The sequence below is a fragment of the Paenibacillus piri genome, from assembly GCF_004354045.1.
GTDB classification, from domain to species: Bacteria; Bacillota; Bacilli; order Paenibacillales; family NBRC-103111; genus Paenibacillus_S; species Paenibacillus_S piri.
Genome location: NZ_SMRT01000004.1, coordinates 57,672 through 115,342 on the forward strand (window position 1 = coordinate 57,672; position 57,671 = coordinate 115,342).

48 protein-coding genes and 1 pseudogene (2 of these 49 cut by a window edge) are annotated in these 57,671 nt (G+C 49.8%); 10 read left to right on the forward strand and 39 right to left on the reverse strand.

Annotation, left to right across the window (positions count from 1 at the left end; translation table 11 throughout):
- Both E1757_RS10750 and E1757_RS10755 read right to left on the reverse strand, forming a co-directional pair.
- Positions 1-1,695, reverse strand: partial view of a tetratricopeptide repeat protein gene (locus E1757_RS10750; RefSeq protein WP_133227650.1) — the 5' portion only. Its footprint begins 1,641 nt before the window's first position; 1,695 of the gene's 3,336 nt are visible here — the first part of the coding sequence; the start codon lies at positions 1,693-1,695; the stop codon falls past the left edge of the window.
- A gap of 210 nt (positions 1,696-1,905) precedes the next feature.
- Positions 1,906-2,277 carry a winged helix-turn-helix transcriptional regulator gene (locus tag E1757_RS10755; RefSeq protein WP_246079131.1) on the reverse strand — a complete coding sequence of 124 codons (372 nt, stop codon included), beginning with the start codon at positions 2,275-2,277 and terminating at the stop codon, positions 1,906-1,908.
- A gap of 130 nt (positions 2,278-2,407) precedes the next feature.
- Between E1757_RS10755 and E1757_RS10760 the strand changes: the two genes are divergently transcribed.
- Positions 2,408-3,583 carry an MFS transporter gene (locus E1757_RS10760; protein WP_133227654.1) on the forward strand — a complete coding sequence of 392 codons (1,176 nt, stop codon included), beginning with the start codon at positions 2,408-2,410 and terminating at the stop codon, positions 3,581-3,583.
- A gap of 202 nt (positions 3,584-3,785) precedes the next feature.
- On the opposite strand, the gene E1757_RS10765 is transcribed toward E1757_RS10760, so the two are convergent.
- Together E1757_RS10765 and E1757_RS10770 are read right to left on the reverse strand one after the other, a co-directional pair.
- On the reverse strand, positions 3,786-4,277 hold the full coding sequence (locus tag E1757_RS10765; RefSeq protein WP_133227656.1) for a CcdC protein domain-containing protein: 492 nt from the start codon (positions 4,275-4,277) through the stop codon (positions 3,786-3,788).
- 103 nt (positions 4,278-4,380) lie between these two features.
- Positions 4,381-4,845 carry a MarR family winged helix-turn-helix transcriptional regulator gene (locus tag E1757_RS10770; RefSeq protein ID WP_246079132.1) on the reverse strand — a complete coding sequence of 155 codons (465 nt, stop codon included), beginning with the start codon at positions 4,843-4,845 and terminating at the stop codon, positions 4,381-4,383.
- A gap of 618 nt (positions 4,846-5,463) precedes the next feature.
- On the opposite strand from E1757_RS10770, the gene E1757_RS36435 reads away from it, so the two are divergent.
- Complete coding sequence (locus E1757_RS36435; RefSeq protein ID WP_246079133.1) at positions 5,464-6,048, forward strand: hypothetical protein; 585 nt, start codon at positions 5,464-5,466, stop codon at positions 6,046-6,048.
- 145 nt (positions 6,049-6,193) lie between these two features.
- On the opposite strand, the gene E1757_RS10780 is transcribed toward E1757_RS36435, so the two are convergent.
- The 10 genes from E1757_RS10780 to E1757_RS10825 all read right to left on the reverse strand — a co-directional run bounded on the left by E1757_RS10780 (position 6,194) and on the right by E1757_RS10825 (position 17,426).
- Positions 6,194-6,520: a YnfA family protein gene (locus E1757_RS10780; protein WP_133227660.1), complete on the reverse strand. Its 327-nt coding sequence runs from the start codon at positions 6,518-6,520 to the stop codon at positions 6,194-6,196.
- Positions 6,521-6,536: 16 nt separating this feature from the next.
- Positions 6,537-6,932, reverse strand: coding sequence for a MerR family transcriptional regulator (locus E1757_RS10785; protein ID WP_133227662.1), 396 nt, complete (start codon positions 6,930-6,932; stop codon positions 6,537-6,539).
- 382 nt (positions 6,933-7,314) lie between these two features.
- Positions 7,315-8,706 (reverse strand): S1C family serine protease, encoded by a 1,392-nt coding sequence (locus E1757_RS10790; RefSeq protein WP_133227664.1) that lies wholly within the window; start codon positions 8,704-8,706, stop codon positions 7,315-7,317.
- A gap of 285 nt (positions 8,707-8,991) precedes the next feature.
- A complete protein-coding gene (locus tag E1757_RS10795) occupies positions 8,992-10,737 on the reverse strand; it encodes a YCF48-related protein (RefSeq protein ID WP_165972068.1) in 1,746 nt (581 codons plus the stop codon).
- A gap of 169 nt (positions 10,738-10,906) precedes the next feature.
- Entirely contained in the window at positions 10,907-12,622 is a 1,716-nt protein-coding gene (locus E1757_RS10800; protein WP_133227668.1) for an alpha-keto acid decarboxylase family protein, read from the reverse strand.
- 184 nt (positions 12,623-12,806) lie between these two features.
- On the reverse strand, positions 12,807-13,496 hold the full coding sequence (locus tag E1757_RS10805; protein ID WP_133227670.1) for a uracil-DNA glycosylase family protein: 690 nt from the start codon (positions 13,494-13,496) through the stop codon (positions 12,807-12,809).
- Positions 13,497-13,733: 237 nt separating this feature from the next.
- Positions 13,734-15,275, reverse strand: coding sequence for an MDR family MFS transporter (locus E1757_RS10810; RefSeq protein WP_133227672.1), 1,542 nt, complete (start codon positions 15,273-15,275; stop codon positions 13,734-13,736).
- 305 nt (positions 15,276-15,580) lie between these two features.
- Entirely contained in the window at positions 15,581-15,886 is a 306-nt protein-coding gene (locus E1757_RS10815; RefSeq protein ID WP_133227674.1) for a putative quinol monooxygenase, read from the reverse strand.
- A gap of 22 nt (positions 15,887-15,908) precedes the next feature.
- On the reverse strand, positions 15,909-16,892 hold the full coding sequence (locus E1757_RS10820) for a helix-turn-helix transcriptional regulator (RefSeq protein WP_133227676.1): 984 nt from the start codon (positions 16,890-16,892) through the stop codon (positions 15,909-15,911).
- Between the two features lie 30 nt (positions 16,893-16,922).
- Positions 16,923-17,426 carry a VOC family protein gene (locus tag E1757_RS10825; protein ID WP_246079134.1) on the reverse strand — a complete coding sequence of 168 codons (504 nt, stop codon included), beginning with the start codon at positions 17,424-17,426 and terminating at the stop codon, positions 16,923-16,925.
- A 508-nt stretch (positions 17,427-17,934) separates the two neighbouring features.
- Here E1757_RS10825 and E1757_RS10830 point away from each other — a divergent pair.
- Genes E1757_RS10830 through E1757_RS10840 form a run of 3 tightly spaced genes read left to right on the forward strand, consistent with a single transcriptional unit; the run spans position 17,935 to position 21,354 of the window.
- Positions 17,935-19,236 carry a spore germination protein gene (locus E1757_RS10830; protein WP_133227678.1) on the forward strand — a complete coding sequence of 434 codons (1,302 nt, stop codon included), beginning with the start codon at positions 17,935-17,937 and terminating at the stop codon, positions 19,234-19,236.
- Positions 19,229-20,296, forward strand: a complete 1,068-nt coding sequence (locus tag E1757_RS10835) for a GerAB/ArcD/ProY family transporter (protein ID WP_133227680.1) — start codon at positions 19,229-19,231, stop codon at positions 20,294-20,296. Before E1757_RS10830 ends, E1757_RS10835 begins: the two co-directional genes overlap by 8 nt.
- Positions 20,296-21,354 (forward strand): Ger(x)C family spore germination protein, encoded by a 1,059-nt coding sequence (locus tag E1757_RS10840; RefSeq protein WP_246079163.1) that lies wholly within the window; start codon positions 20,296-20,298, stop codon positions 21,352-21,354. Before E1757_RS10835 ends, E1757_RS10840 begins: the two co-directional genes overlap by 1 nt.
- 66 nt (positions 21,355-21,420) lie before the next feature.
- Here the strand turns inward: E1757_RS10840 and E1757_RS10845 are convergent, their stop codons facing one another.
- The 3 genes from E1757_RS10845 to E1757_RS10855 all read right to left on the reverse strand — a co-directional run bounded on the left by E1757_RS10845 (position 21,421) and on the right by E1757_RS10855 (position 24,084).
- Positions 21,421-21,786 (reverse strand): hypothetical protein, encoded by a 366-nt coding sequence (locus E1757_RS10845; protein ID WP_133227684.1) that lies wholly within the window; start codon positions 21,784-21,786, stop codon positions 21,421-21,423.
- Positions 21,787-21,818: 32 nt separating this feature from the next.
- Positions 21,819-23,285, reverse strand: coding sequence for a sensor histidine kinase (locus E1757_RS10850; protein ID WP_133227686.1), 1,467 nt, complete (start codon positions 23,283-23,285; stop codon positions 21,819-21,821).
- 106 nt (positions 23,286-23,391) lie between these two features.
- Entirely contained in the window at positions 23,392-24,084 is a 693-nt protein-coding gene (locus E1757_RS10855) for a response regulator transcription factor (RefSeq protein WP_133227688.1), read from the reverse strand.
- 375 nt (positions 24,085-24,459) lie between these two features.
- Here E1757_RS10855 and E1757_RS10860 point away from each other — a divergent pair, with 375 nt between their 5' ends.
- Positions 24,460-25,335, forward strand: coding sequence for a M23 family metallopeptidase (locus E1757_RS10860; RefSeq protein ID WP_133227690.1), 876 nt, complete (start codon positions 24,460-24,462; stop codon positions 25,333-25,335).
- A gap of 280 nt (positions 25,336-25,615) precedes the next feature.
- Here E1757_RS10860 and E1757_RS10865 read toward each other — a convergent pair whose 3' ends face one another.
- The 8 genes from E1757_RS10865 to E1757_RS10900 form a co-directional block, all read right to left on the reverse strand.
- On the reverse strand, positions 25,616-26,518 hold the full coding sequence (locus E1757_RS10865) for a hypothetical protein (RefSeq protein ID WP_133227692.1): 903 nt from the start codon (positions 26,516-26,518) through the stop codon (positions 25,616-25,618).
- 277 nt (positions 26,519-26,795) lie between these two features.
- Positions 26,796-27,416 (reverse strand): NADPH-dependent F420 reductase, encoded by a 621-nt coding sequence (locus tag E1757_RS10870; RefSeq protein ID WP_133227694.1) that lies wholly within the window; start codon positions 27,414-27,416, stop codon positions 26,796-26,798.
- 387 nt (positions 27,417-27,803) lie between these two features.
- Positions 27,804-29,735, reverse strand: coding sequence for a TOMM precursor leader peptide-binding protein (locus E1757_RS10875; protein WP_133227696.1), 1,932 nt, complete (start codon positions 29,733-29,735; stop codon positions 27,804-27,806).
- A complete protein-coding gene (locus tag E1757_RS10880) occupies positions 29,732-31,270 on the reverse strand; it encodes a hypothetical protein (RefSeq protein WP_133227698.1) in 1,539 nt (512 codons plus the stop codon). The genes E1757_RS10875 and E1757_RS10880 overlap by 4 nt, the downstream gene beginning before the upstream one ends.
- Before the next feature lie 94 nt (positions 31,271-31,364).
- Positions 31,365-32,942 (reverse strand): SagB family peptide dehydrogenase, encoded by a 1,578-nt coding sequence (locus E1757_RS10885; protein WP_133227700.1) that lies wholly within the window; start codon positions 32,940-32,942, stop codon positions 31,365-31,367.
- Positions 32,943-32,964: 22 nt separating this feature from the next.
- Positions 32,965-34,908 carry a TOMM precursor leader peptide-binding protein gene (locus E1757_RS10890; protein WP_133227702.1) on the reverse strand — a complete coding sequence of 648 codons (1,944 nt, stop codon included), beginning with the start codon at positions 34,906-34,908 and terminating at the stop codon, positions 32,965-32,967.
- A complete protein-coding gene (locus E1757_RS10895) occupies positions 34,905-36,824 on the reverse strand; it encodes a putative thiazole-containing bacteriocin maturation protein (RefSeq protein WP_133227704.1) in 1,920 nt (639 codons plus the stop codon). Before E1757_RS10895 ends, E1757_RS10890 begins: the two co-directional genes overlap by 4 nt.
- A gap of 190 nt (positions 36,825-37,014) precedes the next feature.
- The gene (locus tag E1757_RS10900; protein WP_133227706.1) at positions 37,015-37,332 is read right to left on the reverse strand and encodes a heterocycloanthracin/sonorensin family bacteriocin; all 318 of its coding nucleotides are present in this window, start codon (positions 37,330-37,332) and stop codon (positions 37,015-37,017) included.
- Between the two features lie 295 nt (positions 37,333-37,627).
- Between E1757_RS10900 and E1757_RS10905 the strand changes: the two genes are divergently transcribed.
- Complete coding sequence (locus E1757_RS10905; protein ID WP_133227708.1) at positions 37,628-38,647, forward strand: FUSC family protein; 1,020 nt, start codon at positions 37,628-37,630, stop codon at positions 38,645-38,647.
- On the opposite strand, the gene E1757_RS10910 is transcribed toward E1757_RS10905, so the two are convergent.
- From E1757_RS10910 to E1757_RS10930, 5 genes are all read right to left on the reverse strand, one after another.
- Positions 38,625-39,176, reverse strand: coding sequence for a (2Fe-2S)-binding protein (locus E1757_RS10910; RefSeq protein WP_133227710.1), 552 nt, complete (start codon positions 39,174-39,176; stop codon positions 38,625-38,627). The genes E1757_RS10905 and E1757_RS10910 overlap by 23 nt on opposite strands.
- 3 nt (positions 39,177-39,179) lie before the next feature.
- The gene (locus E1757_RS10915) at positions 39,180-40,013 is read right to left on the reverse strand and encodes an FAD binding domain-containing protein (protein WP_133227712.1); all 834 of its coding nucleotides are present in this window, start codon (positions 40,011-40,013) and stop codon (positions 39,180-39,182) included.
- Complete coding sequence (locus E1757_RS10920) at positions 40,000-42,369, reverse strand: xanthine dehydrogenase family protein molybdopterin-binding subunit (RefSeq protein ID WP_281282491.1); 2,370 nt, start codon at positions 42,367-42,369, stop codon at positions 40,000-40,002. Before E1757_RS10920 ends, E1757_RS10915 begins: the two co-directional genes overlap by 14 nt.
- 4 nt (positions 42,370-42,373) lie before the next feature.
- On the reverse strand, positions 42,374-43,189 hold the full coding sequence (locus tag E1757_RS10925; RefSeq protein ID WP_133228379.1) for a DUF2935 domain-containing protein: 816 nt from the start codon (positions 43,187-43,189) through the stop codon (positions 42,374-42,376).
- 127 nt (positions 43,190-43,316) lie between these two features.
- Positions 43,317-43,904: an NAD(P)H-dependent oxidoreductase gene (locus tag E1757_RS10930; RefSeq protein WP_133227714.1), complete on the reverse strand. Its 588-nt coding sequence runs from the start codon at positions 43,902-43,904 to the stop codon at positions 43,317-43,319.
- 120 nt (positions 43,905-44,024) lie between these two features.
- Here E1757_RS10930 and E1757_RS10935 point away from each other — a divergent pair, with 120 nt between their 5' ends.
- From E1757_RS10935 to E1757_RS10945, 3 genes are all read left to right on the forward strand, one after another.
- Complete coding sequence (locus tag E1757_RS10935; protein WP_133227716.1) at positions 44,025-44,468, forward strand: MarR family winged helix-turn-helix transcriptional regulator; 444 nt, start codon at positions 44,025-44,027, stop codon at positions 44,466-44,468.
- 150 nt (positions 44,469-44,618) lie between these two features.
- Complete coding sequence (locus E1757_RS10940; protein ID WP_133227718.1) at positions 44,619-45,770, forward strand: glycosyltransferase family 4 protein; 1,152 nt, start codon at positions 44,619-44,621, stop codon at positions 45,768-45,770.
- Between the two features lie 20 nt (positions 45,771-45,790).
- Complete coding sequence (locus tag E1757_RS10945; protein WP_133227720.1) at positions 45,791-47,146, forward strand: UDP-glucose dehydrogenase family protein; 1,356 nt, start codon at positions 45,791-45,793, stop codon at positions 47,144-47,146.
- Between the two features lie 57 nt (positions 47,147-47,203).
- Here E1757_RS10945 and E1757_RS10950 read toward each other — a convergent pair whose 3' ends face one another.
- The 9 genes and pseudogenes from E1757_RS10950 to E1757_RS10990 form a co-directional block, all read right to left on the reverse strand.
- Positions 47,204-48,217, reverse strand: coding sequence for a metal-dependent hydrolase (locus tag E1757_RS10950; protein ID WP_246079136.1), 1,014 nt, complete (start codon positions 48,215-48,217; stop codon positions 47,204-47,206).
- 129 nt (positions 48,218-48,346) lie between these two features.
- Positions 48,347-49,642 carry a beta-N-acetylhexosaminidase gene (nagZ, locus tag E1757_RS10955; protein WP_246079137.1) on the reverse strand — a complete coding sequence of 432 codons (1,296 nt, stop codon included), beginning with the start codon at positions 49,640-49,642 and terminating at the stop codon, positions 48,347-48,349.
- A gap of 166 nt (positions 49,643-49,808) precedes the next feature.
- Positions 49,809-50,705 carry a cation diffusion facilitator family transporter gene (locus E1757_RS10960; protein WP_133227722.1) on the reverse strand — a complete coding sequence of 299 codons (897 nt, stop codon included), beginning with the start codon at positions 50,703-50,705 and terminating at the stop codon, positions 49,809-49,811.
- 412 nt (positions 50,706-51,117) lie between these two features.
- A pseudogene (locus tag E1757_RS10965) lies at positions 51,118-51,247 on the reverse strand (ammonium transporter); the annotation flags it as partial.
- 45 nt (positions 51,248-51,292) lie between these two features.
- Positions 51,293-53,383, reverse strand: a complete 2,091-nt coding sequence (locus E1757_RS10970; protein ID WP_133227724.1) for an alpha-glucuronidase family glycosyl hydrolase — start codon at positions 53,381-53,383, stop codon at positions 51,293-51,295.
- A gap of 69 nt (positions 53,384-53,452) precedes the next feature.
- On the reverse strand, positions 53,453-54,439 hold the full coding sequence (locus E1757_RS10975; protein WP_246079165.1) for a DUF4432 family protein: 987 nt from the start codon (positions 54,437-54,439) through the stop codon (positions 53,453-53,455).
- Positions 54,440-54,471: 32 nt separating this feature from the next.
- A complete protein-coding gene (locus tag E1757_RS10980) occupies positions 54,472-55,479 on the reverse strand; it encodes an aldo/keto reductase (protein WP_133227728.1) in 1,008 nt (335 codons plus the stop codon).
- 51 nt (positions 55,480-55,530) lie between these two features.
- Complete coding sequence (locus E1757_RS10985; RefSeq protein ID WP_133227730.1) at positions 55,531-56,559, reverse strand: aldo/keto reductase; 1,029 nt, start codon at positions 56,557-56,559, stop codon at positions 55,531-55,533.
- A 104-nt stretch (positions 56,560-56,663) separates the two neighbouring features.
- On the reverse strand, positions 56,664-57,671 hold the 3' portion of the coding sequence (locus E1757_RS10990) for an enolase C-terminal domain-like protein (protein ID WP_133227732.1). Its footprint extends 180 nt past the window's final position; 1,008 of the gene's 1,188 nt are visible here — the last part of the coding sequence; its start codon lies off the right edge, out of view — the gene reads right to left on this strand; its stop codon occupies positions 56,664-56,666.

The window sequence follows — 57,671 nt, forward strand, 5'->3', positions numbered from 1 at the left end:
AATTTTCAGCTGCACGAGCTGCTCCATTTTCTCGAGAACGGCCTCTTCTCTCATTTCCAGAATAATCGCCATAAATTCCGGCAATACGGGCCTTCCGACGGCCGCGGCGGTCAATAGAAGCTGTATACTTTCCGGCGAAAGCCTGCTTAACCGGTTTTCAATGATGGTTCTGACCAATGGCGAAAGTCGGAATTCGTTGTTGCTGCTGCCTCTTTGCCATTCCCTCATCGTTTCTACAATGAACAGCGGATTTCCGCCTGTTTCCTTATACAACCCGGATGAATTCCGATCCGCTAAAGCATTGCCGACAATAGCGGCCATCAGCCGTTTCGTGTCTTCCTCGCCGAACGGCGCAAGCTCGATATCCGTTATTTTCAGCTCGATTCGAAGTCCGGAGAAAAAATGACCGACGGCATCGTCCGCAGATTCATCCGTTCTCATTGTGGCGAGCACGAGCAGCTTGGCTTTGGAACCGCTGCGAAGAAGATAGGAAATAAATTGGAGCGTTTCCCTGTCGCTCCATTGAATATCGTCAAGGATAAGCAGCAGCGGTTGTTCGGCGAGCAGCATCCGCTCTATCGCTTCATACCATTTGGTAAGCTGCCAATTTTCCTTAATGAGGTCCGGCATCGGCAGGCCGGGGATTCGTTCGAACAACTCCGGCAGCAGCCGGGCCAGCTCCGACAACCATACCGGATTCATCTGCGGCAAGGGAAGGCTCCTAAGCCAGCTTGTCACCGGCGTATAGGACAGCGACCGCACCGTTGGGTAGCAGCCGGCAAATGCCGTTTGAATCCCCTGGCTTTCTACCCATGCTTTAAATTCCAGGGCCAATCTGGTTTTGCCGATTCCCGCCTCACCTTTCAATAGCAGCATGGAGGTTCTGCCCGACTTAGCCTGCTGCCAAACGCTCAGCATATTACTCCATTCGTCGATTCTGCCGATTAGCGGAGTTTGCCTGTACTCGACTGCCGAATGATTGCCTCCGTTCTCCGTGAGTCTTCCAAATAGCTGCAATGTCTCCTCCGCGGGAGCAATCCCGAGCTCGGCTTCAAGAACGCAGCGCAGCTGCTCATAGATTTGTACGACGCCTACCATATCTTTATTCAAGGCATTCAGGCGCATCAGCGTACGGTATGTTTCCTCTCTTAATTTATTTTGGAGCAGCAGTTTATTCGCAAAAAATACAGCCGACGAGTACTCCCGCTGACTTTCCAAAATAGAAATGAGCTTATCAAGTACGTTCAAATATGTTTGCGCTAACAATTCCCGCTTCGCAATAAGCCATTCCTCGTAAAATCCGGGCAGAAGCTCACCCCGGTACAGCTCTTCCGCTTTCCGCAGCTCGTAGAGAGTTTTTCCTTGCGCCGCCTGTTCAAACTCGCGCACATCCGAGTAGCAGGGCAATTCATGCTTCCATTGCATGGATGTGGGAGTAACTTGGAGATACCGGTCTATTAGCGGAAGGCATTCCCGAAGATCGTGAATGAGTTTGCGTAGATTGGAAAGGGCTTGCTTTTCGGTGGAATCCGGCCAAAAATCAAAGGCGATATGCTTCCTGCTTAACGGCATGTCAAAAGCGAGAATCAAGTACGACAACAGCAGTCCGGCCTTTTTGCCGGGAATTTCCGTAATGGCCTCGTCGTCGAAGGCGATTTTCAAGCTGCCTAATAATTGAAAACTGCAACCTGCCAAAATGACGAACCCCCAATCATACTCGTGCGGCTTTCTATTATTTAAACCATAACTCACACAGCCGGGCTGTCAATAGTAGAGAAGTACTGCATCCAACGAATCAATTGATACTTGAATGAAAATTCCCGCATAGTAGGATCGCCCATGCAGGAATTGTTGTAGTTTATGCGCTTTTTTCTTGGACAGGTCGATTATTTTTTATTGTCTCTTTTAAGAAGAAATGCTCGTTTTTTCGTTCATTTGCTGCGAATTCCCCCACTTCTGCACCCATTTATCCATTTCCTTCAGAGCGGTTTGGAAATCGCTCCCCTTCTCTGTTAATGAATATTCAACGGTTACAGGCACTGTCGGGAAAACTTGACGTAAAACAAGACCGTTATGCTCCAAGTGACGGAGTGTATCGGTCAGGGACTGGGTTTTAATAATAGATACGTTTCTTTGAAGCTGATTAAATCGTTGCGGCCCGCTAAGCAATTCGTTGAGTACCAGAAAAGCCCATTTTGCCCCGAGAATTTGAAGAACTTCGCAGATGCTGGAATTTCCGGTTTCCGAACATGATTTGGAAGAAGCTTGTTCCGCCAATTCGATCATCCCCTTACAAATAGTAAGTTAGTCAAAATAGATTGCTTATGTCCAAATACATTGCCTTCTTACAATATTATCGTTACCGCTCTATAATGACAATAACATAAATGGAAAGGAATGAACATGTATGAATCGATTGACTATTTACGTACTTGCCCTTGGCGTATTTCTAACGGCTACATCCGAGCTGGTTGTCGCCGGAATTCTTCGCGTACTTGCTCAAGACTTAAATATATCCATTGCCGTTGCCGGGCAATTGATCACGGCCTACTCGCTGGCCTTTGCGATTGGAACGCCCGTCTTGGTATCGCTGACTTCCCGGATGGAACGCAGAAAAGTGCTGATAGGCTCATTGGCGGCTTTCATCCTGGGGTGTCTGGCTTCCTTTTGGAGTCCGGATATCTCGACCTTGATCGCGGCTCGCATCATTTTGGGGGTAAGCTCAGGAGTCTATATTGTCGTAGCATTCGGTGCTGCTGCCAAAATCGTTCCTCCCGAGAAGTTAGGCAGTGCGATCAGCACGATCGTTCTCGGATTCAGCAGCGCTATGATTTTGGGTGTGCCGATCGGAATAGTCGTTACGAACTGGTTGAGCTGGCAAGCGATTTTCTTGATTTTAGGCCTATTCAGCCTGGCGATTACATTCGTAATTTCCCGCCTGCTTCCGGAGATTGAAGGGGATGCGCCGATATCATTCCGTCAACAATTCAAAGTGCTGGGAAGTGTCGTTATCGTAAGCGGTTTGTTCCTTTCCTTTTTCAGGGAATCAGGCAATTCCGTCCTGTTTACGTATTTAACGCCGTTTATGCAAGACATTCTTCATATTAAAGCTTCCAGCATTAGTATCATCATGCTTGCTTTTGGTATATTCGGCGCAGTCGGTACGCGCTTGGGCGGTTATAGCATCGATCGGTGGGGTGCCGCTCGCATCATAGCTTTCAGCACTATCGTTCATGCTGCAGTTCTGGCTCTGCTGCCCCTTTATGCCGAATCGACTATCATCGGATTAGTACTGATCTCCGTTATGGTGATCTCTCTGTTCATGGCGGGTCCAGCCACTCAAACGTATTTTATCCAACAAGCGCCCCAGTCATCTGGTCTTATTCTCAGTGTGAACACATCGATTATTCACTTGGGATTAGCTGCGGGAGCCGGAGCGGGCGGTGCGTTAATAAATGCCAATTCCACCGTTCTTTACAATCCATGGATGGCAAGCCTCGTTGTAGCGTTAGCGTTAGTGTCTGCGCTTGTCAGTTTCTCGATGGGGAAAAAGCAGCCGGGCAAACTGCAAAAGCAAGCATGACGGTTTTACCATGCAACCAATGCATTCACGCAACCTTTAACAGGCTGCATGAATGGACCTCCGTTCTGCCAAGCGGATTGTTCCTCGACCACCGTCTATTCATAATGGATCAACCCGTCGGAGCTTTTACCAGAGGCCAAAAAAAATCCGCAACCATAATTGGTTACGGATTTTTTATTTATGGGTAAATTGACGTTTCAGATCAACTATTGCTAACCTGACGGAACTTGATAAAGCTGCCTACGCGCCAGACGCAAATGTACAAGTAAGCCATTACCATCGTCAGAATCGTAAATTCCGTATAATCCAGACCTTTGAAATATTGGGACAGCGCCACTCGAATAATAATGATAGCGATGATCACATACTTAAAGTTTTTGTTGCGTTTGGCATAGATCAGTCCGTCCTCCCGCTTCTCGTAACCTGTATGATATAGCATGATGCTGCCTAGCGCGATTCCGAGAACACCGGCACACAATATTTCCCAAATCGCCGGCAGATGGAACGGATGATCGGGGATATGAGCCAATGAATTAATGGAAAAGCTGAATATAATGAGCAGCAAAACAACGGGAATCAGCATACCGATGCCTTTATTGCGTATGGGCTTATCTTTGCCGCGCGACCTGAGCCATATGACGAGTACGATGATAACGGCGATGATGATGAATTGAATTATCGATTGAGTCGACATGGATTCAACCCCCTGTTGTGGTTATTGTGCTCAATTTGAATTTGTATGATCCCGATTCGCAAATAATGCGGACATTCACGATCAGACGGCAAGCGTTTCGGCACTATACTTCATTACCCAGCTTGCCAAAAATCCGAATAATTTTTTTAATCGCATAGTCCAGATCTGAAAGATCATCATCGCTAAGTGTATTTATTTGGTTGCAAAATAAGCGGTGGAACTCCCCCCAGCGTTTCAACACCGTAGTTCTGCCTTTTTCAGTCAGCATGAGAATGACGGACCGTCTATCGGTGTGATCCTGCACTTTTGACACATAGTCCTTTTCCTCCAGCTTCATGATCAGAGGAGTAAGCTGCTGCTTGGAAATGCTAATATGTTGGGAAAGCTGGGTCATGGAAACTCCTTCTTTAGCGTGAAACAACTCCTCCAATATATGAAGCTGCAAATGAGTCAAATCTGACGGTCTTGTGACAGCCGTGTTTTTGCTGGCCGGCTTGTTAAGCTTGTTGTAAACCAATGGAAGCAATTGTACAAAATTAGCGGCGATTTGTTCGGTTATCAAATTCAATTGGTACACATTCCTTTACTATTTTCTTCAAAATGAATTGACATATGCTAAATATAATTTTATACTTTCTAAAGTAATATAAAGATTATATCACGTTATTGAAAATTTGTCTTATATCATTTAGTAAATAATTATTAACTTTTATCAGCTCGGATTAAGTAAATGCATGAATAATTGTTCCCCATCTCTGCAATAATAAAAATGTTTAAAAAAGGAATGGTGATCTGAATGGCTTCATCAGGATTAACGTTTGGTATTTATCCGCTTGGGGTGGCCGGCACACCTACCGGCTTGGCTGTCGGACCGCAAGACGATTACGATAAAATTCAACTTGCGCTTCAAGATCTTCGAGGCGACACGAAAACACTGCTTCCGAGGAACTACATCATTTATACAGGGCCCGAATCGGAATCCAAAATGTTATCGGTAGCGGAACGCTATCTCCATGCAGGTTTATTAGGGGACTTGACAACGGGATGTCTCCAGGAACCGGATATCGACCTTGACTCCTGGCTCGATTTTATTCGCAAAATCATTCGGCAATACGGTCCCCATCTAGCTTCGCTCCAAATTACGAACGAACCCAACTTGACTTTTATGGAAGGTTCGAAGCCGTATGTGCAGCAAGCTTTGGTCGAAGGCGTCATTGCGGCCAAGCAAGAAATACGTGCTCGCAATCTTCAGGTCAAAGTTGGATTCGGCTCCGTACCGGAAAGCGATGTGTCGGTTCCTCATTTTTGGAAAGATCTTGCTGAACTTGGCGGAAAAGCGTTTGTCGACTCCGTTGATTTTGTCGGACATAATTTTTATGTGGATGTATTTGAGGAACCGCTCGATTTAACGGAAGTACCGGCATCCGTAGAACGAACGCTCCGGAATCTAAGAGAACACGATTTGGCAATGTGCGGAATACCGGCGTCTATCCCTATACGGGTTACCGAAAACGGATGGCCAACCGGAAAGAACCCGCTTGCCGATATAAAAAGATCCTGCGAGCACCAATCGAAAGTTCTCGAAACAGTGATACGAACCATTTATCATCTGCGTCAACAGCTCAATATTTCCCACTATGTGCTTTTCGGACTCCGGGACGCGGATAGCTCCAAAGATGATCTCTTCCATCAATTTGGAATCATGCGGGATGATTATACGCCGAAACCTGCTTATTATACATTCAAAAAATTAATCCAAGAACTTGGTTAATGAATACCACGGCAACGAATGGCTAACAGTGTTATTTTACAATGGCAGATGGTGCAGTCCTCCGATGAACAGCGAAAACAGCCTGGAACACGAGGTTCCAGGCTGTTCTAATGATTAACTTGATTCTGAGTGAATCATGAACTTATTAACTTCTTGGCGCCCATAGCATGATGGACACGCCTGCCATGCAAACGGCAGCTCCTATCCAATCGTACATATCTGGCGCCTTCTTATCGACGAGCCATCCCCATAAAACAGCGAGAATAACAAACACGCCGCCATAAGCCGCGTAGACTCGCCCAAATGACGGGAAGCTTTGAAGCGTTGGAATAATCCCGTACAAGATGAGGACGATGCTCCCGACAATGCCATACCAAAGGGGCTTCGATTCCCGCAGCCAAAGCCAAACCATGTAACCCCCGCCAATTTCAGCGAGTCCGGCAAGCACAAAAATAAATATAGATATCAGCACAAAAACAAACCCCTTTCTAACATGTACCCGTCTTTTGTATCTTCTCCAAACATTCCGACCAGGTGATGCACTTGCAGCTTAAGCCGTTGTCTAGAATTTGTATCATGGAATTGATTTGTCTCTTTCTCTCCTCTAGCTCGGATCGTTTCTGCTTCGCCATATGCTCCCATCGCTCGGAAAGCGAGTTATCGGTTTCAAAGCCCTCTAATAAAACCGCGATTTCTTGAATGCTGAATCCGGTCTGCTGCGCCACTTTAATAAAATGGATGCGGTCAAGAATACTTTCGTCATATCGACGCTGGCCGTTTTTCCGTTCCGGAGAAGGCAGCAAACCAACGGATTCATAATAGCGCAGAGTCGATGCATTCACATCTGCCATTGCAGACAACCGACCGATGCTAAGCTCTGCCATAAACATCACCTCTTGACTTAAAGTTAGCTTTAAGTTTTATGATTAAATTATAGCTCGCATGGGAAGGTGAAGTAAATGAAAAAAGAAAAGGGGATAAAAACATGAGTAATCAAATACCCGTTGCTTGTCGTCATACAGTTTTTACAAAGGATCAGCGTGTTGAATACAAACGTATTTGGGGAGGCCCGTCTCGCTTCAATTAACCGGAAACGAAGAAGTAAAAGCATTTTTGCGTTCTATCTTTAACGATCAGATTAATTCGATTACTGCAAAATAAATATATATGGAGGACCCGGTTTTTGTCTCTAAATTAGGACAAGAACCGGATCCCCCTTGTTAAGCCTTATTTAATTGCAAGAATTTTAGTCTTTGTCACCTACGTTTATTGCTGGTCGTTGTTGGCGTTACGATCGCCGACCGTGACCGCGATTTCTTGGCTATTGCCGTTTCGGATAATCGTCAACGTCACTTTGTCTCCAGCTTTCATCGCTTGTACTTTTTTGGTCAATTCCGCAGGCGTTGAAATATTTGCGCCGTTCACTGCGGTGATAACATCATACGGCCGAATACCGGCCTCGAATGCCGGCGTTTTTCGTTGTACATCCGTTACTAACGCGCCGTCTGTATTTTTGAGCTTCAAATCGCTTAACATATCATTAGTCAATTGTTCGAGACTTACTCCGAGATAAGGTATCGGCTCCTTCGGAATTTGGACGTTATTTTTTAATTGATCCAAAACAGAGCTGATCGTGTTGGTTGGAATGGCAAAGCCGATGCCCTGAGCCTGTGAACTCACCGCCGTATTAATACCGATAACCTCGCCGTTAAGATTCAGAAGCGGACCGCCGGAATTACCCGGGTTGATGGCCGCATCCGTTTGGATCAAATGTTTGTATTCCCTCGTCCCGTTATCATCCGGAATACTGATCGGCCGTTCCTTGGCGCTAATCAATCCAGCCGTAACCGTATAATCGAAATCATACGGATTGCCGATCGCAACGACCCATTCGCCTACCTTTGCATTATCCGAGTCGCCGATAGGCAATGTTGGGAACGGGCTGCTGCCCTCTATCTTCAAAACAGCCAAGTCCAAGTCATAGCTGTTTCCCAGAAGCTTGGCTTGAAACGGCTTATCATAGCCTTGAATAGTGACATCAATTTCATCCGCACCGTCAATGACATGCTCATTCGTCAAAATATAACCGGATGATTCAAAAATAAAACCGGATCCGATGCCTGCAGGCTGAAGCTCTTGGCTTTGATCCTGCTGCTGCGATTCGTTGCCGCCTCCGAAGAACTGCCGGAAAAACGGATCATTGCTTAACGGGTTGTTGCCGCCTCCGCTTTTTGGCTTTACCTTCGTTTCGATTTTAACGACTGCCGGACCGGCCTGTTTGGCAATATCAGCAATATTGTTAGGCCGCATATCGACCGAAGCGGTTGTAGCTTCACCGCTTCCGCTGCTTGGCTGGCTTGCGGCAGAAACATCTGAAACTATCGGAACCTGGATGCCGGCAAACAAATTCATCTTGTCGGATGCGTACATCAGGCCTCCTACCACCAACGCGCCCGCCAAAAATGCGGCCAGCATGCTTTTGACGGAGGAACGTTTTTTACGGGAACCGTTCCAATGGCCTTTCTCGGCAGAGGGAGAAAATTCAAAGAATCGGGGCTGCACCGTAATGTCTCCGGATTCTACTTCCGGGTCCTTGTTGTTTCCTTGATGTTCGCTATCGTTTTCCGGGTGTATGAAATCTTTTTTATTATCATCCATGATTGCAACCTCCGTTTTATAATATAGTCTCGTCGTCAATTAAAAATAAGGGTTATAAGTGCCGGCTCACATCATCTATAATGCTCTCTTACTCTTAATATCAACTTAAAGGTAGATGAAATCAGAGTAAATTTCGAATAGAGACGGCGAGTATGGATTTTAACTATTTCCGCTCTCTCGTCCGTCTACATCATTAGATGTCAAGAGATTCGACCTGCCCTATTAAAAAAGAAAAAGAAGCCTGCTACTAACAGACTTCTTACTTTTAGCTTTTTATCTAGGAGATTACTGCGCTTGCAGTTGGAGTGGTTTCCAGTTGCTGCCACCATCGTTCGTTTCGATGACCCGGGCACTCTTCGGATCATGGTCCCCGACGACCAGCAAGCCGTGCTGCCTATCAAATGTAAACCCGCGAATGGCCGGATCGTTTCCAACCGATTGACCGAACACATCGTCGGTCGCTACTTGATTCCACGAAACACCCCCATTCCCCGTGCTGTACAAGACACTACCGTTCAGCAGCCAGCCGTGTGCGGCATCGGCGAAGGCCGTTTGCATCTGTGAATTAAGCGCGATTGAAGCCGGTAATTCATGACCGTTCCACGTTATTCCACCGTCATGTGTAGTATAAGTAACAAGCGTATGGCCCGACCCGCTGCCGAAGCGGACCGTCATAATGCCGTCTCGTTTTTGATCCCCTGAAAAAACAGGTGCGGACAATGAGGAAAATTCAACCTTGCCCTGAAGCCGTTCAGGTATCGGAAGCGCCGCAGCGTTCCAGGATTGACCCCCGTTCGATGTACGAAAGAACAACAGCTCCGGGCTCACAGGATTATCCATCGCCGCAAAACCGTCATTCGTTGTGCGGAACGTTATCCCAGTAATACTGCCGAGAGCCGGCAAGCCTGTATTCGCCGCGGATCCGTCGCCTGTGTCGGATACAACCTTCCAGGAAGCACCGCTGTCCTCGGTACGGTAAACCGTTTTTTGACTATGCATCATAGCTGCATCCCCAGCGGTAATCAACCAGCCGTGCTGCGAATCGGCAAAAGTGAATTGAACGGGATGGTGCAAGCCTTCAATGGTCTGTACCTTCCATTGCCCGCCTCCGTCCGTTGTTCCTGCGATGTACATCGCCTTTTCATCCGACCAACTGATCCAACCGTTTCGGGCATCGTTGAAGTATACTTTGGCCAAGCTTATTTGGGACAGATTGACGCCGTCAAGGGATACTTGGCTCCAACGAGCTCCATTGTCTTCCGTTTTTAATAATACCGGCTGCTCTCCCTCGTCCCCCCAAGCCCAACCGGCACCATTACTCATCATTTGAATTCCTGCCGCGTTAGTAAGAGCTTGAGCCGCAGGGGTATGCCCCGATCCGGACGGGACAACGGTAATTCCGTTCAGACCGCCCGATCCGTCAGCAGCCTGCAATCCTGTAATAAACCATTTGCCATCCAGCGATCCGGCGGTAACCTTCGCCTTTTCGACTCCGGCATCCCCGCTCGAAGTTTTCAATTGGAACTGGACGTCATAATTTATACCTGCATCTGACTTTACGCCCGCCGACAGCTGATAGCTTTCTACCCATGGACTGGACGTTCCGGTTACCCAGCCCAATTCCTCATATTGTTTGACCGTCTGACCTTGCAAAGCTGGCGACAGAACAGCATATTGAACGGCGCCGTTCCGGCTTTTCACCGCGTCGGCCCAAGTTTGTACCGCTGCTTGTGCTGACGACGGGGCAATTGCGCTTTGAAGCAATTCGATTTGCCGCTGCTGAGACGATCTGTCGGGCAGGTCGACCGTAACGGTTTGCTCGGAGGCGTTCCAGTTCACCTTGGCCCCCAACGCTTCGGAAACCGCCCGAATCGGCACCATTGTGTTGCCTTCAATAATCTGCGGAGGAACTTCAGGTGTAATCAAATTTCCGTTAACAATGAGCTTAATCCCGCCGGCTGAATAGGCCGATCCGCCGAATAATGCCGCGGCCACGACCGCACTCAGCAGAACTGTCCATTTTTTTCGCATGCTGTGCACCTTCTCCCGGTTAATTTCTTTCATGGCAGCAATCAACATTCATGTATAATAAACGTGATCATTTTACATAATGTTGCAGGTTTTCCGTTGGATTTTCCACCAAAAAAGCGCACTCCCCGGAGTGCGCCAGATGTTACAACTGAAGGATAAGCCGCCGCAGCTACCCCATCAGCCGTCTCTGCTCCTCCAAATGCTTGCGAAGCCGGATCAAGTAATCCGGCGCATCTATCGGATCGGAGACGATCAGCTCAATGATGCACAGTCGGCTCATTTGCGCTTGCTCTGCCGCGGCAATCGCATCATCGAGCTCCCGGTTTGTGCGCACCCGGGCCGTAAAAGCCTGCCCGCCAAAAGCCTCGGCCAGCAATGTATAACGCCAGGATGGGATTTGATTGTATTGCTGATCGGATGTATAGACGTTCAAATATTTTTCGATCGTGTAGCCGCTGTTGTTCAATATAAACAGAATCGGCCGGCAGCGGTTGTCCAGCATAGTACTTATTTCCTGAACCGTAAGCTGCAGGGAGCCATCTCCCGTAAACAGCAGGACGCGCCTGTTCGGTGCAGCGATGCAAGCCCCGAATGCGGCTGGCGTTGCATAGCCGATGCTCTGCCAGCCTTGTTGACATATATAATCGGCTCCTGCCGGAAGACGGACCTGCGACATCCCATAAGCAAAAGTCCCTGTCTCGACTACTACTATATCTTTGTCCTTCAGCATACGCTGGAAGCGCGGGTAATACGATGCCGCGCGAATAGACTGATCCGGCTCGCCGGTTATCGCGTCATAAGGGAAGGCAACCTGCGGCAGAGCAGCGCTTTGGCGCCATCCGATCGCATTTAAGGCGGCGATCAGATCGGTCGCCATAACGCGCTCATACATCGTTTCTCCCACCCGAACAAACTCCGGCTGGATGTCGATGAGCCGAAGACGGTCAAGCTTGGCCGTTTCATTCGCCGAATTAATGTCCGTCCAGACCATTCCGACCGCAATAATGCAATCTGCACTTTCGACAATAGTTCTCACCTGCCCGCTGCCGAAAGCGCCGCCGTATACCCCGATATAATTCGGATGCCGTTCGTCAAAGCCGCTCTTGCCAAGCAAGAGTGAAGCGGCCGGCACGTTTAAGCGAAGCGCCAGCTGCTGCACGTAATCCCTGAGCCCGCAGCGGAGCGCCAGTATGTCTGACAGCAGCACAACACTGCTTGTTCCGTTCAACAGGCGGCGAATATGCTGAACGGCCGCCTCAAGGGCAGGCTGGCTTGTTGCAGCTTGCTTCTCCTCCGGAACAGTGCGCTTCACGATGGGCTTTGTAACCAGATCGATGGCTGCCATCAGGTACACGGGCTTGCGCGTTCGCTTGGCGATGCGCAGGGCCGTCGGAATCTCCTGTTCGGCATTCTCCGGCGTCAGCACCGCCGTGTACGCACATAGATGCGTGTACATCTGCCGGAACACGTCGAAATCGCCGTTCAGCAGCGTATGATGCATCAGTTTATGCGCCTGCTGATCCGTCGATTTCGGAGCCCCGACGATATGTATAAGCGGTACGTATTCGCTATTTGCTCCCGCGATCGTATTGCAGGCGCTCATCTCTCCGACACCGAATGTTGTAATCAGCGCCGACAAGCCTCGGATTCGCCCGTAGCCGTCTGAAGCATATCCCGCTCCCAGTTCGTTGCGCCCGTTGACAAATTGGATTCCTTCATATTGCTCCAACGTATCCAGAAGACTGAAATTGTAATCGCCGGGAATGCCGAAAATTTCAGTGACGCCTTCCGCTTTCAGACAATCGAAAAGGTATTGTCCGACTGTCGGTGAAGTCGCCGCAGGCGGCGGCTGCTTCTTGTCCGTCTTTTTTGCAAGCAATGTCATTGGTTAAAATTCCTCCTTAGCTTCATTTCTGTCCGCTTCTAGAGTGCCCCGCTTCCTTCGGGCATACTCCCCGTCCATGAAAACAGGCTGTCGATTTTCAACGCAATCGGCAGCCTGTATTTTATTTCCGAATGTTTTTTCGTCGAAAGGCTTCGAGGATTTAGAGCTAATGCCGGCGTTTCCGTCATCCGGTGCCATAATTGGAGTTTTGAATATGATCGCTGATTACCCGCACGTATTCTTGAAAGCCTTTTTCAGTATTTGTTTTAATGGAGCAATAGTAGGGGTGGTATAATTTGGGGCCGAGAGGGTATGGAAGATTCATCCTTTGTAACGTTTTCTCCACCTTTTCGCTGAGAGGAATAATGCATGCCGGCTTTACCACTTTCATTTCCTCAATAAAGCCACGGGTAAATATCATTTGCTCGTGATCATCCAATTCATAATAGTTGACATTGACCTTTCTTCCATTATTCGTTCCTTCAAAGCCAAACCAGGATATGTTCGTTAAGTACACATGCTGAAAAAAAGTGTCTGCGCCAAAATGTGCTATAACCTTAAACACAAACTGAGCGCTGAGCTCTTCGTCGTTGTTATTGATTTCCGGCATCAATTGAGACAATGATTTGAAGTCCAGAAAAGGAACTCCGGTTTTGCCGGCCCCTCTCCGACCGGGGTTGATACCGCACAGAACGAGCCGCGGCTTTGAATTTTCGCAATAATATCGTTGATAAAATTGTTTGACAATCTCTTGCTGTCGAATAAAGCCGTCAAGTATGCGCACGTCCTTTTTCCCAAGATCTTGATCAATTCCGCTTTGGGCTGTAAAGATATTCTGGTAAAACGAATGATGGTAATCGAGAATAGCCTGCATCCCGTCACTCCTTGGTTAGATTCGATTTATCCGATCGTCTATAGCTTTCAAGACCTCCGCAGCTTTCCTCGTAAGGCGACATGGAATTTCCGATATTTCCGGTCTCTTCCGCGCCCCCTTATGCCAAGCCGCGAATACTCCGGATGCCCCGATATCAACATAAGATAATTTTACCATATTTCCATTTGATAAACAGATGCATGATAAACGGCTTCGCTTGTCCTTAAAGGACGCGCGTTAGTCAAGGTTGGCACGCCGTCCGGAAGACTTCATGGTCGTATTGACGGGAATAGATAAGCGTTCGTTCGACATCATGCAAATGGTCGCTGCAGCCAGTACGGCCGGGACCAACGCCCATAAAAAGGTGTCGGCGATGGACGATGACAGCGCTCGAACCATATTATCCAGTACCTCATGTGGAATTTGCGCCCGTCCTGCTGCGGTAAGCAGGTTGTTTGCACTCCCCCAGTTGCCCCCGTTCAAAGCAATACCCTCTCCACTGCTGCCACCGATACTGCCTGTAAAAAAGTTTCGTTGTATAATGCCGAAACCGGTAATGCCGAGCGTAGTGCCAAGCGAGATCATAAAACGGTTCGCAGACGTTGCGGAGCCTCGCTGCCACATCTCGAACGGATGAATCGCTGCCATGCTGAGCACGGAAAATGAAAACCCGACGCCGAATCCGGTCAAAATCATGCCTAATATGAGTATCATCCGGGTCGTATCCGGCGTAAGCAAGCCCAGCCAACCGATCCCAGCAACAATTAACAGGCTTGCCCCGAGCATAATGTTCCGGTAGCTTGTTTTAGTTGTCAGATATCCGCCGACCTGGCTCCCCGCCACCGACCCCAGCATCATCGGCGTCAAAATCCCCCCGGAATTCGTCGCGCTGCCTCCCAGCACCCCTTGTACGAAAATAGGAATATATACGGTAGCGGAAATAAACGTAACTCCTATGAATAACGCTGCGAGGTTGCTGGTTGCAAACAGCCGGTTCTTGAACATTGCGAACGAAATGATCGGCTCCGCCGCTTTCGTTTCGAACCGTAAAAAGAGAGCCAGAGATACAAGAAAAGCAGCGAATAGACCGATGACGATGCCTGAATTCCAATCATAAGTATTGCCGCCTAGCTCGAGTGCGAGCAGGAGACTGACTATGGCCGTCACGAGCGTAATCGCGCCTGCCCAATCGATTTTTTGCTTCGCATGCTGTTGTGATTCGTAATAGCAGAGAGCGATCAGCAATAGAGAAAGAACGCCTAGTGGAAGATTAATATAAAAAACCCATCGCCAGTTCAACGTCTCCGTTAAGAAAGCGCCAAGCAAGGGACCGAAAATGCTCGACACGCCGAAGACGGCGCCGAATAGTCCGCTTACCTTCCCCCGCTTCTCGGGCGGAAAAACATCGAAAATAATCGTAAAGGCAATGGGCAGAATCGCGCCGCCCCCGATCCCTTGAACAGCCCGGAAAATGCTTAACTGAACGATGCTTTGGGCAGCAGCGCACAGGATGGAGCCCACAATAAACAGCGCTAATCCGGTTATAAAAAATATTTTGCGTCCGTACATATCGGATAATTTGCCGAATATCGGCGTACCCGCCATCATCGTAACCATATAGGCTGAGGTCACCCAGACAAAATGGTCGAAACCTCCTAAATCCGCCACAATCGTACCCATAGCGGTTGCTACTATGGTATTATCCATCGCCGCCATCAAAATCCCGAGAAGCAGCCCGGCGAGCACCCATCCGATCTTCTTTTTATGAACAGTCGCCATCAACTGCTCCCCCCTTTCAAGATCATCCTGCCGCAATAGGTGAGACACTCGATTCTCATAGATAATCTCCCTTCGTATGTTCTGAATTCCTCCACCCCTACAATACCAGCCGCGTATCACGAAATACTTCGTCAAAAAGTCACAATACAATCATCAATCCGTTACATTCCGGTCTCCTCATCATCAATTGAATTTCTTTCGTAAAAACAAAAACGAAGCACACCATAATCGAATGTGCTTCGTTTGCAAACGGCCAAACAATGTTGAGAAAAAACAAAATGAGCCTGCGGGGCAACAGCATTCATTTATTGGAATCCCTTACCTCCGAGCGGCCGCAGCTTGATCGGTTCGACACCTGCGATCAGCGGTCTGGCACGCCCGATCAGAGCAACAGTATCCTCGTTGCGCAGGGATTCGGCATGCGCTTCGGCATCGCTCCATAACTCGGTCACCCAAATAATATCCGGGTCCTCATCGGATGCGTTGACAATGTAGAGCTCGCAGCCCTGCTCCGATTCGCATTGCTCTGCTGCCTCCAATAAGATCCGGGCCAGCGCATCTCTTTGACCCGGCTGGGCTTTGAATTTCGCGTACATCGCAAATTTGCTCATGATAAACATCCTTTACTTGGGATTATGGGTTCAAACCCGATTTCATCGACCGGTAATGCTCGGTCAGGACGCCGCAGATGTCCGCCAGTCTCTCAACCAGCATATCCGGCTCAAGAATGGTCAGCGCCTTGCCGTAAGGAAGAAGAAAGTACGGCACGTACGTCAGCACGGAAGGCATCCCGATCCTATACACCGCTTGACCGTTGTCGCATTCGACGAGCGCATGACCGAACAGCCAATGCTGGTTGAGCAGATCCAATACATGTTCGTGCGCCTGAATTCTTACCAGCGTAAGCGATTCCGCATCAAGGGCATCGGGAAGCAACTCGCGCATCAAATGCGCTTTCGCCGAGAAATCGTTAGGGCGTTCGAAGCGTCGTTCCGTCTCTTCCAGCCGGACGATGCGATCCGTCCGGAAGCTGCGCAATTGACCGCGAAGACAGCAAAAGCCGACGGTGTACCAGGCGCCCTTCCAATGGACGATACCGTAGGGATCGAACACTCTGATGCTGGGAGCTTCCCCCCTACCCTTATCGTATTCCATCTTCACGGATTGGCCTTGGGCCGCTGCTTCCTCCAATACCTGAAGCAGCTCCTGCTGCCGTCCTTCGACAGGCGGATGGATGACCGAGAATCCATCCATATGGCGTTCGATCCGGTCAAGCTGTTCCTCATTGGTGTAGCGCTTTATTTTGTCAACCGCCCGGGTAAGCGCCTCCTTGAACGGATAGCCGGCTTCTTGCGCGAAGGCCGCGGCTTGTACGAGCGCTTTCTGTTCTTCCATGTCGAACAGAAGCGGCGATTCCGTGAAATGGTCCAATATCCGGTATCCGCCGTTCGGACCCGAATCGGCGATGATGGGAACGCCGCTGGCGCATAAGGAATCGATGCAGCGGTATACGGTACGGATATGGATTTCCAGCTCGTCCGCGAGCTGCTGAGCCGTCTTTCGTCTACCCGCCCGAAGCAGCCATAGAATGGACAGCATGTTCGTCGATTTGGACATCTTTTTCATCACCGCCTGTTGGAGCAGCCGTTATTGGGACTTCGGGTAAGCAAGATTGAATAAATGAGCCTTCACTTTATCTGCTTCTGCAGCCGTACGATGAACGCTGACAACTTCGTTTACGTCAAACTTATTTCCATCCAGGTCGTAAAATACGAAGTTAATGCCGCAGCTGTCGCGATCCTTAAGCTGTTCGATCCTAACGCCGTTTGATTGCAGACGGTCATGCAGTACCTCTATTCCCCTTACCTCGAAGGTGAACCTGAACATTTCATAACCGGCTTTGTTAAGGAATTGGTTATCGACTTGACCACCGGTTTCGACCAAATGCAGCCATTGTCCATCGGAAAGCTTCATAATCGCTTGAGCCTCCGCAGGATTGAACGGCACCGCGAATCCCAATCCAAAATGTTGCTGCCACCATTGAGCTGACATTATCGGGTTCCTCACTGGCACATATATCGAACAAACAGCCTTTATTGCATTTCCCTGAAACTCATTCGAACTTCCAGACATTCTGATCATCCCTTCCATTGTTGATCCCTTCAATCTAAGAAACGGAAATACGGAACAAAATCAAACAAGCGAATATTATTTATTTTGAAACGATTCTGAACAAATTGCCGTCGGGGTCTCTGAATGTGAAGTGCAACAGCGCACCTATTGTCTGAAGCTGAGTAAGCTGAATCTCTTCCTTGGTTAAACCTATGTATGCCCGATAAATAGCATACGGATCGCGTCTGCGAAAAGCGTCAACCAGTGCATCAAAATCATTGGGGAATGTCCTGTCTCTATTCGTAACGATTGTTGGTTTTTCTATAGATGAGTCCTGAGCTTTTTGTCCGCATGCTGTATTGATATAAGATCGGTTTCCAGTCCATCTTAAAATTAATTCGATAACGAATTGCATTTTCCTTTAATAAACACTTCTCCCTGCCCTTTAAGCGGTACCGCATTCAGTCCTTTGCACTAGATTGGCGCCATTATATCTAATACATATTCGTTTGGTATTTGATGCAATCTATGGAAGGGGGTGATTTCAATGAACGATTCGATGAAACCGGATTGGGAACGAAAGCTCATAGACGATCTGAAAGCCAATGCCGACTTTGCGTTCACTACAATATCCGCTTCGGGTCAACTATCGACGCTTTACTATTTAAAATCGCTGGTCAACCTGTCAGAAACGATTGCGATCATGGAACAATTGCTGGTGGAGTCAACGCAAGCAGATCCATCGTCGGATGAAGCCATCGTTTCTTTGCTTGAGGGGAAAGTGATCTTACGTCAATCGGACTGTGACAAACCGATCGTATTAAGCCCGGTACAGCTGCAGGTCAGCCGCCAAATCATGCAGCCTCAAAATGAACAGCCGATTCAAGTAGCGTTCGACTCTTTTACAGAGGATCTCAATAGAAATATCGGTTTAATTCGCAAAAAAATAGTAAGACAAGACGTGGAGGTCGATTACTTTAGAGCAGGCTCAAACACCCGGAGGAAAGTCGCCTTCATTTACGTAAAGGGTGAAGCTAATCATCAGGTAGTCGAATTTATTAAACAAAAGCTGCACACTAACATATCCAACGAACTAAATAACGTTGAGGATTTGTTGAAGATGCTGGATCAGCCCAGGATATCCCTGGTTCCAACCTATATATCTACGGAGCTTCCCGGGGAGGCGGCCCAGAACCTGCTTGACGGCAAAGTCGTTATTTTGATGGATCAATTTCCCTTCGCCTTGGCATTCCCGGCCATTATTAAAGATTTATGGTCACTCAAATCGGATTTGAACAATCCGACACTAAATAGATTTTTTTATCGCTTCATCCGAATTGTAGGAATCATTTTTGCTATCGTTACGCCCGGATTATATATCGTCCTAAACGCCGTGAATCCCGAGCTCCTCCGGATTCAATTGGCAATTTCCGTAGCCCAGAGCAGGGAGGGCGTTCCATATCCTTCAATCGTCGAAGTATGTCTCATGCTCATCTTAATGGAAATGGTCATAGAGGCAACCATACGTCTTCCCAAAAATATCGGCCCCACGATCACGATGGTCGGCGGTATCATACTCGGACAAGCTATCGTGCAAGCCCACCTGGTCAGCAACTTGCTGATCATCATTTTGGCTACTTCAACGATCGCCAATTTTACGATGTCGGGGTACATCAACACGATTGGAGTCCGAATATTTAAATATGTCACTTTATTACTCAGTACGATGTTCGGTATATTCGGACTGGAGGCGGCTATCATATGGTTTTGCATGTATTTGGCGAGTCTCAATTCGTCATCAATCCCCTATTTGAGTCTTAGCTTGAAAGGAAAAGCTTCCTATGAGTAAACGGATGATCTACATTTTGTTTCTACAAATTCACCTTGCGACTGCTCTTTCTTTCTACGCGGTCAAAATTATGGAGTCGACATCCAAAGGGCATTGGGAGCCCATATTAGCCGGCAGTCTTATAGAGCTCATACTTATTTGGCTGTATCTTAAGGGCTTATCCCTTTCCAAGGGAAAAGATTTGGTGGAAATCATAAGAGGAATGGCGGGGAAATGGGGTTCCATATTGATTCTCCTGCCCGTTATTTTATTTCTTTTCTCTCGTTTGATCCTGCTGGTTCGTCATCAAATTACCGATATTAGCATCATTCTGCTTCCCCAAACATCATTATGGGCTACGACTCTGATCTATATGATCCTGCCCTTTTATGCAGCGCTTAAAGGAATTTCGGCGATCGCCCGGATGAGCGTAGCCACTTTTATCCTCTTTATACCGTTTGTCCTTTTTTCATTGCTGATTAGTTTTAAGAACTTTGACATCCATAATGTTTTTCCGTTGTGGGATCCTACTCTATCTTTCGTGTCCAAACCGTCCTTTTACGTAAGCATGTTGACGCATGCCGGCTTTTTGTTTCTGGGAATGGCGTCCTTAAATAATAAATCGATAACTATACGGGAGATATGGCCCGTACTGGCATTGCTAACTATTTTTAACATTGCAATCGTTTACGTACCTCTTCTCATATTCGGACAAGAAACGGTCGTACTTCTGGAGCACCCTACCCTCATTGCGTCGGATACCATCGACCTGGAATGGGTTGTGTTCGATTGGCTCCCCACTTTTTTCATCGTTTCATCCAGTGCGCTTAGCGTTATTGAAGCTTCGGTCATCTGCTGGATGATCACCCTCTTGATTCGGAAAGTCATCTTTCCTGTTCATGATAAATGGCTTTTACCTATTATTGGAGTTGCCGTGTATGCTCTAAGTTTAATGATCCCGAATTTGCATACGTTAAATAACCTGGATTCGATAAATGCTTTGTTTTCCATATATAGTATTGTCATGATTCCAGTGGCAACCTTTGTGTCAAGTTTATGGCGAAGGAGGCAAAATGCTTGATGCTTCGTACTGTGGCTCGCCTGCTAATTTTTATTTTTTTTGTTGCCATATTGAGCGGCTGTTGGGATTTCAAGGATATTAACAAGCGTTATTTGCCTGTAGTTATGGGAGTTGATAAGAAAGACAACGAAACCTACAGGATCATCCTCCAAGTACCGACTGTTAAGGGGGAGACGTTATTTTTGGAAGGAGAATCGAGCTCTATAAGCAAAGCTGTCGATATTATCCGTACGAAGGCGGAAAAAAGTGTGGATCTGATTCACTTGAGGTTGTTCTTGATAAGCCGGAAAACGGCTGAGAAAGGGATTAAAGAAATTATGGACTATGCCGTACGTGTCAATGATATTTCCATCAAAGGCATGGTGGCTATCGTTACGGGAGATTTCGAAAAAACGCTGCATCATCAAATCAAACCGACTCCGGAGGTGTCATCCTATGACTACTTCAGCGAAGAAGCCGGTTGGACGCCGAATGTATCCATTAATCGGATTTGGGAAGCATACAGAAGCGCTCATTCGTATACGGAAGACTTCGCCATTCCACTGCTCACTGCAGGTACGACTACTTTGTTCGACTTCAAAGGATCGGCCATTATGAGGCGGGATCGGATGGTCGGATCGCTTTCCCCGGATGAAACGCTGATGAACAACATTTTCCAGGAAAGATACACAGAAGGAACGATTGAAATAGCCAAAGATACAAGCCTCATTATTAAAAAAGCTTCCGTTCGTAACCGGACGGAATGGATTTCTTCGGGACCGAAATTACGCAGTATCGTCAAATTGGATGTATCGATTACCGAAAGCAAAAGGGATAAACCAAATGAAGAAATCGCGAAAGATATCAAGAACTTGCTTGAAAAGCGCGCTGCAGCCATCTCCAAAAAGCTTCGCCTGTTGAAGGCAGACGTCCTTGGAAACGGGCAGCTTTTTCGACCGCGGATGTCCGAACAGCAGATGAGAGAATGGAAGGATAAATGGTACCCGGAGATGCAGCATGATATTACGTTCGAGATCAATATCCGGGACAATATCAACTTTAAGGAAAAGGTTAAATAGGTCCTGTTCCCTCCAAGTACGGGAAGGCTGCTGCTATCCCGTACTTGTTTTTGGCATATGAGAAACTTATTTTTTCGCTACGGTTATTGTCTCCTCTTTCTCGTTCCATTGAATACGAAGGGTAAAACCGGCTTCATCCACATACGGCGTAACAAGAGTAGACTTGCCGCTTATCCTCAGATTTGTGGATTGCGTATCGCTTTTTCCTTCGTTTTGAAAATTGTTGCTGTTCTCAAAGGAATAATGAACCTTCGATACAGGCTGATTTCCTTTACCTATATATTTTATCGCAAAAGCTTTCATATTAGAGGACGGATTAACAGAGCAGTCGACGCTCCAGAATGCGCTTGTTCCACTAAAATCTATGGGCCGCGAACATCCTGTTAAGCCTGCCAGACTGAGCATCATCAGACCTACTATCCATCGTTTCAAATCCGTCAATCCCCCTTTTTTCGAGCAATGGGTCATACTCCTGCCGCCGCGAGCTTCAATTTCACGTAAAAATGAAGCTGACCGCTATCCTGCTCAGCCCAGATGGTGCCGTCATGCGACTCCACGATGCTTTTGGCGATAGCTAAGCCCAAACCCGAACCTCCGCTGCTTGAGGAGCGGGAGGCGTCGACTCGGTAAAAGCGCTCGAACAACTGCTGCAGCTCATCGTCAGCCAGCATTTCCGACCGATTGCTGAACTGGATCATAACATGCCGGTGATCCCGTGCCACTTGGACGGTAATTGCGCCCGGCTTCAGACTATACTTGATCGCGTTGGCGAGCAGATTCTCGAATACCCGGATCATCTTATCCACATCAATGCGTACGAGCAGCTTCTCCTTTGGAATTTTGCGGTTGATGGTCAACTGCTGCTCCCCGGCCAATGTAACAAATTCCTCCAGAAGCTGATCCAATACGTCGTTGATCGGGATGCCTTCTTTGTACAGCGGCACATCGCGATTGGACAGCTTTGTATACTCGAACAGGTCCTCGATGAGCTGCTTCAGCTTCTCCGATTTATTGTAAGCGATGCTTACGTAACCGGCCGCCTGCTCCGGTGTTTCGTAGCCCTTGTCATGCAAGAGCCGGAGGTAACCCATAATAAGGGTGAGCGGCGTGCGTAAATCATGCGAGACATTGGTGATCAACTCGCTCTTCAAACGTTCGTTACGCCGTTCTTCTTCGATCCTCCGCTGCAAGTCCTCCACCATCAGGTTCATATCCCGGGCCAGGGAGCCGAGCTCGTCATTGCTGCGCTCGATCACACGGTAATTAAGATTGCCTGTAGCGATGATGCGCAGGCCGCCCGCCAGCTCCTCCACGTACCGCATTTTCCTCTGTGTCAAAAAGTAGAATAAAAAAATAAACAATATGACGGCGCCAAGAATTGACATTGGGCTATCGCCCTTCCGATACGTAATGTGCGGTTCCGGAATAGCGGATACAAGCAGATATGATTTTTGCCCGTTATAGTTAACCGGATAAAAGCTGGAAAATTCCTTCCTGCTATAGTCACGATCCGTTCGGGCGTTCATCGCATTGCTGATGACACTATGAATATCGACATTCGTTTCCGCCGCATTGCTGCTGCGGAAGATGACCTTTCCTTCCTGATCGGTTATAAACACCTTGTATTTCTGATCGTTGGCGATTCGTTTGACGTGTTGTTCAAAATCGGACAGTCTTCGCGCAAGAGCAGAGCTCTCATAATCAGGCACTCCTTCCTGACGGGACGACAGGCTGTCCAATTCCCGAACCAGGCTGCGCGCTTCGTCGTCGATCCGTTCAATGCCGTATTGATAGTCGATAACGGCCTCACGGCGATATTCACCGAACATGCTGTAGCTGATTGCATAAGTGAGCGATGAGGCTAACAAACAAATGCAGAAGGTCAATATGAGCTGCAGCCGGATGCTCCGGGTCATAGGCTTCATTATCATGAAGTACAGCTTTCGTCCCCATAGAATCAACTTAACGAAAAGGTTAAACGGGAACCAGGTAAATGGAAACCGGTTCAACCTGGAAGACAGGTTCCGTTCGTAATCTCTAATCAACTTTGTAGCCAACCCCCCATACGGTTTTGATAAACTTCGGTTTGCGCGGATTTTGCTCGATTTTCTCCCGGATTTTGCGGATATGAACCATGACCGTATTATCGGAGTCAAAAAACGTCTCTTTCCATACCGCCTCGTAAATTTTCTCGATACTCCATACCGTCCCCCGGTTGCGGGCCAGAAGCTCAAGAATAGCGAACTCCCGCGGCGTAAGCTTTACTTCCCGGCCTTGAAGCTTTACTTCGTACGTCAACGTATTGATTGTCAGCTCATCGACTTCAAGCTCGTGATCCTTATTCGTCCGCGGCACATTGAGGCTTGTGTAGCGGCGAAGCTGGGACTTGATTCGCGCAATCAGCTCCAGCGGGTTAAAAGGCTTGCTTAAATAGTCGTCCGCCCCGGAGGACAGGCCCCAGATTTTATCCATATCCTGACTCTTGGCGGAGAGCATGATGATAGGCATATTTTTTTGCTCCCGGATTTTGAGACAAGCCTCGATCCCGCCCATCTTCGGCATCATGATGTCAAGAACGATCAAATCTACCTCCTCCTTATGAAGCACCTGGAGCGCTTGTTCCCCATCGGACGCCCGGAGCAGCCTGTACCCTTCATTTTTCAAATAGATTTCCAGCATATCGATGATTTCCTTCTCGTCATCGACAAGGAGTATCGTAGATTGTGCCATCTTGCGGCAGCCCTCCTGTAAAATTGTGGTCTAGCGATATTAGCGCTGAAAAGGACGGAACTCACATACATGTACATCCATAAACGTAACAAGCCGGCTATGTAATTACAATCAAAATATGAACAGGCCGCCCGCGCCTATGTCCATATCGCTGCAATGCGTATCGGATTTATGTACATGCAGCCGTTGCTTAACTTCAATCTGCTATAGTGCTCAGTATAGCTTCCGAATCTTAACAGAATGTCAGGCGAAATCTTAATTATTTCTTAACGATACCGATAATCCCCATTATTTCCCGGTTCACGACCGGGCACAGTTTCGCTATCATTAAATAGTCTACATAGATTTATATTATACCAACAGGAGCTGATAGATTTGAAGAAACGTTATACAGCCGGACTTGCCATGCTGACAGCAGGCATAATGTTGTTTGCAGGTTCCGCGGAAGCAGCGGTCTACACCGTAAAATCCGGAGACACCCTGTGGAAAATTTCCCAAACCTACGGCACTACCGCAAGCAAACTCATACAAGTTAATCAACTCACATCGGAGTGGATCTATCCGGGGCAACAGCTTCAAGTTCCCGGGACTACCCCTTATAAGGTTCAAAACGGAGAGTCCATGTGGGATATTAGCCGCAAGCAAGGCGTTGCATTGGCAGATTTGATCGCCGCAAACCCGCAAATCAGCAATCCGAATAACATTTGGAACGGATTATCCGTTACGATCCCGGATAAATTCGGAGCGGCTGCGGCTGCACCCTCAGCATCAGCGGCACAACCCGCCAAATTTGCAGACGGACAATTCCCGTTAAAAAAAGGAACCTATACGCAGCCAATCACAAATAATTATGCTGCAGAGCGTTATTGGTCCGAAAACGGAGATGAAATCCGCCAGCACGAAGGCGTCGATATTATGGCTGACAAGGGTACGCCGATCTATAGTGTTTTGGACGGTGAAATCGTTAATTTCGGGTGGAATGATCTCGGGGGATGGCGAATCACGGTACGGGTTGACGATACGACCCAATTTTATTACGCTCATCTGAACGGCTACGCCGGAGGTATCGGTAAGGGGTCTAAAATTAAAAAAGGCCAGCTCATCGGATATGTCGGCAGCACAGGCTATGGCCCGGAGGGCACACAAGGTTTGTTTGAACCGCATTTGCACTTCGGCATTTACAGCACGACTCCGTCATGGCATTCCATAGATCCGTTCGCATATCTCAAGTGGTGGGAGCAGAAAAATTAAGCTGTATGATAACGCCACGTTTCATAGGCAAATTATAAACACATCAAGTTCGAAAGACAGGTGCTGTATGCGCCTGTCTTTTTCGGTTGAATAGCAAGTATAAGATTTTATACTTAGCTTCGCACAACCTTGACAAACGCGCTCGTCCCGCAGGACGGCGAAGCCGTTTATCCTTGCATGCTTCCATCCCCCATATCGTTGCTGCAAGCTGTGGACAAGCGGCGGCTGGCGATTGCTTTCACTATGGAATTTGTGCGCAGCTCGGCAATATTTGTCCCGATTACAGAAGCTCCCAGACGACCTCATCATGTGCCGACTCATCTGGTCCAAGTTCCGTGAGCGGAGCATGCACCTCGACTTCGAAATAAGGAAATGCTGACGATTGAAACACTTCGACGGCGCAGCCGTGACCGTAAGGCCCGCGCGTCATGCCGAATGATTTCCTGAATAAGATTGGAGGACTTTCGGGAGATTGACCCGGGAGCCAAGTATCCACGAAACCGTTGTTGATATCGGTTCCCACTTTGAATTGCGTCGTTCCGTCGCAGTGAACAAGCGCCAGTTCCTTGTCATATTCGACCAGTCCGAGCTCTGTTTGAGTTGAATCAAAATAATGAACTCCTTTTTCATAGCGGGAGGTTCCTGCCGTCTGAAGATGAACGATTCCAGGTTTGCGGAGCATGGTGACCTGCCATATACCTTTGTGCTGAACACGGTTTCCCCGGTTGACGACCTCCTGCCGGATGCGGATTCTCCTGCCTTCATGAGGTATCCGAATGCGGCGTACGATCTGTAATTGCGTCTCTTGGCAGATTGGGCTGATCAGTTGGATTTCCGTACCTTCGGAAGTCGGCACCATCACACAATCGTATACGCCGTGATCCAATTCGGCATACGGGGGCCCATCCCAGTCCGCTTGAGGGGCAAGCCATGTTTTTTCTCCGCCATATAACAAAAAGCCTATCGATTTTCGGCTCTCCGCCAATGAGACCGCTTGTCTCTTATCGCTTTTGGGCTTAAACCCGTGCAACCCCTCATTGACAAAAAGCAGGTTCGTCCCAATCGGACCGAACTCCATAATGCGCCCCCCGATCTCGGGAACAACCGTTATTTCAATACTGTCGTTACGCACCAGCTGCCCATGAAAGCCCAAGCAATCCACTTCTTCATAAATAGGCATCATATCTTAACCTCCCCGGTATGAACAAGGAGGAGGCTTCCCCCTCCCGCATCCCCTCATAAACCATTTTTAGTAAATTATACCTAATGTGCATTTAAAAAGGAATCATTGATTACAAATAGCGGCCCGTATGAGAGTGTCGATTCGTTGTGTATAGTAGCGGAAGGCAATCTTTTCACTTTCCACTCCTAGTTTTCGCAGTTAATCGACAGTCACCGTATCAAGGCTATCCGTACGCATATGGGGACTCCGTGTTCATGCCGGACGGACAGCAATAACATTACCGGTCTCCGGTGTCTGCTTCCCGTCTCAATATTCGCAAACTGTAATCACGTCCAAATTGTGGGGAAAATATGCCCCAAAGCGTACCCATCGCTGTTTCAATTTTCTCCATGTTGGCAGAGCCCCCCACGTCGACCGGATCAAGACCGATCTCGCTAATTAACCGGGTGACGACTTCCTTGGCTTCGGAATCGTCGCCGCTTAGAAACGCGGTTGCGCTCATCGGACCATATTGCGGGTTTGCTATTACTTCCCATGCAAGCGTATTAAAAGCTCGAACAACGCGGGCATTTTGGGCCAGTCGGAGCACTTCCAAATCCGCCGATTTTCCATCAAGGCGGTTTGTGCAATTAATGAGGATTTTATTGTTCAGATCCCCCGTTTCTTCCAGGATCCGTTCAACATCTGACGGCAGAACGGCCAGAAGGATAACCTCGCCAAAGGCAACTGCTTCCCGCACCGTTCCCGCTTGAGCATTCGTCCCGGCTGCTTGCAGCAAATTCCGTATTTTATCGCTTTGCGGGTCGCGCGAGCCGAACATCACTTGATGTCCTTGCGCAGCCCATCGTCTCCCCAATGTTCCACCCATATTTCCTGAGCCAATAGAAGCAATTTTCATATTGCAGCCTCCTCGTAAATCTAATAATTTAAAATTTTCGTTCAAAAAATAGCGTCAACATCCTGCCCGGATGAATGCTTCTTTCTCATCGCCACCTTTTTTTCATCATTCTACACGCTGGAGTCGACTCCAAGTCAACACCTATTTATAGAAATGGAACCTGCCTGCTTTCAAACGAAACAAAGTCCCCCAAAAGTGACGTGAAGCTCCGAAGCCAATTCCGCTAACCCGTATTCACCGGGTTTCGTCAAGAGTGCAAGTAACTCTTGACCTTACTTTTGGGGGAGCCCCCGGTTATCCATAGAAATTTGCTGCGCATAATTTCCTAAACAAAAAAAACCGCGCAATGCGCGGATTCTGCTAATACATCTATACGCCTTTCTGTTTTTATGGAAACGGATGCGGATACGGATTAAGCTCCTCGGGTGTCAGCTTGCGATTTGCATAACCGAGCTTCATGGGTACCTCCAGCAACCTGTCGAGACCGGTCAACCGGTTATATACGTGACCGAACGTCATCGGCAGCATGCCCGGAATCAACACTTTTACGCAGTACAACCCATTGCGGAGCGTCTCGCTTGATGATTGATCGATAATAATAACATCCAGCTGCAGGCTGCGAAACGCTTGAAGAACCTGCCTAAGATCGTCCGTCAAATCATCATGTGCCGAAACGAAATCGAACGCTTCGTCGAATTTCCGGAGAGGACGCTGTTCATCCAGCAAAAAACGGAGCCTTTCCTCCGATTGCGGCAAGCTGTACAGTAGAGAGTGATCGTCCATATGTTCCACCAGGAATGAATCATGGAACATAGCTTCGGCTTCGTCTCGGCGCGTTCTCAATCGTTCTTCGGCCACCGGAATCATACCCGCCAGCTCATGTATGGCGCTCTTGGCCGCCTGGGTCGGGTCGAGATGGGCTCCGGCGGCACAGACGAGATTCGCGCCCTGATCTGCCCCGCCCTTCGCCACTGCCCAGATGCTGGGGATTCCGTTTTCCATCGTCGTATTGTACAGATTCACTTCGTATCCCGATACGGCCTTTATGCGTTCGATCATCACAAGCAGCTCCTTGTCTCCCGAAGAGCGATAGTCGAGCCGCGGAACGGGCAATCCGGCATACCAGGTCATTAAGAAAGAATCCCGTTCGACCACCTCCAAAATACCGTACAAGATCGCTTCCTCCAGACTCCCCCCTACCGCACAGCCGTTGGACGTCTCATAAACAAAGCCCCCTCCATAGGCCAAGCTGTAATACGCTAGCAGCTCCGGAACCAGAATCGGGCGTTCCTGCAGAAACGAGTATCCCCACACCCAGGACATTTTGGAATCGGGGTCAAACGGCACAAATGGAAAGTCCGGCTGTTCAAGCTGCGTCTGCGAATGGAACCCCACCTTCACAGGATCTATCGCGGTATCCTTCAAACACGAATAACTGTCGAACACGACCGTACGCTTTCCCCGGGGCGCGATGCCGCAATTCCGTTCCAACCCCTCCAGTATGGCGGCTAACTGGCTGTGCGCATACGAATGCGAACGGCCTCCCGTCACTTCATTTGTCATGAGCAATGGAAGATTCACGGCTGCCCCGGCAAAGATCGACATGGAGTCCGACTGCTTATCATTGAAGAGCCCGGTCCGGCTGTCCAAATAATCCTTAACGAGAACCTGCTGCAATTCACTCATCGACCTGCTGCGGTAATGGTTCCTGTCCAGCTTCCTGCATGGCCGTAACGATATTTCGGCCGCTTCCCGCGAATCATCCGGCAGCTGCCCGCAAACGGTACAAATCGGGACCGGCAGGCAGTAGTGGATTGTGGTACTCAAATTATCAAGATTAATCAAATAGATGCAGCCTTCGGAATGCGCTTTATCGCCTCGAATTACACGAGCCGTCTCAGCCGAGAGAATGTGCGCCATATGCCGCAATCCCGCGGGAGGTAACTCGGCAGCCGGCTGAGGCGATTGATCCGGGAACACCAGGCTGGTGAGCAGATCGTCCATCCCTTTGCCACCGCTTCCCGCCATGGAGCGCCGGGATTCCGCACATTGAGAGCAGCCGGCCGACCCGGGACGAACCAGCGGCCCCACCACGCCTTCTCCGTCGGATACATAGGCGCACAGCCAAGATATGCCGAGCGGCCGCAAAATTTCCTCCGCTTGAAGATGAGTAGAGGAGCTCCCTCCCAGTACCAATACAAGGTCTGCGGCCGGCAATTGTTCGCTGAAATCCGGTCTGCGTACGACCGGGAACCCCGATAAATGCATGCACACCGTATCCGCGAACATGCCCTCTCCAACGACAACAACGGTATTCATGGCGATTCCTCCTCTCTGAGCCGTACGCCGAATATCCCGACCGGTCCTTCCTTCAGGAACGATTCGCACCGCAAATCAATGATCTCCAGTCGTTTACGATGCTGCTTCAATGAGTGAACCGCAGACTGCAGCCAAGAGGCGTGCCAGACTGGATGACAAGCGGATATTGAGACTTTTTGCGGCTTATGATCGTTCCAATTCACAGAAGAAATCAGGGCTTCTTCAGTTTTCATCAAGGCTTTTTGCAGCGATTGGCGAAGCGCGTGTGTCAAGCCAAGGCCCACACTGCCGTACCAAGAGGCACCCGAACGAACCCAAGCTGCCGGGAGTCCGAATATCGGCTCTCCGACTGCAATTAAAGGTTCGCCTTCCAAAATACTTAAGGCGTTCAAATAAAACCGGCAATGGGTATCTTCGATTCGAGTATATTCCATGCGTGAGACAACCAGCTCATCGTGCAGAATCCGATTACTCAACTCTTCCGTTAAGCTGGCTATCAGCCCCCGACCAACCGCCTCGGCGAGGCTGCCCCCCGCTCCGATGCGGATATCCTCCGGCCGATATGAGGCAAGCCCGGAAACAAGCAGCGGCTTCATGCGTTCAATATAAGCTTCAAGTCCCGCGAGCCCCGACTCCCATCGCGCCTCTAAATGCGTCAAACCGCCGCGAACGATAACCGGCAAAAGCTGCGTTGGCCCTTCCGACAGCGGGTCTGCGGGCTGTACGAGACATTGCGACAATGGGAGCTGGTTCAATTCATCCTCTTCCCACTTATGGAAAATACCTGACACTGCAGAGGTCAGCCCACTGAAATAAGAAAACCATGCCTCCGTGTCCGCAGGCTCCTGGTTTGTTTCAAGTGCAAGCTCCAGCTCCGTTACCGTGCGGACAGGTTCATGCCCGGATACGATTGGATGAGGCAGGAACGGATGCCAGCTTCCCTCCAGTGTGAGCGGGTCCAGAATATAACATTGATTATTGCAATCCGCTTCATTTTTTCCCGACACGACTTTGTTCCATTCATACACGATAAGATTCGACAGCACGGACGCGGCTATTTCGGATAACGCTTGCGTCCCTCTATCATTTGGAAAGACGGATGAATGCACGCGCCGCCATGCCGATTCCCAGCGTCCGTCACTATCCGGATGAATCAGCGGTCCGGCAATACCTAGCCCTCTTAAGCCCATAGCAGGGAGCAGCGGCTTTTTTTCTGCAATGCAAGCGGCCTGAAGCTTCTGCAATTCTTCCAGGTCGCCATGTTGGGAAACATACAAAATAAATGAGAACGATCGAACGATAGCCTCCCAATTCTCCTTCCCGTCTCCTGTTGTAACAAGAATATCCAGAGAGGCCTCCGGATCGCCGGGAAGAGCTTGTTCCAAAAGCTTCTTGAACTCCCCCGCATCTGTAGGCTGCTTGTTCGTTACATATACGGTGATCTTGGATTCACCGGATTCATACCATGCTTTAGTCAGCGAGATCAAGATTGGACCGGAACCGACCGCCAGCACCCCTTCTCTCTGATAAGACATCCCGTTATCCTCCTTTGGGCTAAACACGCCGTGAAGCGCCCGATTATGCCGTCATCTCCAGTCAACTCCGTCCTATCCGGACTGCTTGAACGGGCTAGCTGTGCAAGCCCCCTTCCAAACGAGGACGCTGGCGATAGTAACCGATCGGGATTTGAATCAGACTCGTTTTTCCTTGCTCAGTCAATTTGTATAGCTCATCGCTAATAACCGGATTAAATCCGAGCAATGGCCGTCCTCCCATTCCGATGGCGGATGCCGCCAACAGCAACCGTTGTACAAGTATCCCCGCTTCCATCTGCTGAATACGGTAACCCCTGTACCCGAATACCGATCGGTAATAGTCCTTGTCGCCAGCCACATGCAGGCAGAGCGGCACTTGAAACAGATTGACGTTGTCCATGGACATTCCCCGCTGCAGGCGCAGCCGATGGTCTCCAGGTACTATCCGGCGCAATAAATGGGCCGTGCTGTCATAGCGGTAAGCGCCGTCGGGAATGCCCTCAACGTTATACAAACAACCGTACAAGGACATAAGAGATCCAGGCTTATCATGGGGGCTTCTTAAATCGTTGTAATAGGATAAGGAAGCCGTCGCCTCTTGCAACAGAGCCGCCGCTTCCTGCTGCGTCACCTTGTTCAATACGAAATCCGACTCGGGCGAATATCGCTTTCGGCAAATCGATGCCAGATCGTAGGACAGCCGCTCTACACGGGGCATGAATACCGCGTGTACCCCGCTTTCTGCATGTTTCACCGCCCCGGCGTGTCGAAACGAGTCTGTTGAAGCCAGCATGGACGCTTCGTTCATCTTGATCAGCATCGCGTAATCCTTCACTTTTTGCGACCGCACGTAGTGGTCATGCCGAACGACCGGCAGTTCCCGGCATAAATCAACTGATGCGAAATCTCTATCTCCATATATTCCGTTATAAGACCTGTATATCGCGGGCTCCGCCGAAAGCGGAATCGCCGCATACACACTTTCCTCCCGATCGGATACCCCGAGCAGATGGTTGACCGCCCGATCAAGAAACTGAAAGTGCATGCCAGACTCGCAGCCGAACCGTTTTGACAGTTCAAGCAATTGACCGATCAGTACGCCGGTATCCAATCCTTGCAATCGATAGGCAAAGTTATTGTATTTATAAAAATTTTTCCAAAACATAACTGAAACAAACACGATTCCAAAACAACCCGATACATCGCATCGGTTGCCGAGCGCCCGGATCAGATAGGAATCAAAATTTCCTTCGCGAAGCAATATAAGCCGATGATGCGCCGCATCATAATGGTAGACTCCGGCAGGCGCATCCGTCGTCTTCAAATATACATACAGCTCGTTCGGATACAATCCGCCGCCGGAAGGGACAAAACGCCTGTACATCTGCACCGGTTCCGCCGTCTGGTTTATGGAGCTGACCGCAGGGTACTGGCTCAGTCGGGAAAGGCCATACGCATGCCAGAGTATATGGCCGATCGTTGACAGGTCGGGATTGGCCCGCGATTCGTATCCAATCAGCGACAACGGAATTTCCGGCGATAAAGGAATGACCGGCAAGCTGCGGTAAAGCTTATAAGCAAGCGGCGCGTCATCCCAGTCGACTTCCCAATCCGGCGGTCTGGACTCGTTAGTATCCGCATGGAGACTGCGCAAAAAATTTTCCAGACGCATCCTTATCCCTCCTCAGCCATTATTATGGGAACGGATGCGGATGCGGATTGAGTTGTTCCGGACGCAGCGGCTGCTTCGCATATCCGAGTTTCGCAGGTACCTCCAACACCCTCTCCAGCCCTGTCACCCGGGCAAGATGATGGCCGAACGTCATCGGCAGCATCCCGGGAATCAGCACCTTTACACAATACAATTCGTTTCGTTGCAATTCCGGAGTCGTCTGATCCACCACGATTACATCGAGATTCAATCGGAGGAACGCCTGAAGGACATCCTTCAGGTCATCGGTCAGGTCCGGATGCGCCGGTGACCGGTTGAATTGCTCATGAAACGCCCGGAGAGGCCGGTTTTCCTCCAGCAGAAATTGCAGGCGCTCCTCTGCTTCCGGCAAGCTGTAAAGCATCGAGTGATCCTCCATCCCATGCACCAGAGACGGGTCGTGGAACATTTGCATATACCGCTCCCGATTTGCTTCGAACTTCCCGTCAAGCGTCAGCGTCATCCCCGATAATTCATGAACCGCGCTTTTCGCGGCGCGAACCGGATCGGGATGCGCTCCTGCAGCGCAAATGAGGTTGACTCCATTTGATTTCAAGTTTTTGGCCATCGCCCAAACACTTGGGATTCCATTTTCCATCGTCGCGTTATACAAAAGCACTTCAAATCCCGCCACCGCCTGCAAACGATTGACCATGAGTTCGAGCTCCTGATCGCCGGCAGAATAAGGATCAAGCCGCGGAAGCGACAGCTGCGCATACCAGGTCATGAGGAATGCATCCCGTTCCACGACTTCCATGATGCCGTAAAAAATGGCCTCCTCCAGGCTTCCGCCCAACGCGCAGCCGTTGGACGTTTCATAGACAAATCCTTGTCCGCAGCTCGAGCTGTAATAGGCAAGTTGCTGCGGAACCAAAATCGGGCTTTCCCGCTCAAACGAATAGCCCCAAACCCAATCGATCGGTTCGTCAGGATGAAATGGCCTGAACGGAAAGTCGGGCTGCTCATACTGTTCCTTGGCGTACAAGCCTACCGATTCAGGATGAAGGGCATGATCGGCCAAATTGCTGTAACTGTCGCGGACCATCATCCTTTTGCCGCGCGGCGCCATGCCGCAGTATCTTTCCAAGCCCTCCATAATAGCGGTCAGTTCGCTTTCCGTATAGGAATGCGTTCGGCCTGCCGTTACCTCGTCCTGGTCAAACATCGGAAGATTTACACTCACATCGGCAAAGGGTGACACGAGATCAACCATTTTTCCATTCAAGAAACCGGTCTTATAATCCAGATACTGTTCGACCAGAAAGTCCGCAAGATCGTCCAGCGAGCGGCAGCGGTAGCTTTTCCCGCTGATCTTGGGACTCGGTTGCAGTGAAATGCGAGCCCTTGCCGGCGTATCGTCAGGCAACCGGCTGCAGACCGGACATTGCGGATCCGGCAAAAAGAAGTGGCTTGTGCACTGCAATGTTTTCATATCCATGAAAAACATCCGTTCTTCCGAACGGGGGCGGCTGCCCCGCAGTATCTCCAGCGACTCCTTCACGAGCAGTTGTGCCATCTGTATTAAGCCTGTGCGCGAAGCCCATGCGTCATGCGAAATCCCTCCGGCCTCCGCCAGACGCTGCTCCAGCATCCACGTTTCCTTGCGGTCGCGTCCCGCCAAAAGCCGCCGGGTGTCGGCGCATTGCGTACACCCGGACATGCCCGGTCGAACCAACGGACCGATCACACCTTCACCGAATGCAACGAAGCCTCGCAGCCATGGAATGCCCGCTGCCCGGAGCAGCTCTTCCGCTTCCCGATGAACGGATGGCTGCCATGCATCGTGCAGCACCAAGGCGAAATCGGCAGATTCCGGGACGCCTCCCTTAAAATCACTCAGACGCACAATCCGGCACAGGGCGGACAGCTCTCCGCCTACAAGATCCGCCAACCCGCCCTCTCCGATAATAGCCACCTCTATGTTCATCGGGACTCCCCCTCTCGCAGCAGTACGCCGAATACTCCTTTGAGCTCCTCTTTCAAAAACGGTTCTACGGCCAGATCGACAACAAAGAGCTGTTCGCCGTTGTTTTTCAAAATCTGTAATGCGTCCTGCAAAGCAGCCGATTGTGCGATTCCTTCATTTGAAGGGATTACAAGGTCGACCGCGGCTTCGTTTCCGAGACGTACGGACGAAGCCTTCAGCACCTGGGCCGCGCGGGATCGGGAATGATTTTGCGCCTCCTGCAGCGCAGCTTTCAGCGCTCTTTGCAACGCTGTAGTCCTATTCAAGCCGATACTGCCATACCAGCTATCGCCTGCACCGACCCATACGGTAGGAAATCCCGACACTTGCTCTCCCAAGCCGATCATCGGCACTCCCCTCATGACGGACAAAGCCTGTAAATAATACCGGCATCGTTCATCTTCCACTCTGCTTAAATGTACCCGAGCGACCGTCTGCTGCCGTACCTTCTGCTGTACGGCCAGCCGCTCGGCCAAATTGGCCTGCAATCCGCGTAAAATCCCTTCCGCTGCCGTTTCCCCTGCACCGACTCCGATAATTTCTTTCGTGCGCACAAGCCTGTCGGCCAATCGTGAAGCATATGCTTCTATCCCGGCCAGACCCGCTTCCCGCCGCGCTTCCTCATGCGTCAGCCCTGTGCAAATCAGCTCCGGCAGCAAGCCGGCGGGACCCTCCGATAACGGATCGGCCGCCTGAACGCGGCACTGGGAGAGCGGCAGCTGCCTCAAGTCCCCCTCTTCCCAAATATGGAGAATCCCCGATTGTGCCGAAGTCAAACGGTTTAAATAAGTCAGCAAACCGTTGGATGCGCTTTTGTCCGCTTCGCTCCCGTCAAGGCGCAGCTTCGATAATTCAGCCGTTTGGGCTGTCTCAAATCCGCGAACCAAAGGATGCGGCATGAATGGATGCCAGCCTCCTTCCAACGTTTCCAGGTCCAGCAGAAAAAACGAGTTTCTTTGCCCGGATTGTCCGGCAGCCGACTTAAACAGCTCGAACACGATCACATTCGCCAGCATCGCTCCCGCCGTGGAGGAGAAAACATGCTGCTCCGGATCTTTATAAACGGCTGTCTGGTGGACCCGGCGCCATGCCGATTCCCAGCATCCCTCAGACTCCGGATGTATAACAGGGCCTGCCATTCCGGTCTGATGCAGGCACATGGCCGGCAGCAGCATTTTGTTCTCCGCTTTGCAGACTGCGTGAAGAAGCCGGAACCCCTCCATATCGCCGTCTTGAGCCGCATACAGAATCGATTGGAACGGCTGCACAACGTCCTTCCAGCCGTCTGCTCCTTCTTTTCCCATAATGATTTCTTTGAGCTCCACCTCCGGATCCGTGCGGCGGGCATGCTCAGCCAATTCCGCCAGCCGCTCGCGGTTCGTCGGCGCACAATCCGTTATCAGCATGTGAAGCTTAGGCAAGCCGGATTCCATTAATGCGGAAACTAACGCAACGAAAAACGGACCCGACCCGACCGCTAATACGCCGGTCTGCCGGTAACACTGAAACCGGTATGCGCCGGAATCGCCGAAGCTTTCTAAAAAAGCTATTTGTGCAGCGTACTTTTGGATAATTTCGTTCGTCAATTGATGCGGACGGTCTTGACTTACATCCCGAACAAAGCCCTTTTGTAACAGCACATCCGCGATTTCATACACACGATTCCGGTGCGGGTCCGACAGTCCGGCCGTCAAATCCGCCAACGTATATGCCCCATTGAACATCGGAACCAGTTTTTCGATCCACCGGTCGATCATCTCTCCTTCCATACGGAAAGTGCCTACGTTATTCCGGAAGTACACACTGTCGTTCGGAACAGGGAGAAAAAACGTGTCTTCCTTTACTTTCGGACGCGCAGCAGAGGTTAAATTTGTCATTTCGTTCCTCCTCACTCATGCAGGTTACCTCGTCGTTACATTTATTCATCATTATCATATGTACGATATTTCGTCCCTCATGCCTGGCAGGCAATGAAAGAGAAATGCCCCCGACAGCCAATGGCCGTACAGGGGCGAACATTCTCCGCTAACTTGATGCTGGTTTTTGCCGCAACCGGTAATGACGGGATTAACGGCAGCGATGCCCGCAGAAACCGCCGCAGCGATGCCCTCCGCAGAAGCCGCCGCAGCGACTGCAGAAGCCGCCGCAAAAGCCGGCGCAAAAGCCGCTGCAAAAACCGCCGCAAGTGCCGCCGCAAAAGCCGCTGCAAAAGCCGGCACAAAAACCGATTCCGAAGCCAACGCACAGCCGCGACGGATCAGCCGGGTTAACGCCAATCGGAAACTGACCAGCCGGGTACTGGCCTTGTTGGTTCCATGGTGTCATCTCGCCGGTTTGCAACTCGGAAACGCTCAATTGTTGAAGATCGTTTTGGAATTCATTCATTGTAAAAAACCTCCAGTTAATTTTGTTTGGCAGCTGATACTGTCGTGAAGGAATTTGAACTGTTTAAAACATACTTACAATCTATGGAGCATCTCCGCATTTGTTACTAAGTCAAACGCCCATTTTATGGGCGTTTGTACCAGAGCAAGCCATGACGAACGGCATCTTGTCCAAAACATTTTGCCATGTATAATACCGGGGGCGTCTTCCTCAATCCGATTCGCTATCACCGTTTAATAGCTTCCGAAAATGGCAACAATAACCTAAACCGATTATAAAATGGGGTTAAACCGAATTGAAAAGTAAAATCATCTCTTTCATCAATACGAATGCGGTTGTATGGAAAATTCCGATAGCCGCAGCGCTGTCATGGGAAATCGCGAAATGGGCTGGCTCCAACCATCCCTACTTGTCCCCGCTTACAGTCATCTTGTCCATCCAAATGACGGTCAGCAAATCTATGAAGTTTGCATGGCAGCGCGTCATAGGTACGATTGCAGGCGTCCTTTTCACTGCGATCATAGCGCCCTATGTCGGCTTAAGCGGTTGGAGCATCGGGCTGCTGCTCTTTGTAGGGGCCGTCATTGTCGCCCGGTTGAAATTGGATCATGCTATGATGATCCAGGTCGCGCTCAGCATTTTATTGGTGTTGTACTTTCAAAGCAAGATGCCCAGCTATCCGCTTGATCGCATCCGCGATACCGTTATCGGCGCTGCCGTCGCGGTACTGATCCAAATACTGATTTTCCCGCCCGATTCCATTCATAAAGCAAAAAAAAAGACGATCCGATTCGCGGATCATCTATCCAATCAATTTGATAACGCAGCAAAATGGGTAGAGCACGGCTGCGCCGCGAATGAAGCCCAGACTATACAGACTGAGCTGCAAACCTTGTTCCAAGAGCTTCATCAGGCGACTACCGAAGCGGAAAAAGCGGATCAAAGCTTGAACTACAATCCGCTCGCTCACAAAAAACGCAATGCGTTGAATCAACTGACCCGGCAATTGGATCAACTCCGGTCAGGCTACGCGAATCTTACCGACATGGTGCGAATTTTTACAAAATGGTCCGGCAGCAGCTTTTTTACGAAAGAGGATCAACGGATTTGGGCGGATCATTTAAATAAAATAGCGGAACTGGTAAAGGAGTGGAAAAAAATGCTGGATGATCCGAACGCAAACGCCTTCGACCCGTCTGCTTTTGCCTTGCATATTAAAGCGCCTTCCGATATCGAAAACTATCAGTACCCGCTTGCCTTATATACGAACGCCGAACAAATCATTCAAGATTTCAAAAGTCCGCCTTTTTCATAGAGTCTTGATTTATTATCAAACCCGTACCCTCACTCTCGGAGGATGTTGGTATCGCATCGGTTCTCGCTATAAATACAGCCTTCACCGCATCATCAATTTCTTCGTAGGACATGCACCTGCAAATGTTGGATTCCAACCATAACCGAATCGTTTTCTTATTCGCATCCGGATGAGCATTCAACAACCCGTGACAGTTTACAATAAACCCTGGCGTGCAATATCCGCATTGAAACGCTTGGTAGTGAGCAAAAGCTTGCTGTACCGGCGAATTTCTTAAACCTTCGATCGTTGTTACAGGCTGTCCGTCGGCTTCCACGGCGAGCATAAGGCATGATTTGACGGGCAGCCCGTTTACTAAAATCGTACAAGTGCCGCAATCGCCATTGTCGCAACCGGATTTGCTTCCTGTCAGCCCGAGATAATCCCGCAGCACGTATAATAGCGTTTCCGCAGCTCTTACCCGAATCGATCGCTGCTCGCCGTTAACTTTGAATTCCAATGGATATAGAGCGGCTTCGTAAGATGGCATGCTTCACCTTCCTTCCAACTTGCTTACGGCTTCAGCCATCGTTTGTTTAAGCACATACTCGCGATATGCGGCAGATCCTTCGGCATCGGTCAAAACCGGAGCCGGTAATCTGCCGGCTGCCTGTTCGATTCTTTCCGCTATTGGAATCGTCGTATCGTTCAACGACTGCTCCATTGGAACGGACCGGAATGGGAATGCGCAAACGCCGCTATACGCTGCACGAATCCGATTGTTTTTCTTAAGAGCGGCCATTGTTACGAGAGGATAGCCAACGCCGCCGATTTGCCGTTTTTTATAATGAACGAACGGCGATGATACATATTCGCGGTCCGTCATGATCTGCACAAGAAATTCTCCGCTCTCCAATCTTATTTGCCGCAAGAAAATATCATGAATAGAAGCCTCTCTTATTCCTTTCGCTCCTGCCAGAACCATGCGGCTGTCGGCCAGGAGCAGCGGAAGAACGGCCTCCCTGTAATGAATTTTTCCGCAAATGTTCCCTCCGAGCGTGATTTGATTTCGCGCCGTTTGATCGGCGACTCCTTGTGCCGTTTCGCTGAGCAGCGGGAACGGGTTCGTCGCAGATAAAACCGTTAACGGGACACAGGATCCCAGAATAAGGATATCCTTTTGAAATTCAATGACACCGCATTCCGGAATGTACTTTAAATCGATGACAGCCCCCGGCTGAATGGAATTTCTTCGGGCCCATGTGATTATTTCCGTACCGCCGGAGAAGTACAACGGTTTTTTCCCCCGCGCTTGCAGATGTTGAAACAATTCCACGGCTTTCCGAACGGTAGAAGGTTTATAATAATCAAAGTCAAACGGAATCATGGACCGTCCTCCATATCGATTCCGGCGTAAGAGGCAGCTGATAGAGTGCAACGCCGGCAGCGGTTGACAAGCTGCTCGCGAGTGCCGCAGGCATGCCAATCAAGCCATGCTCGCCGATTCCACGCAAGCCGTAAGGGGCTTCCCTATGAGGCGTCTCGACAAAATCAACCCGATATTCGGGCTGTTCGCCATACCGAATCAACTTGTAGGTTCGCAGCTGCGGATTTATGATGGCTCCGTTAGGATCGAACAGAAAAGCTTCCCGGCTGGCAAAGCTTAACCCGATGCTCATGCCGCCTGTGATTTGACCTCGGGCAAGCTTCGGATTGATTACTTTGCCTGCATCTATGACCGCTGCCGCTTTTACGATTTTATAAGAGTAGTCTCTTGTATTCAATTCCACTTCAACCGCCTGCGCGCCCACCGTCCACTCCGGTCCGGTATTTCCTTTACCGGTCTCAGGATCCAGTAATGTTAGATTACGCATTGCGTAGCTTCCGCGACCGATGACTTGGCCGCCGATCGTATTTCCATTTGGAAATCTGTATCCGTTGGCGATTTTTTCAATCTGAATCCCGATTTCGGAACGGTTTTTGAAGTAAACCTTTCCTTCTCCGACATCCAGCTCGGCCGGTGAACATTCCAGCACAATCGAGGCCGTGTTCTTTAATTGTTCGATGGCGTCATCTGCTGCCTCCAAGATCGCGTTGCCAACTAAAAAGGTGCTGCGGCTCGCCACCGTTTTCCAATGGTCAGGATCGGTTTCCGTATTTACTCCTGTAGAAATATGTACCATACGATCGTCCATACGCAGCCGCTCGGCCAATATTTGAGTCAGCGCCGTCCTCGTGCCTTGACCGATTTCAACTGCACCGCAGAGCAGATTAACGCTGCCGTCAGGATTAAATACAATAACGGCTCCCGCCCCTGCATCTGTTGGCGTATTTGAATTTTTCCAGAAGCAGCATACCCCGTTCGCCTTGATAAGGTGACCTTCAATTTCCTTTCGGGGACGGTCGTCCCAGTGGATCAACGTTTTCAATTTTGCAATGCACATGGGCAAATCGCCTACGTTACTTCTATCCAATAAGGTTTGTGTCGGGGTCGTATCCCCCGGTCCAATCGCATTGTGAAAACGAAACTCCAATGGATCCATATTCACTTGATCCGCCAATAAATCCATGGCTCTCTCCATCGCGAACGTCAGCTCAGGATGGCCGAAACCTCGAAATGATGTTGAATAGGGGTGGTTGGTATACATGCATAAGGAGTCGCAACGAACGTTATCGATTCGATAAGGCCCCGTGCAATCGGTGGCTCCCGCCCTGCTCATGATCGCTCCCCGATCCGAATAGGCTCCGCCGTCAAACAGATGTAAAATTTCCGCGGCCGTAAGCCTCCCTTCACGGTTGCAGCCAAGTTTGATTCGGGCATCCAAACCAATATGAACCGGAGAGGAGATCATATCCAGCTCCCTGGAATTAACCAATTTAACCGCTCTCCCATCTACGGCCCTGGAAGCTAAAAAAGCTAGAAACTCCAATTGGATGGCGGCTTTCCCGCCAAAGCTTCCTCCGACCAATGGGGTATGTACAATGACTTTATGTAGAGGGATATGAAACGATTGACTGATTGCCCTGCGAATTACAAAGGGTGATTGTGAGGCGGAATGGATGTTCACTTGTCCGTCAGGTAAAATCTCCGCTATACTGCATCGCAATTCCATGGCGGCGTGATCCGATTGCGGCAAAGCGACACGGACTTCAATGATATGATCGCTATGGTTCCACCCTTCCTCCATATTTCCTTTGCGAATTTTGGTTCGATTAGCGATGTTCGTTCCCGGCTCCGGATAAACCTCCTCATGCCGCTTGTACGCGGCCAGATGTTCATGGACAAGCGGAGCTTCTTGCTGATAGGCTTCGCTTGGGGAACGGACGACCGGTAAAAGTTCGTATTCCGCTTTGATTTGGAGAGCCGCCATCTCTGCATTATATTCCTGATCCGCGACAACAAGAGCAACGGGCTCGCCATAATATCTCACTTTACCGATGGCGATGGGCGGCCGGTCTGCCAGCGGCGAGCCTGTCAATATCGGGTAATATTCTCCCGTTATGACCGCTCGTACTCCAGGTATTTTCCAGGCCCCTGACGTGTCAATCGATTTTATGGTGGCGTGTGCATGAGGGCTGACAGCGATTTGGGCATGTAAAAGCCCCGGTCTCGAGATATCGTCCATATATTTGGTTGTCCCTGTTACTTTCTCCCATGTTTCCTTTCTGGGAACGCTTTTTCCGACCGACCACTCGATTTTATTCCCCTCCTTTTTTTTCGAATGAGCCCTGCGGCAGTTCACTTTCTCAATGACGGATTGCAACCTGTTGTCCGGAGTAGGTCAGTGCACCTTCAAACATATCAATGATTTCCAAAAATCTTTCTGCTTCCCGGAATACATGGTCTGCGAGCAGCGGATGGATGATACTTTTAATCCTGCATTGCTCAATTAATTGTTTTGCTGTTTGTTTAAAGTCCCTCAACGATTTTACCGACACTCTGTTTTGATCCAAAAATTGGCTTAACAATGGCTGTGTCTGTGATTGAGGCCGCATGGATTCCAAATCCTTGGCCTGGTATAACAACTGATCAAAGTCATGACTAAATTCACGGGCTTGATCCGCCAGCTTGCGCTCTGAAGGATCTAATAGATGGCCGATGAATTTTGCATGGTCAGCCATTATTTTTAGGAAAAACACATTTTCGTCGATTATTGCATCCTGGAGCGGTTCAAGTTTTCCTTGATTTAATTCAAACAACCGGTTTCTAAAGTAATTGGCCTCTCTGCTTATGTGATCCACCAGCAATGGAAAGTTCGTTTGACCCGGAAGCTGACAGGTTAAAATCAAACCTAGTACTTTCCTTTTAAAAGCCCAAATATGCGAAGCGGCGGTATGAACCTCCATATTGAATTGCTGAATGGTTGCGGGATCCACATCCTCTCGAAAAGAATAAGATTTTTGCTCGATCCCCTCAAATAAATTGTAAAAATAATTGGCTTCATTAATTAGCTGCGTATCCTCGCATCGAAAACCCAGTCTTAAAAAAAAAGAATGCTCCTTCATAATACGGGACCAAAATTGTATTTCATTAAGCGAACGTGCGATGAAGGCATCAGCCATCATATATTCAGTCCTCCAAACGGCATTTTAATACTATGCGTATGCGGTCTTGTTCACTTTCATACTTGGCGCTGTTCGAATGGCGAATGCTGCCGCGTAGTCCGAGGAATGAAGATGGCGGAGCGGGCTAACGACCGACTGATTGGAAATAACGATATATTTTATTTAATTTCTCTTCATGCTTCCCTTTCTTGCTCTCCATATTGCCAAACTCAAAAAACTTTACTTTTCTGATACCGACATAATTGAACAGAGCTTTCTTCATTAATACTTTGTGGGCGTTATTCAACCAGAACAACGGGTAATGCGTAGGACCTTTCATGGTTGAGATGCAGACAACGGATTTCCCCTTCAACAATCCTTCGGGCAGCAGCCCCCCTTTATCTTTGTAAGCAAAGCCCGAAGCAAACATTTTATCTATGTAGCCCATTAGCATTGCGGGAGGACGGCCCCACCAGATAGGATACACAAATACAATTTTGTCGGCCCAAATAAGCTGCTCCCGATACTTTTCCAGACTGGGATCGGAGTGCATATCCCTCCTGCGCTTTTCTTTATTAAAAACAAGGATCGGATCGAATTGCTCCTCATACAGATCCAGAAGCTTCACTTCCGCTATATGGGGATTTTCACTGCTCCCTTGAATGACTTTTTGAAAAAATGAATAGCATAAGCTCCGATGATTAGGATGCGTATAAATAACAAGAGCCTTCATAGAATCCACCGCCTTACTTATCATTTGATAAGTAAATCGTATCATATTTTATTTTTAGTTGTCAAAAGATAATTGTTTTTTGATAATAATTTTGTTATCGTGTCAGTAAGAGGTGATTCCATGGACAACTCGGCTTTTTTTCATAAATTTGTGTCCTTTACTGTAGCTGTTCATCAAGTGACGAATGAAATGACCAAGGGCGTCAAGTCCGACGCTATAACTCCATTGCAATATAGCATTCTTGAATATATAGCGGTTAGTCAGCCCGTCACCCTTAGTCAGGTTAGCGACTGCAAACATATGTCCATGCCGAATACGAGCCGTGAGCTGAAAAAATTATGCGAAAAAAACTTATGCGAAAAATTTGCGGATGGCGAAGATCGGCGCAAGCAATATGTTCGTCTTACCGAAGAAGGCGGGAAGCTGATGAACGAAGCTTTTAAAACCATTGCGGCTCGTTTCCTGGAGCGAATAAAAGACGCTTCCGAAGAAAATCTCGAACAAATCGACCATGCTCTGGATGTGCTTCATTCCAAAGTATTTTATACCGGCAAGCCGACTTAGAACACTCGCAAGCGTGGATGACCCGGTTCGTCAGCCAATGAGGAATGATAACTCGGTGCTTTATTTAATATTGCGTTAAACCTTTTCTGCTCGTAAATTAATAAATCCGGTGTATGCTAGAGCCATATGGTAATGTCGAGGAGGGGTTTCATGCGAATCGCCTTATTTTCAGACACCTATTGGCCTCAGGTTAACGGGGTTGCCATGACACTGAAACGGCTGACCGAACATCTGGAGCGCCGTAACGTGTCTTACCGGTTGTTTGTACCGCGATGCAGCGAGGATGAATTATATACGAACAAAGTCCAACGTTTTTCCAGTCTTCCGTTTTTATTTTATCCGGAATGCCGGATTGCGCTGCCGAATTACATGTCGATCAGCAATGAGCTTCAACAGTTTCAACCGGATCTGATCCATGTTGCAACACCGTTTAATATAGGGCTCTGCGGTCTATATTACGGCAGAAAATACGATATCGCGCATGTCGCCTCTTATCATACTCATTTTGACCGTTATTTAAGTTACTACCACCTCCAATTTGCTTCTCCCCTTCTATGGCGCTATATCCGTTGGTTTCATCAATCATGTCTGGCCACCTTTGTCCCTTCGCAGGAAACAGCCGAACAGCTTGCCGGCGAGGGTATACGAGGACTGGAACTGTGGAAGCGCGGCGTTGATTGCAACCTGTTCCATCCCGGCAAAAAAAATACGGCGATCCGTGAAAAATACAAGATCAAGGAACGCTTTATTTTGCTGTACGTCGGCCGGATCGCGCCTGAAAAGGATCTGGATCTAATGCCGGACATCATGAGAAGTCTGCCCGAGTCACTTCGCGATCACGTACACTGGATTTTTGCGGGAGACGGCCCTTTGCTTAAGCATTTACAAGAGACCGCACCGCCCAACGCCACTTTTACCGGATATATGAAAGGGGAAGCGTTAGCCGAGCTGTATGCGTCCGCCGATTTATTCGTATTCCCTTCCAGCACGGAAACATTTGGCAATGTCGTGCTTGAATCCCTCGCTTCAGGCACACCCGCCATTGGCGCCGCATCCGGCGGGGTACAGGAAATCATTCAGCACGGGCGGACCGGCATGTTGTGCCCGACTCGCGATACGGCTGCATTCGTTCATTCCATCGCAAGCTTGCTGGAGCAGCCCGGAACGTTAAGGGACTACGGGCTTGCCGGCAGAGCATACGCCCTGACCCAATCGTGGGAAGCGATATTTGATAATCTGCTGCTCCAATACGAACAAATACTGCATTCCGTTGCATCGAGAGGAAAACCGTTTTCCGCATAATCGGGTAGGAGGGATACGTTATGAGAATCGCGGTGATCGGCACTGGTTACGTCGGCTTAGTTACCGGCGCTTGCCTGGCTCGTTTAGGTCATAGTGTCATTTGCTCGGATCGCTCAGCCGAGAAAATATCCGTTCTGGCATCCGGAGGTCTGCCGATCTGGGAGCAGGGTCTTGATGAGCTTCTAAGCGAGGCGTCGAGCCTTAACCGGATCCGATTTACGACAAATATAAAATCTGCAGTGCAGGAGTCGGATATCCTCATCATCTGTGTAGGCACGCCGTTCGGTCCCAATGGCGAAGCCGATTTGACTCAATTATGGTCGGTCGTCAAGCAAATCGCCCGGCACTCCACAGAAAAGAAATTTCTGGTTGTCAAAAGCACGGTTCCTGTTGGCACAACCGATGAGATCGATCAATGGCTGCAGTCGGTTTCTGCGAACCGAAACATAGATGTAATACACAATCCCGAATTTCTCCGACAAGGAAATGCGATTCGCGATTTTTTCCATCCGGATCGTATTGTGGCGGGGTGCCGGACAGATAAAGCGAAACACGTTGTAAGCGATCTATATAAGGACCTCCCATCCCCTATCCTTTTTTGCGACAGCCGGAGCTCCGAGCTCATTAAATATGCGTCCAATGCATTCCTTGCCATGAAAATATCTTACATCAATATGATTGCGGATTTCTCGGAGCAAACCGGAGCCCGCATCGATGTCGTTGCCGAAGGTATAGGTATGGATAGCCGGATCGGAGAGGCTTTCCTGCGGGCCGGTATCGGCTACGGCGGATCATGCTTTCCCAAGGATATTATGGCATTTCGAGCCATGGGTCAAAAGTGGGATTGCCCTATGCCCCTCCTCGATTCCACAGTGTCTATTAACCGGCTTCGACCGCGGCGTTTGGTGAATAAGCTAACAGACGAATTAGGAATGTTAAAAGGAAAGCGCATCGCTCTCCTGGGGCTTGCATTCAAACCGATGACAGACGATCTTCGCGAGGCCCCCTCGCTCCAAATAAGCAGGATCTGTTTGGAGCAGGGAGCAGCCGTTCATGCTTACGATCCCCATGTTAGCGATTATCCTGTTCCTGAGGTGGTATTGCACCGCAGCTTGTATGACGCAATCGACTCCTCTGACGCGGTCGTCATCGTTACTGAATTGGAGCAGCTTCGCTGTCTGGATTGGCAGATCGTAAGCAAGAAGCTGCGTACCCGTCTTATAATCGATGGCAGAAACATGTTTGCCTGGGAGGAAATGCTCCATATAGCCGATACATTCGACATGACTTACATATCCGTCGGAAGACCGCCGATCCCCGCATCTGCGGCTGCAGGAGCCGATTTCTATAAGGCCAATCAAATCCGGAGCATATAAAACGAAAACGGAGCGCTGACTTGGAATCAGTACTCCGTTTAATATTTCCTCCTGAGCTTATACAAACGGAGGGTCCCATGCCTTTTTCCGCCATCCGATCCGGTGGGAAACGACTTTCATTTCCCGGTCCAGACAAACATCGACTCCAAACGAAAGCTTGCGTCCATGGCTGAAACGTACGTCGCTCCAGCTGACTTCGTAACCGTTTTTGACTACCTTGCAGGTGACGTGAATCCGCTGCGCAAAGCCGAGGAATGCCCGAACCCCGTCTACCCCCATCGTAGCCTGAATGATAGTGTTTCTTTCTTCTTTAGGATATACGGCTTCCAATACGACCTTACTGTAAACGATTTTTCCCGTATAAAAGCAATCGTCCGCTTCGACCACAAATCGCCAATGGAATAAGTGAAAGCCGGGAATCACATGATAAACTCCGGAAACGTTAAATTCATTAACGATCCGACAAACCCGTACTTGATGCTGCCATGCGCGCAAAATGATATAGCCGAACGTCAATGCGTAAATCCATAAAAATAATGGAGCCGGATCGTATTCGTATAACAACCAGAGCACGAGTCCCGCACCATGCAGCACGAATAAAAACGGCTCGAAAATGGACAAAATATCCAGGTGAACCCAATGCTTCGAAAACGGACGAGCGCTTTGCACGCCATAGCAGTTGAGCGTATCCAAAAAAACATGAAAAGCTACCGCGATAAAAATCCACATATACAGTACATGCCAGTAAGGAAATAAATGAAATGCAATACAAAGCGGCAAAGAAATGATGGCAGGCCATATAAACAAAGCAGGAATGGAATGCGTTAGTCCCCGATGATATTGAATATAGGAAGCAAAGCCTCTCACCCGCAGCACCGCGTCAAAATCAGGCGCATGCGACCCGATTAAAGTACCGATCAGTACGGCCTGCGCCAGGCTCGCCTCACTTGCCACAGCCGGTTCTATATATGCAAGTCCCGCCAGCGTCGCGCCTAGCACCAGATGACTAGCTGTGTCCAGCCCGATCTCCTCCTTCTCTGTTAAAACCTCGAAGTCTGCGATTAACGCCAAGCTGCAGCGCTAATAGCTTTATTGTAGCTAGCAAATATCAACATGATGTTAATGGCATGTAAAAAATTTGTTTGATTTGGAAATTAACTGTAAAAAGAGAGGCGTCGTCGCCCCTCTTTATAGTGAATGCTATCTCTTTAACGCCTCTTGAATATGTTTATTCAGCTCCGACATATCGGCCGGCGGTGTCGGTTGGTCCGAAAGCCGGAAGCTTTGCTTCAGCTTGACGATTCGATATACGCTGGCATCGATAACCGGCTGCGGGATTTCCCCGCTTTCCGCAGCAGCCGACAAAGCATCAAGCACATCATTTTGCTGCTTGGGATTGTGACCGACAAGGACGATATCCGCCCCTGCCAAAACGGCTTGTACCGAAGCGGGACCGATAGGCATCGTCTTCCCGATCGCCTCCATCGTCATATCGTCAGTGATGACGACTCCGTTAAATTTCAATTCGTCTCTCAGGAAATTTTGAATGACGATGCGGGACATTGAAGCCGGAGTGTCCGGATCGAGCTTGTTCATGAGGATGTGAGCGACCATCACCGCCGGAGCTCCCTCCTTAATTGCCGATGCGAACGGCTCGAATTCGATAGAGCGAAGTCTTTGCAGATCATGATCTACCACCGGCAGCCCTTTGTGGGAATCGACGGACGTATCGCCGTGACCCGGAAAATGCTTGACAACGGGTATGACTTCATGCGACTTCATCCCGAGCATTTCCTGTACGCCCATACTCCTTACCGTTTTCGAAGTGTTTCCGAACGAGCGGTCACCGATGACGGGATTGTCAGGATTCGTATTGACATCAAGCACCGGCGCATAATCGGTATTCAACCCGACCGACTTTATCGCTTCGCCTAATGCAGATCCGACCTGGTACGCATACTTCGTATCGTTGGTGCTGCCGATGGTCATACTGGCAGGGAATGCCGCAATCTCCTTCGGCAAACGGGAAACGCGGCCCCCTTCCTGATCCGCACTCAAGAGCAGCGGCAGCCTTGCGCCTGCTTCGCGGTTCGATTGTTTGAGTCCATTGACAAGCTCGGTAGTTTGAGTTGCGGATACAATATTGTGGCTGTACAAAATGATCCCGCCAACGCGGCGTTCCTTAATAAACGTACTGATTTCCGGCTTCATGGCTGTCCCGTCCACTCCGATTAACACCATTTGGCCTATCTTTTCAGTCATACTCATTTGAGCGACAAGCTCGGCCGTCGGGTCGACAGACTCGGGCGGCTCCTGAGCAGCAGGCTTCGGCGGCTCGCGGTCGACTGGCTGCGGGTTAGGAGCCGCATGATTGGCCGACGTTGGAGGCGGCGTTTCGGGAGCGGATGGTTCCGCATGCTTCGTCCTGCATCCGGCAAGAACGATGAGACAGATCGCTGTAATATAAATAAGCCGGATTCGTAAAAATCGCATCATTTCTCACCCTTCGCTGGGAATATCGCCTAATGGTATCATGAACTGGAAGCTTGAAAACTATGCACCTGGCTGAGGTGCTGGCGTCTGCTCACTGACGAACGACAAAGAACCTTAAGCCCCGATCCAGGTTTTAAGGTTCTTTGCATAAATTATGGGAATGAATAAGCTAAGTTGTTTCTTTGTACCAGGGATTCAAATGAACCAATACTTCCTCGACATCAGAATGCTGATCCATGATCGTTTGCTTAATGTGCCGGGAAATATCATGTCCCTCCTGAACGCTAAACTCCGCCGGAACGCTGACTCTAACATCAACTATAATGTAATGTCCATGGTCCCTGGCACGGATTCGGTCTATTCGCTTAACATCCGGTACCGATCGGACCAGTTGAATAAAAGCGTTCATTTTGTCCGAATCGATGTTCTTCTCCATCAAAACGCCAATCGATGATTTCCCCATATGAACGGCCAATTTCAATACAAAAAAAGCGACGACAATTCCTGCGATCGGATCTCCATAGGACAGGAAGGCGATTTGATAATAATCTCCGATCATGGCCAGCCCAATCCCGATGACAGCCGCAATCGATGCATATACATCGGCCAGATGATCGTAGGCCGTGGCGATCAAACCGTTGCTTTTCATCTTTTTCCCGATTGACATCGTGTAGATGTAAAGAATTTGTTTCAAAATCAATGAAAACGCCGCAGCTGCTAGGGCAATGAAGGTAGCTTTATGCGGCGGCTCAAAAAGAACCGTTACGGAATGGTATCCCATATAAACGGCAGCCAACGCCAAAATAATGGCGACAATTCCCGCACCGATCACCTCCGCTTTTCCGTGTCCGTAAGGATGATCCTCATCGGGAGGCTGCTTCGATACGCGCATAGAACTGAGTGCCGCCCCGGTTGCAACCACATCCCCGGCATTATGAACGCCGTCAGCAATCAATACCGGACTGTTGAACAATACTCCAACCACAAATTTGATGGCGGTTAATACGATATTGCTGATCAAGCTGATCCAAATAGCAAAAGCCGACTGTTTGTTTTCACGGATCATATCTTTTTCATCCCCCGAGAAATTATTTTCAATTGCATTCATCTTAACTATGAGCGGGATGATCAATCTTCAAGCAGGCCGCGTTGAGATGATTTCAATAATATACTTTCATAATACTAACTTACTGATACCGGGTGGGTCTAGAGAAACAGTTTTAGTCCACAACTAAAAGTTATGATACGGTTTAAAATGTTGTATTCATGAAACAAACCAAGGGTAAACGGATTCGCCGTTCTTCCTGGTTATCCACAGAAATTGCTGCGCATAATTTCCCAAGCAAGCATGAACGAGCAGGCGCCAAGGCGCCTGCTCGTTCATGCTTGCTTTTCACAATGGTGCTGCCCGCTTCATTCCCGTTTACCCAACAATTCAGGCAATTATGAGGCCCGCGCTCCCGCCCCTTCCTTCAACTGCTTAGCACGACGACGATGCTCGCAACCAAGCCGATCACGATTGCAGCCCATATTTCCACGAACGTGCAGGAGGCTGTTATAATAACCAACCCGGCCCACCCCATTCAGCATCGCGCCAATAACCGATTTAGCCCGTTACCGGTGTGACAATCGCTTTACGCTTCCAGCGCAATATTATGAATTGGGCCTGCTTACGAAAGCGATATCCTCCTCGATTTGCGGCCGGAACAACTCCCAACTAAACAGCGTTTCTCCCAAATGCATCAAAGGCTGCGGCTTGTAGCGGGATTGCGTGACCCGGATCAAGTCTTCCCAATGCTTGGCCGCATGCGGCGCTTCCAGCCATTGACGAGCTTGATCGCGGTCGCTCTCCATCCCGGTTTTCTCATACAGCGCGTAGCTGACGCCGGCCCGAAGCTTGGCGGCAAAATAAAGGCTCAAGCAGGCCCATGCCTTGGCATCCAATATTTCGGAAGCAAGCGCCGGCGATTCATCCGTAATGGCGGACAAAGCCTTCAGGCCCTGCTGCGCATCCGCTTCCAGCGCATCGGCCAATTGGAGCGGCGTAACGAAGCCTTCCGTGGACTGCGAGCGGGTCAATCGATCTGCATAGTCGCGCAGGGATAAATATGACGGATCGAAGGTTTGGCTTTCCAGCAAATCCTGCAGCGATATGAAAGCTTGGCCCGAATTGTATTCGGCGCGGTTCGTTGCCAGAAACCCTTCCGCATACAAAGTGAAATCCCATGTAAATTTATAGAAGGAAGCGAGCGCCATTGGCATTTTGCAAACGGATGAGTAGGCGCTCAGCAGCTGCCGGCCCGCCTGCTCCCCGTAACGCAGTCCAAGCGCATCCTCGAACACTGGATCGGGCGTCTCCGGATCATACAGCAGCCGGCCCCACAGCATATAGTACAGCCAATGCTTTTGGAAGGCATAGGTCCAGGTCATTTGCGGGCTGTCCTCGATATGCGAGTAGTCCTTGGCCGGTATAAAGCACTCGGAGCCCACATAATAGCCGCCTACATAATCATGGCTGTTCGCCGCCAAATGCGCGCGGATAAAGCCGGGCTGCGCCCAGCGAAGCGTGAAGAAATCTTCATTGCGAACCATCCATGTAATCTTGTAATGAGCCGGCGGCGGGTTCCAGTAGCCTTCCATCCCGTTGGAGCCGCCATGCGTAAGCAGCAGCTTCGTGGAAGAATAGGCGTGGGACCAGTTGAATTTGACCTCCACCCAGACGGGTTCGGGCATAAAGCCGTTGTTCTCTATCGAGGTTCTTGTGATCTGAGGATCCACGGAAAACGGCGCCCGGTGTATAAATTTGACGGGCCTACCCGCCTGTTTCATGCCTACATAGTAAACGTCCTCAATCCAGGCCTGCCTTTGTTCCGGGGTCATATTCTCCATTCGTTCCCCAAGCGATATGCCAAGCCCCGCCAGATCGGGATATTCATCGATCACTTGCGTGACGCATTCACGGTTGTACTGTTTGATTTGTTCCGTGGAGTAAGCGTCGCCAAAATAAAATTGCATGTCATCAATTGCATTCGGATCGTAATGCTCCCGGAAAGCTTCGGACACAAACACGTTCCAGTTGATCAAATACGTTTCAATGCCGCGGTCCAGAGCCATCCGAAACAATGAAGTCCAATAGTACTTCCACTCCGCCAGCTCCTCGTCCGAAAAAGGGGTTGCCTCTGGGAAATGAACGGGCCGGATCATATACGGAAATGGATGCAAATTCCAAAGCGTCAGCACATTGTAACGGTTTTCCGCCATCATATCAAGAAAGCTTTCCCAGAAGCTGAGGTCGCGTACGGTTTCATGCTGCACATCAAAGCATGCGTTCATCCGGTAGCTCGACCAAGGCAAGTTGAATTTGAGCGCACGGAACGGAAACCTGGCATTGATTACGCATGCGGGAACTAGAGACACCTCCCGGCAATTGCGGAGCCGCTCGGCCAGTTCCAATACGCCGTACATGGCTCCCGATTCATCGTTTGCCAAAACATACAACGTCGGTCCGCCGCCGCGGGAATCGTGACGGATTTCAAAGCCCTCCTCGTTTACGGAAGTATCCGCCGATACACCGAACGAAGCGGCTTCCTGTGCCGAGCTTGCGATTACGATATCGTACCGCTGCTGTTGCTGCGGGTCAACCGTTTCAATCGTCTCTCCTATTTCAAGGATTGCCTCTGTCAGCTTGCGCATCGCAAAGCTTACTCTTGGCGATTGGTTGGGAAAGGCTACAGCAAGGGTCACATCCAATTCTCCTCTCTCATGTCGCAGTCATTTTGATCGTATCATAGGCATGGTGTATTTTAAAAGACTTTAATCCGTTTCAAAAAGGGTGCAGCCATAGCGGGTCCCATATTGCTGCTCCGGCTTCAATTCCCGGTAGGTGCCGTGCTGCAGCGAATGATCGAAATTGGCAAAAGCATCGTTGGAAGGCTCGATGCCAACCGTATACATTTCATCGGCATTGTAGCTCCAATAGCGGATAAACGGAAAAGCATCCAGCTCCCAATGGAGCTGAACCCCGACTTTTTTATGGCGGTTAATGAGCTTGGCCCAAGGCTCGCGGATATGCTTCAGTACGGTAAATATGTGCTCGTTCGTTCCCCTCGGAAGTACCTCGCGGAGATTTCTGCATGTGCCGTCAGGCAATGCGATCCGCTCGGGCGGTTCCTCGAAGCGGCTGAAATCGTTTTTATAGGAGCTATCATAATGCCGCGCGTGAAAAGCGACGCAGTCCGGAAATTCGATGGATACATGCTCATCCAGAAATTGCCCTCCGAAGGCGGCATGCTGCGTCCAGGAAAACTGTACCGGGGCTGTGCCGGTATTAAGGATGCGCTGATCAATGTATAACTGTGGATCTCCCTGCTTGACGGTAAACGTTTTCTCAATAAGAAAAGGAATGTCCTGCAGTTGAACGAAGCAGCGGACTGAAGCGGAATCTGCCGCGGGCAGAATCTCGTATTTCCAGGGAACCGTGGCGGCGATGCCGCCGGTATCCTGGGTAATATCGAGCTCCAAATATTTGGCACGGTGCGGGAGGCAATCCTGCCAGCCTCCCGTGAACAGCTCCGAATAATGCGTCAATCTGCGCTTGGCAAGATTCCGGCGTTCGAAGGCGGCAAGCCCGTTGTTCGTTTTAAGCAGGAAATCGATATCGAGAGGCTTATAAATCAGCTCGTAAATATCGGCGCCTTTACCGGTTAAAATGCGCACCCGCAGCAGAGCGTTTTCCAAAGTGACGGTTTGAACCCCAGACGCGACGGATTCCTGGACCGTGCATTCGAAGCGATTGGACATCACGAATCTCTCCCCTTATCAATCTTTTAAGCTTACGTCTTTTTGAACATCGACAGCTCGTTGACTGCGGGAAAAATGTCATCCAATTGCATCATAATCGATTCATCCAGCACGATTTCAACGGCGCGCAGCGTGTCATGCAGCTCTTCGACGCTGCTCGGTCCGATGATGGGGGCGGCAATCGCCGGATTGGCCAGCAGCCAGGCCAGAGCGACATGCGCTTCCTTCTCCCCGATTTCCCGGCATAAAGCGGAAAATTGCTCCATTTGCGAACGGTGCGTCGCCAGCAGCATTTGCGCATCTTCCGTAAGCGGCCGTTTCAACGGCTTCGTTACATCTACGGCCAGCAAGCCTCTGGCCAGCGGACTGAATACCGTCACGCCGATACCCAGCTCCTTGGCGGTCGGCAGCACCTCCGTTTCGGGAAACCGGTTCAGCAGGTTGTAGCTGTGCTGCTCCGATATGAGCCCCATGAAGCGCCGCGCCTTCGCTTCGGATTGGGCGTTCATCAAATCTCTCCCGGCAAAATTGGAGGAGCCGATATAATCCACCTTGCCATGCCGAACCAAGCCTTCGAACGCCTCCCACAATTCCTCCCACTGTACGTTGCGGTCCACGTGATGCATTTGGTACAGCTCGATATGGTCGGTTTGCAGCCTTCTGAGCGAAGCTTCCACATGGCGGCGTATTTTGTACAACGACAGCCCCTGCGCCTTGTTCGGACCGTCCAGCTCGTCGAGCTCGAACACCCGGCCGACCTTCGTGCCGAGCACTACTTTCTCTCTGCGGCCGCCGCCCTGGGCAAACCAGCGGCCGATCATTTCCTCGGTGGCTCCGCGATGTCCGATACCCCCGTATACATTCGCGGTATCAAAAAAATTGATCCCGGCGTCCAGGGCGGCATCCATAATCCGAAAAGCTTCCTGTTCGGAAATATTGCCGTATTCCCCCTCTTTCGTAGACAAGGCCCCAAACGCTGCGGTACCTAAGCATAGACGGCTTACCCGCAGTCCGGATTTTCCCAAATAACCGTATTTCATCGTCCGTTCCTCCCCGTTCGAATATAACTGTTCCTCTCAAATTCACGATGCTCAGGTTTGCTTAAACATGGAAAGCTCCGACGTCTTCGGGAATATGTCATCCAGATTCTGCAGCGTGGCTGCATCCAGCTCGATATCGACCGCCCGCAGCACATCCTCCAGCTCTTCCACACTGCTCGGGCCGATGATCGGAGCCGCAATAGCCGGATTGGAGAGCAGCCAGGCCAGAGCGACATTCCCTTCCTTCTCGCCCAAGTCTCTGCATAACGCGGAAAACTGCTCCATTTGCGAACGGTGAGTTTCAAGCAGCATCGCCGCATCGTCCGTAAGAACGTGCATCACCGGTTTGGTTACGTCGGTGGCCAACAAGCCTCTCGCCAGCGGGCTGAATACCGTCACGCCGATGCCAAGCTCCCTGGCCGTCGGCAGCGCATCCGTTTCCGGAAAGCGGTTCAGCAGATTATATCCGTGCTGCTCGGAGATCAACCCCATGAAATGCCTTTCCTTGGCGGCGGCTTGAGCGCGAGCCATGTCTCTCCCGGCAAAATTGGAGGAACCGATGTAATCAGCCTTGCCCGAACGGACCAGACCCTCGAACGCTTCCCATAATTCCTCCCACTGCACATTGCGGTCCACATGATGCATCTGGTACAGCTCGATATGATCGGTTTGCAGCCTTTTGAGCGATGCCTCGAAATGGCGGCGAATTTTATACAGCGACAATCCCTGCGCCTTGTTCGGACCGTCCAGATCGTCCATTTCAAACACCCGGCCGACCTTGGTGCCGAGCACAACCTTTTCCCGCCGGTTGCCTCCCTGCGCGAACCAACGGCCGATGATTTCCTCCGTGATACCGCGGTGGCCGATCGTTTCGCCGCGGTGTCTGACCCCGCCGTATACATTGGCGGTATCGAAGAAGTTGATTCCGGCATCGAGGGCGGCGTCCATGATGCGGAACGCTTCCTTCTCACTGATACTGCCGTATTCGCCTTCTTTGCCGACCAAGCCTCCGAAGGCGGCCGTCCCCAAGCATAATCGGCTGACCCGTAATCCGGATTTTCCCAAATAACCGTATTTCATGCTTATTCCTCCCGTTATCCGCTAATAGAGACTGTCGATTAAGGACAGAAACCGGCATTGAAGACGACTTCGAAGCCCCTGATTCCGCCCTCTCCGCTATTTATTCACCGGACTTCTATAAGCTGTTTGCTTTCGAAGACGCTCTCATCCAGCTCAATGCCAAGTCCGGCTCGCTCCGGCAACTCAATAAACCCGCCATGCGGCCGCAGCTTATGCTTGTGAAAATGATCTTGCTGCCGCTGATACAGCACCAAATATTCGAGAAAAGGACATACCGAAGGCGGCAGAGATGCAATCACGTGCAGGTTCGGAATGACCGTGCAGCCGTGAGGTACGAATTGGACATCGTATGTTTCGGAAAGTACTGCGATTTTGCGCAGCTCCGTTATGCCGCCGGTCCAATCGGGGTCCGGCTGGACGTAAGCCAGCAAGCCCTGGTCCAGGAAAGGCTTGAAATCTTTCCGGGTGTACAGGTGCTCGCCTGCAGCCAGCAGCAGCGACCCGCGTTCCTTCAAAGCTGCGTAGCCTTCGATTTGATTCGGAACAAGCGGCTCCTCCAGCCAGAGCGGGCGCAATTCGCGCAGCCGGTCCATCATATCGACGGCATACGGCACATTCCAGCCCATCCAGCAGTCTAGCATAAAATCATGCCCGCTGCCGATCGCCTCGCGCACCTCCTGCGCCATACGGAGGTTGGCAGCCCTTCCTTCCCCTCCGCCGGACGGGCCGTGACGAAAAAACCATTTTTGCGCCGCAAAGCCTTCCCGGACAAAAGCCTTCGCCTGCTCGCCGACTTTCCCCGCTTCGAGCGGGAAACCAAGCGCGCTCGCGTACACGGGAATTCGCGGCCGTGTCGGCCCGCCGAGCAGCCGATAGACGGGCGCATTGAAATATTTGCCGCGCAAATCCCAGAGAGCGCAGTCTACCGCGCTGACGGCCATCATATAATAGCCGTTCCGGCCGTGACGGTCATGCCTCATCTGATCCCATAAACGTTCAACGTCCAGCGGATCTTGGCCCAACAAAAACGGCTTCAGTTTTTTGACGATGATGTCCGCCTGCTCCTCATAGACCATCGGGCCGTATATGCCTTCGAGTCCTTCATCCGTAAC

Coding starts and splice junctions, on each gene's coding strand:
- E1757_RS10760 (WP_133227654.1), top strand. CDS start 2,408: ATGAATCGATTGACTATTTACGTACTTGCCCTTGGCGTATTTCTAACG.
- E1757_RS10765 (WP_133227656.1), bottom strand. CDS start 4,277: ATGTCGACTCAATCGATAATTCAATTCATCATCATCGCCGTTATCATC.
- E1757_RS10785 (WP_133227662.1), bottom strand. CDS start 6,932: ATGGCAGAGCTTAGCATCGGTCGGTTGTCTGCAATGGCAGATGTGAAT.
- E1757_RS10790 (WP_133227664.1), bottom strand. CDS start 8,706: ATGGATGATAATAAAAAAGATTTCATACACCCGGAAAACGATAGCGAA.
- E1757_RS10795 (WP_165972068.1), bottom strand. CDS start 10,737: ATGCGAAAAAAATGGACAGTTCTGCTGAGTGCGGTCGTGGCCGCGGCA.
- E1757_RS10800 (WP_133227668.1), bottom strand. CDS start 12,622: ATGACATTGCTTGCAAAAAAGACGGACAAGAAGCAGCCGCCGCCTGCG.
- E1757_RS10805 (WP_133227670.1), bottom strand. CDS start 13,496: ATGCAGGCTATTCTCGATTACCATCATTCGTTTTACCAGAATATCTTT.
- E1757_RS10810 (WP_133227672.1), bottom strand. CDS start 15,275: ATGGCGACTGTTCATAAAAAGAAGATCGGATGGGTGCTCGCCGGGCTG.
- E1757_RS10815 (WP_133227674.1), bottom strand. CDS start 15,886: ATGAGCAAATTTGCGATGTACGCGAAATTCAAAGCCCAGCCGGGTCAA.
- E1757_RS10820 (WP_133227676.1), bottom strand. CDS start 16,892: ATGTCCAAATCGACGAACATGCTGTCCATTCTATGGCTGCTTCGGGCG.
- E1757_RS10825 (WP_246079134.1), bottom strand. CDS start 17,426: ATGGAAGGGATGATCAGAATGTCTGGAAGTTCGAATGAGTTTCAGGGA.
- E1757_RS10830 (WP_133227678.1), top strand. CDS start 17,935: ATGAACGATTCGATGAAACCGGATTGGGAACGAAAGCTCATAGACGAT.
- E1757_RS10835 (WP_133227680.1), top strand. CDS start 19,229: ATGAGTAAACGGATGATCTACATTTTGTTTCTACAAATTCACCTTGCG.
- E1757_RS10840 (WP_246079163.1), top strand. CDS start 20,296: ATGCTTCGTACTGTGGCTCGCCTGCTAATTTTTATTTTTTTTGTTGCC.
- E1757_RS10850 (WP_133227686.1), bottom strand. CDS start 23,285: ATGATAATGAAGCCTATGACCCGGAGCATCCGGCTGCAGCTCATATTG.
- E1757_RS10855 (WP_133227688.1), bottom strand. CDS start 24,084: ATGGCACAATCTACGATACTCCTTGTCGATGACGAGAAGGAAATCATC.
- E1757_RS10865 (WP_133227692.1), bottom strand. CDS start 26,518: ATGATGCCTATTTATGAAGAAGTGGATTGCTTGGGCTTTCATGGGCAG.
- E1757_RS10870 (WP_133227694.1), bottom strand. CDS start 27,416: ATGAAAATTGCTTCTATTGGCTCAGGAAATATGGGTGGAACATTGGGG.
- E1757_RS10875 (WP_133227696.1), bottom strand. CDS start 29,735: ATGAATACCGTTGTTGTCGTTGGAGAGGGCATGTTCGCGGATACGGTG.
- E1757_RS10880 (WP_133227698.1), bottom strand. CDS start 31,270: ATGTCTTATCAGAGAGAAGGGGTGCTGGCGGTCGGTTCCGGTCCAATC.
- E1757_RS10885 (WP_133227700.1), bottom strand. CDS start 32,942: ATGCGTCTGGAAAATTTTTTGCGCAGTCTCCATGCGGATACTAACGAG.
- E1757_RS10890 (WP_133227702.1), bottom strand. CDS start 34,908: ATGAACATAGAGGTGGCTATTATCGGAGAGGGCGGGTTGGCGGATCTT.
- E1757_RS10895 (WP_133227704.1), bottom strand. CDS start 36,824: ATGACAAATTTAACCTCTGCTGCGCGTCCGAAAGTAAAGGAAGACACG.
- E1757_RS10900 (WP_133227706.1), bottom strand. CDS start 37,332: ATGAATGAATTCCAAAACGATCTTCAACAATTGAGCGTTTCCGAGTTG.
- E1757_RS10910 (WP_133227710.1), bottom strand. CDS start 39,176: ATGCCATCTTACGAAGCCGCTCTATATCCATTGGAATTCAAAGTTAAC.
- E1757_RS10915 (WP_133227712.1), bottom strand. CDS start 40,013: ATGATTCCGTTTGACTTTGATTATTATAAACCTTCTACCGTTCGGAAA.
- E1757_RS10925 (WP_133228379.1), bottom strand. CDS start 43,189: ATGGCTGATGCCTTCATCGCACGTTCGCTTAATGAAATACAATTTTGG.
- E1757_RS10930 (WP_133227714.1), bottom strand. CDS start 43,904: ATGAAGGCTCTTGTTATTTATACGCATCCTAATCATCGGAGCTTATGC.
- E1757_RS10935 (WP_133227716.1), top strand. CDS start 44,025: ATGGACAACTCGGCTTTTTTTCATAAATTTGTGTCCTTTACTGTAGCT.
- E1757_RS10940 (WP_133227718.1), top strand. CDS start 44,619: ATGCGAATCGCCTTATTTTCAGACACCTATTGGCCTCAGGTTAACGGG.
- E1757_RS10945 (WP_133227720.1), top strand. CDS start 45,791: ATGAGAATCGCGGTGATCGGCACTGGTTACGTCGGCTTAGTTACCGGC.
- nagZ (WP_246079137.1), bottom strand. CDS start 49,642: ATGATGCGATTTTTACGAATCCGGCTTATTTATATTACAGCGATCTGT.
- E1757_RS10960 (WP_133227722.1), bottom strand. CDS start 50,705: ATGATCCGTGAAAACAAACAGTCGGCTTTTGCTATTTGGATCAGCTTG.
- E1757_RS10975 (WP_246079165.1), bottom strand. CDS start 54,439: ATGTCCAATCGCTTCGAATGCACGGTCCAGGAATCCGTCGCGTCTGGG.
- E1757_RS10980 (WP_133227728.1), bottom strand. CDS start 55,479: ATGAAATACGGTTATTTGGGAAAATCCGGACTGCGGGTAAGCCGTCTA.
- E1757_RS10985 (WP_133227730.1), bottom strand. CDS start 56,559: ATGAAATACGGTTATTTGGGAAAATCCGGATTACGGGTCAGCCGATTA.